The sequence below is a fragment of the Marinomonas pontica genome, from assembly GCF_036322735.1.
Taxonomy (GTDB): Bacteria; Pseudomonadota; Gammaproteobacteria; order Pseudomonadales; family Marinomonadaceae; genus Marinomonas; species Marinomonas pontica.
Genome location: NZ_AP027271.1, coordinates 2,662,402 through 2,720,072 on the forward strand (window position 1 = coordinate 2,662,402; position 57,671 = coordinate 2,720,072).

Genomic DNA, 57,671 nt, shown 5'->3' on the forward strand with positions numbered 1-57,671 from the left:
TTTGGTACACACACGGTGGTGAGGCATTAGATGCCACCGCACTCGTTGACAGCATTGGAGAGTCTCTTCTTGCTCGCACCCTAATTCGTCGCATTCATCCGAGCCTATTCGATGTAGACCATGTGGTATTGCATAAATCCACCACACTGCAATCAAACCAAAGCGATGAAAAATTAAGTTTCACCATAAAAACTCGTTCACTACCTAATGACAGACCAACAAACTGGCACGTCACAGAGTTATCAAGCACACTCAGCGAAGTCACCGTTGATGGGAATTTAGAAACTTTCATTAAAGACACTCGACCACTGTCCGTCAAAGCGGCAGGCCAATTACCCACTGGGTTCGACCCGTCCAAACTTTACCAGAGCAGGAACCACCCTCGTGGTCTGCAAATGACGGTATATGGCGCCTCTGACGCCATTAAGAGCAGCGGCATTGACTGGGAAACCATTCGCAACAGAGTGTCTCCTGACCAAATGGCGGTCTACGCCGCCAACTCAATTGGACAGATGGATGACCTTGGCTTCGGTGGTATGCTGAAATCCGCATTAATGGGCAAGCGCACAACGTCTAAACATTTACCACTTGGCTACGCACAGATGCCTGCTGACTTTGTTAACGCCTATATTCTAGGCAGCGTGGGCAATGTTGGGACAGCAATCGGCGCGTGCGCAACGTACTTTTTCAACCTAGAAAAAGCGATCGATGGCATAAAAACCGGCAAATTCCGCGTTGCCATGGTGGGCGGCAGTGATGCTCCAATCACGCCTGAAATCATTGAAGGTTTTAGAACCATGGGCGCATTGGCTGAAGACACGGCGCTGCTTGCATTAGATCAAATAACCAATCAATCTGAGCCAGACCACACTCGCAGCTGTCGTCCGTTCGCCCAAAACTGTGGTTTTACCATTGGGGAATCCAGCCAATGGACACTGTTAATGGACGATGAACTCGCTATTGAGTTGGGCGCAGAAATCTTCGGTGCTATTCCAGCGGTATTCTCACACGCAGATGGCCACAAAAAATCCATTTCAGCACCGGGTATTGGGAACTATTTGACCATGAGCAAAGCCATGGCTTACCTACAGAACATCATAGGTAACGAAGGCTTAACTCAGCGCACTTTCATTCAGGCGCATGGCACAAGCACACCTCAAAACCGCATAACCGAATCCCATGTATTGAGCAAAGCAGCGACCAGCTTTGGCGCAACCGACATGCCAGTGGTTGCCATGAAAGCCTTTCTTGGTCACTCTCAGGGTACGGCGGGCGGAGACCAACTGCACCTGTCTTTGGGTGTTTGGAAAGACGGTATTTTACCTGGCATCACCACGTCACACGCCATCGCGGATGACGTTTATCAAGACGGCTTGAAGTTCCAACTAAAGCACGAAGCGTATGGAAAAGACTATTTTGATGCCGCCCTGCTCAATTCAAAAGGCTTTGGCGGTAACAATGCGACGGCCGTTTTGCTGTCTCCAAACCAAACCTTGAAAATGCTCTGCAAGCGCTACTCCGAAGAACAAATGAGCGCTTACCACGCAAAAAATGTCGATGTAGCAGCCGCGGCAGAAGACTATAACCAAGCAGCGATTCGCGGGGAAACGCTGCCTATCTATAAGTTTGGCTTCAATGTACTTGGCGGCGAAGAGCTAAACATCACCGACAAATTCATACAGTTACCAGGCTACGAATTGACCGTTGACCTCAACATAGACAATGATTTTAGTGATCTAAAATAACATTGTGCTTATGCAATTGGGCTGACCAACTCCTTACTAAAATTGGATGTTGGCCAGCCTTTCTTGCAAGAAATCCAGCAGCAAGCGAGTTTTTCGCGACATCAATTTTCGTTGCGGATAAACAGCATAAAAGCACAATTCATACCCCTTACACCTCGGCAATAAGTTAACCAGCTCTCCCGATTCAATGTATTTTGATACCAAAAAATCCGGCTGATAAATCACCCCCATTCCCGCCAAAGCAAAACGCGTTAATGCACTGCCATTATTTGCACTGAAAGCACCAGAAATAGTTATAGAACGCAAGATTCCATCCTCATCCGTGACCGACCAACGATTTGGCACCAATGCATTGCGATATAAAAGACAGGAATGTTTTTCCAACTCTTCGATTTGATTAAGGCCACCATGCTCAGCAACGTACTCAGGGGATGCACACACAAACCCCTTTGAGTAACACAAAGGCCGCGCAATAAATTGATCGCCGCCCAAGTCGCCACCTCGAATCGCGAGATCAACTCCAGATTCCGTCATATCAACACGTTTATCACTGAAATCAATATCCAGTTCAATTTGCGGATACAATTGACTAAAGCGACTCAACAAAGGAACAAGGTGAGACAAGCCGAAATCCATAGGAACACTGACTTTCAATAGCCCTTTTGGCTTTTTGGTCAACTCCCCTATTTCACCTTCCGCCTCCTCTATGGCGTCCAAAATAGAAACGCAATGCTGATAATATTTACGTCCCGCATGAGTAATGCTGATATTGCGCGTATTACGCTGAAGAAGCTTAGTACCTAATTCTTCTTCAATAGCATTGATATAGCGCGTTACCATAGGGCGTGATATGTCCAATGATTCACTGGCCAATCGAAAACTCTCTGCCTCATAGACACGGCAAAATACCTTCATGGCTTGAAGTTTATCCATTCATTTCCCCTAAGATGAAAAAGTTCCGCACTGATTATTTCTAATAGTGAAATATTGAATTGTATTTTACGCCGATTATTTATTTAAAAAAACAAATTACACTACACGCATCTTTGAATCAATGAGAGGAACAACCGAATGAAAATCATCTCTATCAGTGCATTACTGCTTGCTTCTAGCGTATCGATGGCCGCTGACTACAAAATCGACCCAGCGCATTCCGGCGTGATATTTAAAGTCGGGCATTTAGGCGTTAGTACAACTCCTGGTCGCTTTAATGAGTTCGAGGGAAACTTCTCTTTAGCCGATGATGGAAAATCAGGCAGCGCCACGCTAACCATCAAAGCAGACAGTGTCGACACCAACCACGAAGCTCGCGACAAACACCTTCGTAGTCCAGACTTCTTAGACGTAAAACAATTTCCGTCTCTTACTTTTAACAGCACAAAGTTTGATGGCAAAACATTGTCTGGTGACTTAACACTGCACGGTGTGACTAAACCGGTTAGCTTTGATGTGAATAAAATAGGCGAAGGCAAAGACCCATGGGGCGGCTACCGCGCAGGATTTGAAGCGAAGACCGTTATTCAACGCAGCGATTTTGGCATCACTTATTTCATTCCAGGCGTAACCGACAGAACTGAAATCGAAGTGTATGTCGAAGGCATTCGCCAGTAACCGTAATTCATCAAGGAAACAGAAAAGATCATGTACGAAGAAGCCAGCAATTCCACAATGTTAATGTTATTACATACGGCAGTTTACCCCTTTATTGCCGCACTAATAGTCAGTGTTATTGCTGGCAAAGTGTTACGTGCATCGTCTTATCTTGGTTACCTTGGTGGCTTTCTGGTCGGACTCAGCCTGATCCATTCAGGCTTGAGTTTCCCTCCAGCCCAAGCCATTGACTACTACAGTATCACTACGCTGATCGGTATTATTGGTGTTTTACTTCTCACAACTACAATGACGCCCGGACGACGCTATGGCGTTACCTTTGTCTTATCAGGGCTGTCTTTTTATCTACTATTAAACCCTGTTTTGAAACACTCAGGGCTCAGCATCAGTCTTAGTTGGGCTGTTGTGAGTGCGGCTATTGTATTGACTCATTTGTTTATGACATCTAAACACGAAGCGACATCAAACGATACCCAGACAAAACAAATATTGTCACCACTCATCACTCCAATTGGACTGATGATAACAGCAGGCAGCGCCGCTCCTGTTGTATCAATAGGTGGAAGTTTATTGATTGGTCAATTATTAGGTGCGTTTGCCGCAGCCATGTTTGCTTATGTGATCGTCGCTTTTATGACGCGAAGCGCCCAACAATACAGTTCGCTTCCTGCCGCATTATTACTGGGCGGCTTGATAACACAAAGTCATGTTTTGGCCGACATTCCACTTTCGGTCATGCTAATCATCACAGCGGGCAGCTTCGTCACTCCGATTGCTATACAGTTCAGTAAACTAGCCAATAACAAACACAGCATCTTGATTATGGCATCACAGGCCATCGCCAGCTTACTTATCAGTGGATTCTGTTTATGGTTAGTATGGCCAGAAAGCAGTCTATATTAATCCTTAAAAATAGAACGTGAAGATCGCCATAGTGGCAATATAATGGCCGCTATGGCAATGTTGATAGCACAATACGAAAGCAAGAAAATCATTTCACTACTATCAAATCCTAGATACGCGCAAACAAACATGGTGTTGGGCAAAACAGCAAACAACCACAACCCAACCACCAAAAAAAACCGTCCAACACCAGAGATGCCTTTCACTTTACTTAGCAGCCACGCGGTAAAATACAAATACATCAGCACTGATACAAGAAAGCCCAACACCAAGCTAATCGAAGGTCGTGCAAGCAAACCATCAACAACAAAGCGGTCTAAAAATATTGAAGGGGCGGAAGCATACCAAACGCCACCCACAATAATCTGAAGTAAAAAAACCAACAAAACCGCTTTATGATTTACTTTGTACACACCAACCCCTTATTGCTTATTTACACCAACCAACCTTTGTTAGTTCGCTTTATATAGTTCCTTAACCAGACTGCGTAATTTTGATCTCCATGGGCGCTGCTTGATGCCGAAGTGATTAAATATCTTTCGACAAGACAACGATTGCCGCTGCATCGCAGAGGTTTCCTGAACTTCTGGAAATGAATCACCAATGGCTTCCACTTCCACTTGTGCTTTAGGGTCAAATTGCCCCGAGGTCGCTACAATCGCCTCAACCAAACGGATCCAACTGATCTCTTCTGCACAACAATAATGGTAAACGCCTTTGTTTTCAGCGCCATAATGCCCCTGATTTACCATGGACAAAATAACACGAACCAAATCGGAAACCGGCGTAGGGCTACCAATCAGGTCATCTTTGTATGCAAGGTTAACGCCATCCTGGATCAAACCCAACGTCCTACAAACAAAATCATCACCTTGACCACTAAACAACCAACCAGTGCGCAATACAATATTATCTGGATTACTTAGCACAATAGACTCTGCAGCGATCAAGGCTTGCGCATAGGGCTCAGTACTATCTGGCGTGTCTGTTTCCGCATAAGGCACTTCTTTATTGCCAGAAAATACCCTCGCACTGCTGATCATAATCAACGGAGCGTTTGCACGATCGCCAAAGTATTGCAGCGTTGATTGAAATTTTTCGTAATCGCTTTGCAACGCATAGCGCAAGCTCAATGCATCAATCACAACATCAAACTGCATGTCATCCAATTCTGCCCTTCTGTTAACGTCGAGCAATAACGACTCTTCAGGGCAAATCCAAAAGAACTCATTTTTTTCTTTCGATAATTGCAATAACGACGAACCAACTTCCGTCCCACTTCCCAAAAGAAGGATACGAATTGGGGCATTAATATCCGCTGTAGTATTCAAAGCACACCCTCATTCCACTTAGGAAAAACTCTAAGTAGATTATCACATGTCTGCGCTGCAATCCGCTCAACATTTTCCGATCTTATCGTCGCCACACTCTGAGCTATCAAGGGAATAGAAAGTGGCGTGTTTAGCCTTCCTTGATAACCATTCAATGGCATATCAGGTGAGTCTGTTTCCAAAACAAAATCCAAATCATTCAACGCCGCTAAAACACGATGCGCTTTTTGCGCTCTTGGGTAGGTGATTGTCCCCCCGATCCCCAGCACAAAACCAAAATCGATGAATCGTTTGGCCTGCTCTGCACTGCCGTTAAAAGCGTGGACGACGCCACCGTGTTTAAACTTCGCTTCTTTTAGACATTTCATTACCAAGTCATAACTTTTTCTGGCATGTAGGACAACCGGCAACTGCAACGCGCTGGCCACGCTCAATTGACGCGAAAAATACGCAAGCTGTAACGTCATGTCTACCGCATTGGGCCAACAATCCAGTCCAATCTCCCCTACCGCCACAACGCCCTGCGCCTCACACTGATCACCCAGCAACTCTATTTGATCCATTGTTGCGCCAGCCAGAAAATATGGATGCAAACCGTATGCGGCACGCCATTGCGGGTACTTATTGACCAGCAGCGCCAATTTAGACCAACTAGAATACGTTGTCGCTGGCACCAAAAAGCCCGACACATCATGTTCAGCGCATCGCAGCATGAGCGCATCCCGCTGATCATCAAAAACATCAAAATCTAAATGGCAATGGCTATCAATATACATACACAAAAGATTACATGAATTCGGTATAAAAGCACGAGTTTATAAAATAGACAAAAACAAAAAAGCCGTGCTAGATGCACGGCTTCTGGGGAACACTGTCAATACAATCAGTTAAAGCGATGGGCCCGCTTTAACAATGCTGTCTGATACGGTTTCAAATTTCTTAAAGTTCTCAACAAACTGAGCAATAAGATTTTTCGCTTGCGCTTCATAAGCCGCTTGATCAGCCCACGTTTTACGAGGGTTTAACAATACACTGTCAACACCCGGCACATGAACAGGAACATCAAGGTTCACATCAGCCAAATGTTCTGTCTCAGCACCCACAAGCGCACCAGACTGAATAGCCGAAATCACAGCACGGGTCGTTGGAATACTAAAACGCTTGCCACCTTGACCATGCGCACCGCCAGTCCAGCCAGTATTAACCAAATACACCTTGCTACCAAACTCTTCAATACGCTTGATCAAAAGATCCGCATACACATCGGCAGAACGAGGGAAGAAAGGCGCACCAAAACAAGTAGAGAACGTAGACTTAATGCCCGTACCCGCACCCATTTCTGTAGAGCCCACTAGCGCAGTGTAACCACTTAAAAAGTGATAAGCCGCTGCTTCTTTTGTCAAAATAGACACAGGAGGAAGAACGCCTGTTAAGTCGCAAGTCAAAAAGATAATTGCATTAGGTTCACCTGCACGGTTACCGGCAGCACGCTTTTCAATGTGCTCACGAGGGTAACCAGCACGACCATTCTGAGTCAAAGACGTATCTGCGTAATCAGCAACTCGTGTTTCAGGGTCGAGCACCACGTTTTCAACGATTGTACCGAATTTGATCGCATCCCAAATAATAGGCTCATTCTTCTGAGACAAATCGATGGTTTTCGCGTAGCAGCCACCTTCAATATTGAAAACAGTGTCTTTACCCCAACCATGCTCGTCATCACCGATCAAGAAACGCTCAGGATCCGCAGACAATGTCGTTTTACCTGTACCAGACAGGCCAAAGAACAAGGTTACGTCTTCTTCCGTGCCCACGTTGGCTGCACAGTGCATTGGCAACACATCATAAGCCGGCAATAAATAGTTTTGAACAGAGAACATCGCTTTTTTCATCTCACCGGCATAACGCATACCAGCGATAAGCACTTTGCGTTCAGCAAAGTTTAGAATGACACAACCGTCAGAGTTAGTGCCATCACGCTCGGGATCACAAACAAAGTTTGGCGCATTCAAGATCTGCCATTCGCCTTTGCTGGATGGGTTATACACATCAGGGCGAATAAACAAATTGCGGCCAAACAACTGATGCCAAGCCGTTTCAGTACGCATGATGACAGGCAAATAATACTCATCACCTGCACCCACATGAATATTGGACAAGAACGACTCTTGTGAATCTAGATAAGCAGCAACGCGGTCCCAAAGAGGCGCGAACTTTTCTTCAGGGAATGGACGGTTAACAGGTCCCCAATGAATACTGTCTTTACTGGATGCTTCTTCCACAATGAAGCGATCCATAGGAGAACGACCGGTACGTGCACCCGTTTCAACAACAAGCGCGCCATTATCGGCAAGAACACCTTCGCCATTTTGCAGGGCTTTTTCAACCAACTGAGGCGTCGTTAAATTGCTATGAATAGTGATTACATCTGATGCGGAGTTCATGCTGCTAAATCCTCTGAACTATAAAAGATTGTCTGGTCATTCTTATTATTATGCGATTTTTTTTCTGTGAAAAGGATAGTAACAAAACAATCTAAAAAAAAATATTGTTATAACAATATGTTATTTTATTACCATTATGAAACTTCAACAAAATCTACAAATCATTGAAAAACAACAACTTTTATTCAAAACGTTCCAATGAATCACTTTTAAGGAAGATAACACTTCCGCTCAAAGCGCATATTCTTGTAGTTTTCTTTCTTTTTTGTAGTCTTACTACTAAATGGAAAACTTCCTACCGATCAGAGAACACATACTTAAAATCAGACCTTTCACATAATTAGAGCGGGATAAAGCCGTTATGTTTGTAAGGTTTCTATTGAAAAACCGCAAAAAAACATATTTTTTTGAACTTTTCTTACCTCTAACATGTCCTGAATTGTCGTGCTTCATGGTAAGATTATTTCCTCAATTTCCCCCTATCGCTCAAAAAGGTTGATCTATTTTTATGTTAAAAACGAATCAGAACTGCAATATTGGATTTGTCGGCCTGGGTGTCATGGGTAAAAACTTAGCCTTAAATCTAGCAGACCATGGCTACCGAGTTGCAGGTTTTGATCTTGACACACACAAAGTGCAAGACGTTCTTGACACAGAAGCCGCTGAACGTCCTGACGCATCAGCTGATGCTCGCATCATTGGTTGCTCAAGCATGGAAGACATGCTTTCGAACCTAGTAAAACCGCGTGTTATCGTGGTACTCGTACCAGCCGGAAACCCAGTAGACGCTGTCTGCCATAGTTTAATTGACGCAGGACTAGAAGCGGACGACATCGTCGTTGACTGTGGTAACAGCCAATGGACAGACACCATTCGCCGCGAAGCGGAATACAAAGAAAAATTCAAATTCTTCGGAACCGCCGTCTCTGGTGGTGAAGTAGGCGCTCGATTTGGCCCGTCACTTATGCCGGGCGGTGATGCCGATTCTTGGAAATACCTACAGCCAATGTGGGAAGCGGTTGCGGCCAAAGTAGATGAAAACGGCAAGCCGATTGTTAGTAACACACCTGGCAAACCCGTTACGGAAGGCGAGCCTTGCACCGCCTACCTTGGGCCAAATGGCGCAGGACATTACGTTAAAATGGTTCACAACGGCATTGAATACGCGGATATGCAGCTTATTTGCGAAGCGTATCACTTGTTGCGCTCGTTGCTGGGTTACGAACCAGAAGAAATCGGCAAATTGTTCGAAAAATGGAACCAAGGTGTTTTGAACAGCTACCTAGTCGAAATTACCGCGGACATTCTTCAGCAATACGATCAAAAAACCGGCGCACCACTGGTCGACATGATTCTAGACAGCGCCGGACAGAAAGGCACTGGTCGTTGGACATCCATCAGCGCAACGCAAATGGGCGTTCCTGCTGGCATCATCAGTGAATCTGTTTACGCTCGTGCACTTAGTACCCTAACAGGTGAGCGTGAGCTAGCCGCTAATAAGCTTGTTGCGGAAGTAGAAAGTGGTGACATAGAAGCCGAAGAAGTAGAGAAGGCAATCGAAGAAGCACTGTACTGCGCGAAAATTTGTGCCTACGCTCAAGGCTTCCAGCTGATGCGTGCGGCTCAAAAAGAATACGATTGGACGCTAAACTTTACCGATATCGCGAAAATTTGGCGTGGTGGCTGCATCATTCGAGCTTCCTTCCTGCAAAAAATCGCGGACGCCTTTATTGAAAACCCACAACTTGAAAACCTATTGCTAAGCGACTATTTCGCGGACGCTATGGCCAGCAAGCAAACAGGTCTTCGTAAAGCCGTCGTTCTAGCAGCACAGTCTGGCATTCCGACACCTTCTTTCTTCTCCGCTTTGGCTTACTTTGATGGCTACCGGTCAGAAGTTTTGCCTGCTAACTTACTGCAAGCTCAGCGTGATTACTTTGGCGCGCACACCTACGAACGAGTAGACGCAGAGCCAGGTGAAAAATTTCACACTTATTGGCAAGAAGAAGGTCGTCCTGAGCGCAAAGCGTAAGACCGACATCTAGCAAAAATAAAAAACGCTGACTTACCAAGTCAGCGTTTTTTTATCTCAAATTTGGGCTTAATGTTATAAGATTTAAGCCACGAAATAGAATGATGTAGACAGTGGCGTCATTACTTCATTTTCTTTTCCATCGACGTCAACATCCCTCTTAACATGCCAACCTCCTGTTGATCCAATCGTGAACGCTGAAACATGCGACGAAAGCGCGTCATGACTTGCATCGGCATTTCTGGATCCAGAAACTCCGTCTGAACTAACACTTTTTCTAAGTGCTCAAGCAAGTAATCGATCTGCTCCACATTGGCCGCTGGCACGTCCCATTTACTGGCTACAACGGGCGTGTCTTTCATCAAAAGCGTCTTCATGCGCAATTCATAAGCGATAACTTGCACTGCAGCCCCTAAATTCAATGAACTAAAGGTTTCGACAGAAGGAATGTGAACATGGTAATTGCAGCGCTGTAATTCTTCATTGGTCAAGCCTCTATCCTCACGACCAAATACAAAGGCAGTGACTAAACCTTCATCAAACACCAAGTCAGCAGCTTGTCGCGGATCCACCAAAGGCCAAGGAATATTGCGCTCACGAGCACTGGTACCAATAACAAGCTGGCAATCTGCCAACGCCTCTTCCAATGTATCGACCACCACCGCATTGTCTAAAATATCCGTTGCACCTGAAGCGCGACTAATGGCTTCGTCGCTGGGATAAAGTTTGGGCGCGACCAAATAGAGCTCAGCGAGCCCCATATTTTTCATTGCGCGAGCAGCACCGCCGATGTTACCTGGGTGAGATGTGTTAACAAGGACAATTCTTACAGTATTTTGCATTTTATGAGGCACCAATAATCGCGGTCGAACAAACGCACCTATCTTAACAGATATTTAACACAAAGCTCCAAAGTGATCATATTTTAACCAAAGTTTTACTGGCAAAAAAAACACGCTTACGCTAGAATTCGGCTCTTATTTATAGGCGCTCGGTTTTGTCGTTTTTTTACTTAGGGAATTACGTAGAAAACGTACCTTTGTGAATCCAATTGACGAAACGGAGACCGCCCGCTCTTTAACACTTTATTTGGCAACCTATCGTCTTTTTTGACGATATGTGCATTTTAATGACGGAATAATTGACGGTAAATTATGCAACCTAGAATCAATGTCGCACTTAAAGCAGCTCGTGCCGCTGCAGAATATATTGTTCACTCGCAAGAAAAATTGTTGTTTGACAAAGAACAAGGCCAATCAGCGGAACAAGTTTACCAAGCGGTTTGCTCTGGCGCAGAACGTAGCATTGTTTACCACCTTGAAAAAGCTTATCCAGCCGACACCATTACCACTCGCCTTCAAGGCACAGTACAAAATGGTAATGAAGGCGAATGGATTATTGATGCAATTCAAGGTCAGCACCTATTCTCACGCGGCCTAACTGGCAACGTTATTACCATGAGCTACGTGGTTGCCGGTAAAGTGGAGCACGCACTTGTGCTCAACCCTCACACCAAAGACGAGTTCTACGCCAGCAAAGGCCGTGGTGCTTACCTAAACAATTCTCGTATTCGCAGCAGTTCAGCTCGCACGCTAGAAAACGTTACTGTCGCAGCGCAATTCCCTGCAACAGATCGTCTTATGCCATACCTGTCTGGCCAATTCGCTGTACTGACTGAAATCGCCGAACAAGGCGCTCGTGCTGTTATGCAAGACTCTCCTGCATTGATGCTGGCTAACGTTGCCGCAGGTCGTACCGACGCTGCCTGGGGAATTAAACTTCAAGAATGGGAAATGCAAGCCCCGCTATTCATCGCAAAAGAAGCCGGTTGTCTATTCGCGGGGTTTGATGGCTCACCAAGCCTAGAAAAAGGTGACGTATTGTGTGCAGCACCACGTTTATTCAAAGTATTGCTACCTGTATTAAACAAGCACCTTAACTAAGCTTACGGCTCCTTGATAAGTACAAACTAAAAAGCCTCTTCTCGCGTGAGAAGAGGCTTTTTTTCGCCTATCCTAAACAAGTTTAGTGTTTATGGTGGTGGCTGTGTTCGTGATGATGGTCGTGTACATCTTCATCATGATGGTGATGATGATCGTCGCTTGGAATACTTTCCCCTGGATAATACAAACCAATATCTTGACGCACTTCATCCAAGGTAGCGATCAGCTCTAAACTGTCCTGCCAGCTATGATTTGGGCTTTGAATTAGCCCCTCTTCAAGACAGCGATTAACTTCATCGGCTTCGAATTGATACCCGTTACCCGGAAAATCAAACTCAACAGCTCGCTCAGTATTATCAGAACGAACAATACGACACGATTTTGCCTTGAACCATTCTGAGTCTATTTCTATGAAGCCCTCAGAGCCCGATAACGTTGCACGGTTCGGGTTACAAGAAATCAGCGAGGCATCCAAAGACGCCAATTGACCGCTTTCCCAACCCAAAAGAATCTGCTCAAACAAGTCCACATCCGTGTCACCGATCACCGCTTGGTTTTGCACAAAATCGGGCTTGCCAAAAAAGAGTTGAGCAAGAAACACAGGGTATATACCAATGTCCAACAACGCGCCGCCGCCAAGCTCAAGATTCATCAAGCGATGATTTGGGTCTGTCGGTGCCAAGAAATTAAAGCTCGCTTGAATGCTATTCAACGAGCCTATTTCCCCTTCTTCCACCCATTCAAGCACCTGCTCGATGACAGGGTTGAAGCGCGTCCACATCGCTTCCATCACGAACACGTTACGCTCTAAAGCTAGATCATATAATTCCCTAGATTGCGCTTCATTGATGGTAAATGGCTTTTCACACAACACGGCTTTTCCGGCCATAATGCAGGCTTTTGCCAAGTCATAGTGATACACATGCGGTGTGGCAATATAAATAACATCGACTTCATTGCTGTTGATCAGCGAAAAATAATCAACAAACGCCAACTCAATATCAAATTCTGCCGAAAATCGGTCTGCAGACGCTTTATCACGAGAAGCCACCGCACGAAGTTCGCCGGCTTTGACATGACAAAAATCGCTCGCGAATAAATGAGCAATATGGCCCGTACCAATAATACCCCAGCGTACCTTCTTCATAGGATTCTCCCCATAGCTATCATCAAAATCGCACTAAGTTTGACGTTAAAGAAGATTATAGTCCACTGGCATTTTCAAGCTCTTGAATCCGCTCATTTAATGTGACAATTCGTGCTTCCAGTTCCAATACCTTAGCTTCCAGCTGTTGCGTATATTCATCACCATTCGCAGAGGAAGAAGGCTCAGCAGACGTGTTAGTTGGACGTTCAGAGTCCGTGCAAAAACACTCTTGATATCGTTGCTCGCGCTTACCCGGCTCCTTAGGAAGCTGGCACACATAAGGACCGCCCGTTTTATTCTGTAGAGATAGCAAAGCGGATTCCACTTCCTCTCTGGACTGAAACGTATGCAAGCGCCCGCTACGGGAACGAAACTCACCCGGTGTTTGAGCACCTCGGACAAACATCAGACACACAATGGCGGTTTCGGCAGGCGTTAATTGCAGATCAGAGAACTCGGTATTGCAGAACCTATGCTGATATTTACTCACACGACTGTTCGACGCATTAATTTCGGTCACCAACCCTCGAGACACTAATACATCTAAGGCATCTTGTACGTCCAACTCGGACAATTGCGTGACAGGATCGCGATTGGATTTTTGATTACAGGCATTAACCAGGGCATTAACGCTAAGCGGATATTGATCGGGAGTCGTTATCTCTTTTTCCATGAGACAACCAATAATACGCATTTCAATAAAATTCACTTCGTGATAACTCATGACATTTCCTAATTTATTCTGCTCAATTCGTCTTTAACGAAACCCTTTAGAACCTCTAAAAGGCATCACCAATACTTCTTTTAACGATGTAGGTTGATACGAACTCGTATCAGGCAGACCTATTTTTAAGCACTCGTCTCCTTCTAATGCACAATTCCTTTTGCTTTTAAAAAACGCATCCCAAACACTTAGGAAAAAACCATAATTGCTGTTCGCCTCAATGCTCACTCTTGAATGATGAATCCGGTGCATATCAGGCGTAACCACCAACAACTTAAGCCATTGTTCGATCTTAACAGGCAATCTAATATTTGTGTGATTAAACATGGCAGAAGCGTTTAACAAGATATCGAACGCCAAAACCGCCTCAATAGGAATTCCCAACAAAAAGATGGCGAAGGCTTTAATCACAAGAGACAATAAAATTTCAATAGGATGAAACCGCACAGCCGAGCTGACATCCAACTCAGGATCTGAATGATGAACGCGATGCAAGCGCCACAAAACCGGCACCCGATGGAACAAACGATGCTGCCAATAAATAAGACAATCTAAGCATACTATACTCAGCAATACGGTAACCCAGAAAGGCAGCGCCAATACCTCAAATACACCAACACCCTGTCCGAATAACGCCACCATTGACAGCAACACAGGCTGAACTAAACGAACACAAAGCGCCCCAAGCGCAAACAATGAAAAGTTATGGCGCCAGCGTGACTTCCATTGCAACAAGGCTCCTCGAGGGCGAGCCCATTGCCATACAACCAATACAATAAAGACCACCACAAACACACTTATGCGCGCGTTGAAATCCATCATCTAATGACAACCTAACATCATAATTCGAAACATCGTTACATCACCATCAATCTACTGGACAAGCGCATTATCAGCTCGGTGATTCAGTAAAAAATGCACCTTGATTTGCCCTAAAAGCTCAGCAAGTACGTTGAGATTTATGTCGTCCAAACAATGGATAATAAGGCAATTATTTCCAAATTGAGCGTGGGGCAATCGGTCAATAAACGGATATAAAACACTTAAATCGGAGAAATACACGCACAAATGATCTGCCCGCGCTGCCACACCATAAAGCCAACTCGCGTTCTGTTGAAAATACGGAATACCAAGGCCATTGACCAATTCAGCCTCTGGCGCAATGAGCTCCATCATATCAATGATTTCCAGCAAATCTGCCCGCATTGCAGGCGCAGCATGCTGAACATACTGCTGCACAAAGTCACTCGATGTTAAGGTCAACATAAAATCCTCTCTTTAAAGTCATACATAAAAAGGACCTCAACCATGAAGACTTAACCCATTGAAAAATAAAGTAAATCACATATAACTATGCTCTATCAATGCTTTTTCAATACGAGTCAACGCTTGGTCTAGAGTCGATTGGGGACACCCAAAGTTTAGGCGAACATAGCCAGGATTACCAAAATCTTTACCATCAGAAACGCCCACGCCAGCCGCCACAAAAAATGCATGAGGGTCCTCTAATGACAGCATAGAAACATCAATCCACGCCAAATACGTCGCCTCCAAATGCAGCATTTTTAATGGCGTCGCCGACAATCTTTGTGCCAAAAAATCACGATTTTCTCTCAAGTAAATCAGCAGAGACCGATGCCACTCCTGACCCTCCTGATAAGCGGCGGTGGCAGCAGTCAAACCAAGCATATTAGGCGACGGAATCAACCCTGCACGCCCTTGATTAAATGCCTGACGTAACACCGTATTTTCAATGACCGCGAAAGCATAGCCCAAGCCTGCAATATTAAACGTCTTGCTTGGCGCCATTAGCGTAATGCATCTATTAGCAGCGTCTTCATTAAGGCTCGCGAACGGCACGTGAGGAAGATCGTCTAAAATCAAATCGCAATGAATTTCATCGCTGACGACAAGCAAATCGTACCGCTCTGCCAACGCATGAATGCGCAACAATTCTTCTTTTGTATAAACAGTGCCACCAGGATTATGTGGATTACATAACAGAATCATCTTGCTTTTAGGGTTAGCGAAAGCGGCTTCAAGTTGTGGCATATCAGGCAACCAACGGCCGTCCTGAATCGTCATATCGACAGTTAATAACTCACGCTCTGATAACAAGGGCGCCTTTGTTAAATGGTAGTAAACGGGGCCAGGCACCACAACGGCATCACCAACTTCTGAAAACACACGAACGCTTAAATGCAGAGCACACACCAGCCCTGGCAAATGCACTAAATGCCCAGCAGAAACCGACCATTGATATCGAGTAAACAGGTGGGATTGAATCGCATTTTCTAACGCTTTTGGCGTGTTAGTGTAACCATAAACGCCTTTTTCAACTCTTTGATTTATAGCGTCTTTAATGCATTCAGGAGAATCAAAATCCATATCAGCCACCCACATTGGAATGACGCTATCAGTGTATTTAGACCATTTGTCGCTGTTTGTATTCGCTCTGTCAATTTGAGTATCGAACACAGAAGTAAAGGAATCCATAAAGTCACACCCTAGTCATATATTTCGTTCCATAATTAACATAACCTAAGCAATTTACTCCAGAGATAATGCACACGATATAAGAAAAACAAAGCCGTCATTTGAGGTAAAACAAGCCGAAAAATCCTTATTATTTATCTTAAACCGACACAATCGCTCTCAAAAAAGACAAAAAAAAATTTAAATAAGACAAAAACCCTTTTAAATCAAACAGATAAATTACTTAGAGAACTAAGTTTTTGATTTGTCAAGGGTTGACCTAAATTGCACAATCAGCCTAGTATTGTTTTCATTAAACGGCTGTTTAATAAAAAAGGACTCAAAATGCCAAAAGTTGGAATGCCTGAAATACGTAAACCTCAGCTCATCGAGGCCGCAATAAAAGCCATAGACAAATACGGCTTTGCGGGGGCAACTGTCAGTGTTATTGGTAAAAAAGCGGGCGTGTCACCGGCCATCATTAACCATTACTTTGGTGGCAAAGACGGCTTATACGAAGCAACCATGAAAAGCTTGATCCGTGAATTTTTTGATGTTCTGTCCAAAGAAATCATAAAAACAAAAAACAAATCAGCCAAACACAAAGTTATGGCCATTGTTAAAGCCAGTTTTAGTCAATCCCAAACACACCCTCAAGTAGTGAAGACTTGGATGGGGTTTTGGGCATCAGCTATGCACACACCTTCTTTGTATCGCTTACAAAACGTCTATTCAAAGCGTTTAAACACATCGCTTGTGTGCGTATTAAAAGAAGAATTCGAATTAAAAGAGGCACGTAATATCGCACTGACTGTTGCAGCATTGATTGACGGGATGTGGTTACGAGGTTCGTTGGCTGGCGGTATCAACAAAGAAGTGGCCGCAGCACAAATACAAAACTATCTGGATTTAGTGTTTAAAGATCATCACTAAACACGTCCAATATCGACATTTACATCAAACATTTTTGGGTAGCCTACCATTATTTGCAGCCCACCGTTTTTAGGAGTTCACGCTCAGTACCAGTACATGGCGCTGTATTCGCTCATAGATTTTGAGTTCAATAGAAAGAGGATAAGGGTATGTTAAATAAAGCAAAAAAGACCGCTATAGCCATTAGTGTAGCCAGTATTTCTGGCCTAACGATGGCCGCAGATTGTTCAACGGTACGCTTTTCAGATGTGGGCTGGACGGACATTACGGCAACAACAGCCGTAACCAGCGAAATTGTTGAGGGTTTAGGCTACAAAACAAAAACTCAGTTACTCTCTGTTCCAGTGACTTACACATCACTGGCCAATGGCGACATCGATGTTTTCCTTGGAAACTGGATGCCAACTATGCAGGCCGACATCGAACCTTACCTTAAAGCTGGCACGGTTGAAGACCTTGGCGCAAACCTAGTAGGCGCAAAATACACACTTGCGGTCAGCAAAGACGCATTTGATGCGGGTGTGACGGATTTTTCTGATATTGCGAAACACCGCAAAGAATTCTCTGGCCGTATTTACGGTATTGAACCAGGCAATGACGGCAACCGCATTATTCAAGACATGATCGACTCTAATGCTTTTGACTTGGGCGACTTTCAATTAGTCGAATCCAGTGAAGCGGGTATGCTTTCTCAAGTGAGCCGAAACACGCGCCGTAACAAGTGGATTGCTTTCCTGGGTTGGGCACCACATCCAATGAACGCCAACTTCAAAATGGAATACTTGTCCGGTGGTGATGACTACTTTGGCCCGAACTTTGGTGGCGCAAATGTTCATACCAACATCCGTAAAGGCTACCTCCAAGAGTGTCCAAACGTAGGCAAACTCATTACGAACCTATCTTTCACTCTGCCTATGGAAAACGAAATCATGGGCGCAATTCTAGACGATGGTAAAAAACCAGATGCTGCCGCAAAAGCATGGTTAAAAGCCAACCCCGCTGTTCTTGATGCTTGGTTACAAGGCGTCACCACACAATTCGGTGGTAATGGCCTAAGCGCCGTTAAATCTCACCTAGGCTTGTAATACACAAGACTCATGCATCATCGCATTCTTAGCAACACACGGCTAAGAATGCGCCATTAAACCATCGGGAGAACACACATATGAATTGGCTGACGGATAATAAAATCCCTCTTGGCGCTTGGATGGAAAGCTTTGTCGACTGGCTGGTTACTGCGGCTTCCGTTTTTTTTGACCTCGTATCCATGACCTTAGAAACCATGATTGTCACCATGGTTGATGCGATAGAATACGTTCACCCTATCGCCGTCATTGGCATTGTACTAGTCGGTGTTTGGTTCCTTCACCGTAGTATCGGCTTACTTATTTTTGTCGCGGCATCGCTGTTGCTTATTATCAACATGGGCTACTGGGTAGAAACCATACAAACGCTGGTATTGGTTATCTCAGCCACCGCCATGAGTGTATTAGTAGGCGTACCTATTGGTATTGCAGCGGCGCATCGACCTTGGTTATACACCATATTGCGCCCTATTTTGGACTTGATGCAAACCATCCCAACGTTTGTTTATCTGATTCCAACATTGATTTTATTTGGCTTAGGCTATGTTCCGGGCTTGATTTCTACCATCATTTTCGCCATTGCCGCGCCGATCCGTTTGACTTACCTAGGGGTAAGCAAAGTACCGAATGAATTGATCGAGGCAGGCTTAGCGTTTGGCTGCACAAAATCCAAATTGTTGTACAAAGTAGAGCTGCCTGCAGCCATGCCAAACATCATGGCCGGTGTCACTCAATGTATCATGCTATCCCTATCTATGGTGGTTGTCGCCGCCTTAGTCGGCGCTGACGGCTTAGGCAAACCTGTGGTGCGAGCGCTCAATACAGTAAATATCTCTCAAGGGTTTGAAGCGGGTGTAGCCATTGTCTTGGTTGCCATCATGCTAGACCGTATTTGTAAATCACCATCATCCAAAAACGAGGGGTAAGTTATGGCTGTTGTAACAATTGAAAACGTCGATATCGTCTTCGGTGACAATAAAGCAAAAACCCTTCCATTGATGGATAAAGGCCATACTCGTGACCAAATTTTGGGCATGACGGGTGATGTGGTTGGCGTACAAAACGCCACCATTGAAGTAAATGAAGGCGAAATTTGCGTATTAATGGGCTTGTCTGGTTCAGGTAAATCCACCTTATTAAGAGCCGTAAACGGTTTGAATAAAATAGCCCGTGGTCGCTGTCTTGTAAGAGACGGGGATAACATGGTCGACATGGCCAAATGCGATGAAGCCAAGCTGCGTCACATGCGCACACATCGCGTGTCCATGGTGTTCCAGAGCTTCGCTCTTATGCCGTGGCTCACCGTGCTTGAAAACGTCGCCTTCGGCTTAGAAATGCAAGGCATGCCAAAAGCCGAACGTCTAAAAAAAGCACGTGAACAGCTAAAAATGGTGAGCTTGGACATGTGGGCAGACAAGAAACCGGACGAATTGTCTGGTGGCATGCGTCAACGTGTTGGTCTGGCCAGAGCCTTTGTCATGGACACAGACGTATTATTGATGGATGAACCTTTCTCTGCGCTCGATCCACTAATACGTTCACAATTACAAGATGAGCTAATCGAGCTGCAAAAACGCCTTAACAAAACCATCATATTCGTGAGCCATGACTTAGACGAAGCGCTAAAAATTGGCTCAAAAATAGCCATAATGGAATCCGCGAGAATCATTCAGGAAGACACGCCAGAACAGATCGTGCTCAACCCAGCAACCGAATACGTGGAAAAATTTGTCGCGCACACCAACCCACTGAATGTATTACGTGGTAATTCATTGATGACCCCTTTGTCGGAACTTGCGGTCAACGCAAACGGCACAGCCATCACGGATGACACTTGGATAACGTTGGACGATGGTAAATTGGCATCGGTTCACAACACCGCGGGGGAAATCCCAACCGCACGCTGGACACCGGACACCGTATTGGCCAATGTACCAGAGAACACCGTTTTCATCGTACCCGCCAACATCGCTATGCGTGATGCCGTAGAGCTTCGCTATCACTCGAACCTCTTCATGGTATTAGAAGACGCTGGACAATGCGTTGGCATACTGAACGACCACAATTTTTACCACGCCTTGCTAGGCAAGCACTTTGGACGCGATGAAGCCGCATAAATAAGCATTCATTCGCTACACTCTCAAAAGGCCTCATGCGTTCAAGCATTGCAGGCCTTTTGTTTTTACACCCCAATGTTATCAACGGAAATCAAGCAAAACAGCGACGTATCAATAAGCTATTAACGACCTGAAACTCTTCCAGAAAAGTGTGATGATCTTTGCTATCTTTTAACGCGTAGATTAGTGATTGAAATCTCCTAGATTAGTGATTGCAATCAAAAGCTCAGTCGGTATAGTCAGCCGAAATAATGACCAATTCGAGCCATTAATATTTTCTCACACACTGATAAGTGAAATACAAAAGGACACTGAATGTTAAAGCAAACCCTCATTCCTATCTGGAGTCTGCTCATCGGTATTGCCGTGCTCACCATGGCCAGCGCATTACAAAGCTCACTGATCGGTATTCGTGCGTCTATTGAGGGCTTTAATACCACCGCGACTGGTTTAATCATGTCCGCGTATTACCTTGGCTTTATATTAGGGTCTTTATTGGTACCTAACTGGGTCAAGAATGTAGGCCACATTCGTGTGTTTGCGGCGGTTGCGTCGTTGGCGTCTATCACCATTTTGATGCAATCTATGGTCGTTAATCCTTGGTTCTGGATGCTCATGAGAATGGGAACAGGATTGTGTTATGCCGGTCTGTTTATTGTGACCGAAAGCTGGCTAAATGACATTGCCACGAACAAAACCCGTGGCCGGTTGTTCTCTATTTATATTATCGAAATCTGGGCAAGCCAGACCATCAGTCAGTTCTTGTTGAACCTATCGTCTCCAAGTGGATACGGTTTGTTTATTTTGACTTCTGTTCTTATTTCATTGGCCGTGGTTCCTCTACTTCTGGTTAGAACGCCATCACCAACCATCAATGTACCCGAAAAACTCAACATTCTAGGCTTGATAAAAACGGCCCCACTAGGGGTAACGGGTGTCACCATTGCCGGTGCAACCTCCGGTGCGCTGCTCGGTCTTGGTGCACTTTATGCTCAGAGTATCGGAATGAACATCGCCGAAATATCGCTATTCATTGGCGCAAGCTACGTTGGTGGCATGATTTTACAATGGCCAATCGGTAAATTATCCGACCGCCAAGACCGACGAGTCACTATGCTTTGGGTCGGTGTAGTCGGCGCCATCGCCGCCTTCATCGTGCCACTTGGCGCCGGACTCAGTAATCAAATTCTAATGATGATTGGTATGTTTGCCGTCGGGGCATTTACCTTCCCCATGTATTCATTGGCGTCTTCGCACATGAACGACCAATTACGACCAGAACAAATTCTATCTGCCAGTAGTGGTATGATTTTATTGAACGGTATTGGCGGGATGCTTGGGCCGCTTATTGCGGCGGCACTCATGGACACGCTCAGAATTGATGCCTTGTTTTGGTTTGTGGCCGCGCTCAACATCAGCGTTGCTTTGGTTGCTCTGTACCGAATCAACCGTAAGCCAGCCATGGTGATCGAAGAACAAGGGGATCAAATCCCAGTGGCATTGACGGTATCATCCGTTGCCACCGCAGAGATGTTAGCAGAGGCCGATTCTTCGACTACCGTAGAGGAAGCCCCACATGAAGTCGAAATCAAACTCTAGCAACCCATAAATGGCGACAACGTTTCGCCACACAGCACCTTATCAAAAAGGCTGTGTGGCGATTTTCAAGGCAATCGCCCAAATCAACAATGCATTAACACGATTAAACCAACGCCAAAACGCGGCCTTTTCCAACCATTTAGCACACAACTTACCAACAAGCGCCAAAGACAAAAACCACAACACAGATGCACACACGCCACCTAATACAAACTCCCATTTCGCCCCTTGCCATTGGTTAGCCAAACTGCCCATCAAAATCATGGTATCCAAATAAAAATGAGGATTAAGCCAAGTCACCGCAAACCCCATTAACACCAAAGGCCACAGTGCCAACCGTTTACTGTACTGCTCCAAAATAAGGTGCTCATCCTGAAAAGACGCCCGCCATTTTCCCAAAGCGAACCACACTAAAAACGCCACGCCAGCCCAGCGAGACAGGGACAACAACCAATCGTGGCTTTGCAAAATCAACCCTAACCCAAATGCCCCCAGCGCAATCGAAATGGCATCACTCAAGATAAACAGCAGCGCAATAGGGAATGCATAATGACGCTTTAATGCCTGTTCCAATAAAAAACTGTTCTGCGCTCCAACAGCAACAATTAAACCACCGCCCGTAATGGCACCACTCATGAACGCCAACATAATTCTCTCCTCATTTCGTACCACCTAAACAGTCATGGCAAAACATGGCTTGATCTTACGCAGAGAAATCACTAAATTAAAATTAATTAAACTAAAACTACATTAGAAAAAGTAATGCTAGATTACAAAGCCCTCACCAGCCTACAAGCTATCGTAAAATTTCAGAGCTTTGACAAAGCCGCTCAACACTTAAACCTGACGCAGTCCGCCGTGTCTCAGAATATTAAGCGTTTAGAACTGCATTATGGCAACCCGTTGCTCATCCGAGCGAGGCCCGTCGTCCCGACAGCATTAGGCGAACAACTCATCGCTCACCTGAATAAAGTCACTATTTTAGAAGAAGGGTTACAAGAAGAGATTCAAGGAAAAACTGCCAGCCATCCACTCAATATCGCCGTAAACAATGACGTTTTAGCCACATGGTTTCTGGATGTGATGCATCAGTTTTCATCCAACAACACCACAAAATTACACATAACATCAGCGGATCAAGCCAACACCCGCGCGCTGTTGCAAACAGGCGAAGTCATTGCCTGTTTAAGCCAGGTCGGCACTCCGGTTGCGGGGGGCGATTCTCTCTTTCTTGGTTACATGGATTACGAATTGGTCGCCACACCCGCCTTCATTGAACACTATTTACAGGGCGACATCAGCGCACAAAACGTCTTACAATCCCCATCGCTTATTTACGATGCACAGGATGAACTGTGGACTCGTTACCAAAATGAATGTTTAAACATTAAGCCCAACATCAGCCACAGCCATTGGTACCCTTCTTCTTATGGATTTGTAGAATTGGTAATGGGTGGCACAGTCTGTGCTTTAGTAGCTAGTATCCAAGTAAAAGAGGAACTGCAAAACGGACAGTTAATAACTTTGTTCCCCCAAAACAAATTGGCCTTGCCGCTTTACTGGCACTGGTACAAGCTGAATTCTCCTGTTTTGGATCGGTTACGCAAAGTAATATTTACGGTCTCACAAGCGTATTTACACAAAAGCCACCTATCGAAATAGACTGGCATGCTGTATCTTTTTGGACAGCAATCGACACAAGCCATTTTAAGGAAAAATTATGATTCGCAAATGTTTATTCCCCGTTGCTGGTTATGGCACACGTTTTTTGCCGGCCACCAAATCCATGCCAAAAGAGATGCTTCCAATTGTGAACAAGCCTTTAGTGCAATACGGTGTGGAAGAAGCAGTCAAAGCAGGTTTGGACAACGTCACCTTCGTTACAGGCCGTGGTAAACGTGCCATTGCTGACCATTTCGACATCAGCTATGAGCTTGAACACCAAATTGCTGGCACCAACAAAGAAAAGTACCTAGACGAAATCCGCTACCTAATCGACAACGTCAACTTCTCTTTTACTCGTCAAAACAACATGCTAGGACTTGGCCATGCGATTCTAACCGGCGAGCCGCTGATTGGCGACGAAGCTTTTGGTGTGGTTCTTGCGGATGACCTTTGCTTTGGTGAAGACGACGGCGTGATGGCGCAAATGGTTAAACTGTATAACCAATTCCGTTGCACCATTGTTGCGATTGAAGAAGTGCCAGAAGACGAAGTTCACAAATACGGAGTCATAAAAGGCGAATCCATGATGGAAGGGCTTTACCGTGTCACCGACATGGTGGAAAAACCCTCTAAAGAAGACGCGCCATCCAACCTTGCCATTATCGGACGTTACATCCTAACACCTGATATTTTCGACAAGATTCGCAACACACCACCAGGACGTAACGGCGAAGTACAAATCACCGACGCCATCTTGCAACAAGCCACCGAAGGCTGCGTATTAGCGTACAAATTCAAAGGCAAACGCTTTGACTGCGGTAGCGTAGACGGCTTCGTAGAAGCCACCAACTACTGCTACAAAAACATCTACAAAGACGCAACTGAAGCCTAACTAAACAATGGTCAGTTTCAAAAGCCAGTGCCCTGCACTGGCTTTTTTCGTTCTACGATTAACTTAAATACAACTGACTTAACCATACACACACAGGCAAACTCACCACAGACAAAATAGTCTGCATCGTTATATAAGCCGACATACGATCCGCATCGCCTCCTAACTGACGCGCTAACGCATACCCCGATGTAGCAGTGGGCACCAAACCAAACAACACCGCCACCAACGCAGGCAAACCACGAATATCAAACCACCAACACATGACACCAATCGTTAACGGAAACACCACAAACCGCGCCACTGCAGACATAACAAACGTCATCCCTACAGAGCGAATCGCCTCAAGTCGAACACTCGCCCCCACCGCCAACAACACCAATGGCAGTGCAGCCTGAGACAACATCCCCACCACATCCGACACTAAAATAATCGGCGTCAGCCCAAGTAAATTCAAACCACTGCCCAACACAATAGAACCAATCAAGGGATTGCGAACCAAAGCGCCGCTTAATAAACGCGGCAAAGAGACAGAAGACGATCCCCCCGTCGAAGACGGTCCATGCATCAATGTCATCGACACCACCAAAAAAACATTAATGGAAGGAATCAAGACAGACGACCCTAACGCCGCCAACACCAGCCCATTGTCCCCGTACAAACTGCCAGCCACCGCCAACATGACAAAGGTGTTAAACCGCACGCCCGCCTGCAGCATGGACGATGCCGTTGGCATCACCACCTTCATCAACCAAATGGTAATAAACACAAAGACCGCCGTCACACACAGCGCCAACAACAAAATAAACGCGTACTTTGGCAACATCGGGTTACTAAAATCTATCTGCGACGTCTTCGTAAACAACAACGCCGGAAACAACACCCAATAAGACAGTTTATCAACACCCGACCAAAAGCCTTCCATAGGAAATCGCCAGCGTTGGCATACCGCCCCCGCCATCAAAAGCAAAAACACAGGCAACACAGAAAGCGAGAGAGAAAACACACATACCCCTTAATTACTGGCCTAACATAAACCACCAAAAAAATAACGTTACGGGCTTTACCCGCTCTAAACAGACACTTTACCTGTCAAAAGATGCCAATCTTGCATCGCCAACTGCTCAACAAACCACGACAAACCGCGTCCAGGGTTATCCTTGCGCCACGCTAAATACGCCATCTGATTCGGTCTTGGCAACTCACACTGACGCAGCACCAAACGGCCAAAACGTAACTCATCGATGATCCGATGTTTCGGTAAATACCCCACCCCCAACCCTAGACACTGCGCCTGTATTTTACTGCGCATCGTATCGACCCTAAGCACCTGACGGCTTTCAAAGATACCACTGCTGCGTGCTGGCAAAATTTTTGAACTGTCCGCCACCACAATGGCCGGAAACTCACGCAATTGCGCCGCCGTGATCGCCCCCTCAGTTAACGCCAAAGGGTGTGTCGGAGCCACCGCAAACACAAACTCAATTTCGCCAATAGCACGAGTGTGAACATTGCCCTTCGGTAATTCTCCCGTTGCGCCAATCACCAAATCAGCCCGATTGTCCTGCAAAGCATCCCAGCCACCACCAACCGCTTCTTCTGAAAGACTCAACTCTACCGGTCGATTTTGTGACAAAAACGCCCCAACAACCGACATCAGAGGCGACTCTAACAACGCGGTATCACGAGCAATACGCAGCTTCGGCTCCCAACCGGATTCGAATTGCTTGATCGAATCTTCTAGTCTCACGGCCGCTTCTAAAATGGCTCGGCCTTGCTCCAACACCAAATGCCCTGCTGGCGTCAACACGGCTCTTTGACGCGATCGATCAAACAAAGCCACACCCAAATCGTCTTCCAGCTTTTTCACCGTATAAGTCAATGCCGACGGCACTTTAAACAAAGCATCCGCCGCGGCCGCAAAACTGCCCAACTGATGAATCGCCTCCAAGACTCGCAATGCTTCCAATGTTACCGCGTACGCCATACACCAACCTATCTTCAAATTTTTTGAAATACTAGCTCAAAACCTTCCGATTTTCTTTCTTTTTACCAATGTCTACACTGACTTCATACACCGCACACCAACATGATGTGCGACCAGACATTAAGGAGAAATACCATGATCACCATTCGACACGCACAAGACCGCGGACACGCCAACTTTGGCTGGCTAGACAGCCATCACACGTTTTCCTTTGGCAGTTACTACGACCCAAAACACATGGGCTTCTCAGACCTACGCGTCATCAATGATGACTCCGTCACACCAGGCGCTGGCTTCGAAACCCACGGCCACAAAGACATGGAAATACTGAGCCTAGTATTACAAGGCACCATCGCCCACAAAGACAGCGCAGGCAATATCAAAGAACTGCCCGCTGGAGAATACCAACTCATGTCAGCAGGCAAAGGCATTTATCACAGCGAATTCAACGCCTCCAAAACAGACAGGCTGAAATTCTTACAAATTTGGATACAACCAAACCAGCTTGGCGGACAACCCGGCTACCAACAAAAAGAATTTAGCCAAGCACAAGGCTTCACCACCATCATCACACCCGATGGCAAAGACGGCACATTACACATCAAACAAAATATGCAACTCATCCAACTGATCTTGGAAGACCAGCAACAAGCCACATGGCAAGCCGACAGCAACCGCCACTACTACGTCCACGTAATCGAAGGCGAACTCTCCCTAGGAGATGGCATCACAGTAAAACCAGGCGACGGCGCAAAAATTGAAAACGTGTCTGAGATCAACGTCGAAAGACTCAGCGAGAAACGCGTCAAAGCCCTGTTGTTTGACTTGGTGTAATCACAAAAAACATAAATACCGTATTCCATAGGCTTATCCAAACGATAAGCCTATTATGTTTAAGGCGACTGTTCGATTGAAAAATCAGTTAAAATGTTCACCGCTCTGCCCTTATCATCCAGTTCCTTGGTGTTAAGCTTTTCTCACAGAACTTTCCAATTTCGACGTGGTAGCCCTTTTCTTTTAGGTACATGGCGCGGTCGAGGACGAGCCAGTGCTCTAGTGCGGGTCTAAATAGTTGGCTGATGGCTTCGAGTTTTTGCACTTGTTGGTAGCGGGTTTGGCCAATGGATTCGAAGTCTTCAAATGGGGTGTGGGCTATTAAATCTGATAGCCCTTTTTGCTCGGCGGCCCACTGGCAAAATCCGTCAAAGCATTGGTTGAGTAAGGCTTTTTGAATGGACGGTACCGGTAAGTATTCCTCTTGCTGACGGGCGGATCTTTGCCATGCGTCAAAGCCAAGTCGATACGTCAGTTCAAGCTGCTTTAGGCGCTGTTCACGCGCCCCCGCCGTGGCAACTTCTTTAACAGCCAGTTTGAGGTCGGCCTTGCGCAAAATCAGCGACGAGTGTTTGGCCAAGTTTGATAAGGGCTGATATTGCTCGTCTTGCGTGAGGTGATAACAGCATGGCGACATGCAAATTTGCTTGATTTTGGCGGCGCTGGCTTGTTGCAGTAGCACCTTATGCAAGTCGCCACAGGCATGAAGCGCAACAACGCATCCAGCTTCCTTCAGGGCAAATGCCCCTTGATGTTTAAGCACGTCAGCCTGAGTGAATACTTGCTTTATGCCTATTTTCTTGGCTTCTTGCTGGCCTTCGTCGCACAGTGTTTTTTGCCATTCTACACTGTGAACAGCGGCATTGTTTTGGTATGCCAATAACTTCCCCAAATGGCCTTTTCCTGCGCACCATTCCACATATTGGTTTGACTCTGGCGTGTGCGAGACGAACGCTTGAATTTGCGACCATTTCCGGCCTTTGATGCCAGAAAACACATAACTAGGAAGATTAGAAGTAAGTATTTGCTTCGGCTCAAAGCTATATTCTTCGATGATTTTATCTTGGCTTAGTCGCTGTAAATCTGGACAAAGGCCAAACACCTGACGATAAAACTCCTCGTCAATGGGTCTGCTTGGTTCACTGTTTAAATAGTCGGCTAACTCTGGATAATGCTCAACCCATGGTGTCTCACGGTTTGCAAAAGTATCAAACTGCCAAAGAGGGGCGTGTGTTTTTAGCCACTCATCAAGGGTCTGAAAGTGCTGTTGAAAAGCGGTCATAAATTGGCTCATAAGAGGTAAGCGGCGCGGTGTCTTTTTTTCTTTACAGTATTGAGGAATTTTCCCTCTTAGCTGCATTGTATTTTGTCATAAAAACGGCAAAATGAAGAGGCTATTTAGGCAACGATTATAGCCGCAGTGATTTTCCTGTGGCACACAATAAGGACCCCGTAATTATCATGTTCAAGCATCTTAAAGCTGTTTCTGGCGACCCTCTTTTAGCCCTTATCATGGCCCACAAACAAGACACGAACCCAAAGAAAATCGATTTGGGTGTGGGTGTCTATAAAGACGATAATGGCCACACGCCGATTTTAAATACGGTAAAAAAAGCCGAAGCAATTTTGCTTGAACAAGAAGACTCTAAAAGCTATCTCGGTATTTATGGCGCCACTGAATTTGAAGCCATTATTAAAGATTTGATTCTAGGCGAAGGCAACCCATTGATTCATTCTGGTCGTATTCGCTCTACTCAGACACCAGGCGGAACTGGTGCGTTAAAAGTAGCAGCGGATTTTATTAGTGCAAACCTAAAAGGCGCACGCCTGTGGGTAAGCGACCCAACGTGGGGAAACCATAAGTCCATTTTTGATTCAGCCGGTGTAGAAGTAAAAGACTACCCTTACTACGACCCTGCAACAAACGGCTTGCGCTTTGACGACATGATGGCGACATTGGAAGCCGAAGTACAAGAAGGCGATGTATTGCTGCTTCACGCGTGCTGTCACAACCCCACTGGTATTGATCTACAAGCAGATCACTGGAAAGTGCTGACCGATTTCGTTAACAATCGCAATCTGTTGCCGTTAGTTGATGCCGCGTACCAAGGTTTTGGCGACGGTTTAGACGAAGACCTAGCGGGCCTACGTTACATGGCGGCCAATGTACAAGACATGTTGATCGCGAATTCTTTCTCGAAAAACTTCGGCATTTACCGTGAACGTTGTGGCGGCCTAAGCGTGATTGCCGCGTCTGCACCAGAAGCGGATGCTGCGTTTTCTATCATTGGTCAAGCTATTCGTGCCAACTACTCTATGCCACCGGCTCACGGTGCGGCAGTGGTTTATACCATCATGAGCAGCCCTGAGCTAAAAGCAGAGTGGGAGCAGGAAGTAGCGGCCATGCGTGATCGCATTAACGGTTTGCGTGAAAAGTTGGTCGCTAAACTAGCGGCGTCTGGTGTAAGCAAAGACTTTAGCTTCATTAAAGACCAGCGCGGTATGTTCTCTTACTCTGGCTTAACCCTTGAGCAAGTGCGTCAATTACGCAGTGAATACGCTATTTATATCGCGGATACTGGTCGTATGAGTGTGGCGGGTGTGAGCGATAACAACATTGATTATTTGTGCGAAAGCATAGCGAAAGTAGTCGGTTAATCTGTTAGCTCTTATTTAGCACACAAAAAAACGTGATACTGATTCAGTATCACGTTTTTTTGTCTCAAAATACGTCTTTTGCCATCAGTCTTTTCAGAACGATCATTCTAGTGATACTGAATTAATGCAACGTGCGTTTTTCGTTGACGTTGCTGACAGCCTGCATTTCTGGATGGTAATGCTTGACCAAGCGCAGCACTGAAGGCTCTAGAGTTTCTTTCCAAAACTCCACTTCCGCTTCCACCATGCCTTCGAGTTTGTCCCAGCCCGCTTCGGTACCAAATAAGCGCACAGGCGCCAAAACTTCGTCAAAAAACGCTCTGTCGCCGTCCATGCCTAAACCTATCAATTTTGCGCCGCGGATAAACCCAACACACCATTCTTCAACCAGTATTTTGAATTCACCGTCCACTTCTTGTTCAAGGTAAACAGGGTAAAAATCACCAAACAACAAGCTGTTCATGGTTTCCATATACATGATCAGAACCAAACTCAAGAACTCGTCTTCTTGTTCTGTGGAATCCCACACTGGCTGATCTTCATCCGCGCCCCATATTGCGTTTAGCCACAAATCGGGTTCTAACTCTTTAATCGAGCAACCTAATGCTGTCAAAAAACCATCTAATTCAGACACACACATCAGTGAACGGTCGGTTCCGAACGTTAATAAATAGTGATCAATCCTTTCATAAAGAACTTCTTCACTGATGACATCATCGCCTTTATTGTCAGACATTCATTCATTTCCATTTCGTTGAGCGATACTAATATTTTAGCTTGTCTTATCAAAAACAATGTAAGTTTTTAGTCTACAATCGCCAAGTTACCGTAGGTTTCTAACCAGCTTTTCCGGTCACCAGCGCGTTTTTTTGACAGCAATTTGTCCAGCAGCTCATCCGTATCCAGCTTGTCTTCCATGGTCAACTGAATCAAGCGACGCGTGTCTGGCGCCATGGTCGTTTCTCGCAATTGTGATGGGTTCATCTCGCCCAAACCCTTAAATCGTTGTACGTTTGGCGTGCCGCGTTTATTTTCAGCCGCTAATTTGTGCAGAGTGATGTCTTTTTCTTCATCGTCTAGCGCGTAGTACACTTCTTTGCCCAAATCGATTCGATACAAAGGCGGCATGGCCACAAAGACATGGCCACTGTTAACCAATGCTGGAAAATGTCGAACAAACAACGCACAGATGAGCGTTGCGATGTGCAATCCATCCGAATCGGCATCGGCCAAAATACACACTTTGCCATACCGCAAACCGCTCAAATCGTCATCACCCGGATCCACACCCAAAGCGACAGAAATATCGTGAATTTCCTGAGACGCCAGCACTTGCGTGGAATCCACTTCCCATGAATTTAAGATCTTACCGCGCAACGGCAAAATCGCCTGAAAATCTTTTTCACGAGCCTGTTTTGCCGAGCCACCAGCAGAATCCCCTTCCACCAAGAAAAGTTCACTGCGAGACGAATCCTGACCAGAACAATCAGCAAGCTTACCCGGCAGTGCTGGGCCTTGAGTGACTTTTTTACGAACCACTTTTTTGCTGGCTTTTAGGCGTTTTTGCGCGCTGTTAATGACGATGTCAGCGATTTTTTTGCCGTCTTCAACGTGCTTATTCAACCACAAGCTAAACGCGTCTTTCACGGTTGCAGAAATAAACGCCACGATCTGACGAGAAGACAAACGCTCTTTGGTTTGTCCAGAAAACTGCGGCTCTTGAATTTTGGCCGACAACACATAACTGCAACGGTCCCATACATCTTCGGCCGTCAGCTTGATGCCACGAGGCAACAGATTATGGAAATCACAGAATTCTCGGATGGCTTCCAATAAGCCAGTACGCAAGCCATTAACGTGCGTTCCGCCTTGCGCAGTGGGGATCAAGTTGACATAACTTTCTGTCACTAACTCGCCGCCTTCTGGCAACCATTGCACCGCCCAGTCAACGCCTTGTGTTTTTTCCGTTAGTCCGCCGATAAATGGTTCATCTGGCAGTAAGACAAAACCTTCGTTGGCCAAAGCCAAATAATCTTTTAGGCCATCCTGATAAAACCATTCCTCGCGAACCTCTTCGCTGCCACTTTGGTCAATAAACACCACATGAAGGCCAGAGCACAGTACCGCTTTGGCTTTTAATAAATGTTTTAGGCGAGAAAGCGAAAATTTAGGGCTGTCGAAATATTTTGCGTCGGCGGTGAACTTAACTTTGGTTCCGGTGTTTTTCTTTCCGACGGTGCCGATTTCTTTCAGTTCCGACGTTTTAAAACCGTTTTCAAAGCCTATGTGATATTGAATGCCATTGCGTCTTACCCAGACTTCCAATGACGTCGACAAGGCGTTTACAACTGACACCCCCACACCGTGTAAACCACCAGAGAACTGATAATTGTCTCCTGAAAATTTACCACCAGCGTGCAATTTGGTCAGAATCAATTCCACCCCAGACACCCCTTCTTCTGGGTGTATGTCGACGGGCATTCCTCGACCGTTATCTTCTACGCTTAACGAGCCGTCTTTGTACAAAATAACTTCAATGCGATCTGCATGACCCGCCAAAGCTTCGTCAACAGAGTTGTCGATGACTTCTTGTCCTAAATGGTTCGGTCGCGTGGTATCGGTGTACATTCCTGGACGCTTTTGTACAGGTTCTAAACCACTCAGAACCTCTATCGATCCGGCGTTATATTCTTTTGCAGACATGCGTGTTTTTTCCAAGTTGATCGTGCGTCATCCTGATGAAACGGATGAACACAAACGAGTGTAAATTCAATTGGCTAGAGTCTATCACTGGTTTTGCGTAGTGTGAAATAGTGCAACAAAAGCAGTCGCTTAGTCGGTTATTATTTCAGCGAAACGCAAAATTTCTTTGGTAAATCGTTCAAATTCCGTAAAGCTGTGATTGCCTTTTGCTTCGTGAGTTAATCGAACTGTCGCCGGGAAGGCCTTTAGCGCTTGCTGATAATCCAACACCTCGTCGCCCTCTTGCACCATTAACCAATACAAATCAGCGGTTGGTTCAGCGACAACAAGTTGCTGCAGTTGCGCCATGTGGGTGGGCGTCAATTCATACTCTTCATGAGTATAAGGGTTGGTTTGAGGACCAAGATAGTCCACTAATAAAACAGGAGCCTGCACCGCAGGGTTCACTAAAATCGCCTTTATCTGGTATTTTTCAGCCAAATACGCGGCGTAAAAACCACCCAACGAACTGCCAATTAATGTAATACCTTGAGACAGATTGGCGTCAATAATGCGCTCTAGCTGGTGAATTGCCTGTGCAGGTTGCCATGATAACCGTGGAGAAAGAATTCGATCGCCCAACCCCATTGCACCAGCGGCGTCAGACAACACCGTGGCTTTGTGAGAAAGCTCTGAACTGTTAAAACCGTGAATATACAAGAGTACCGTCAAGGGCGTATCCGTTTATATGAATCGATGAATAATGTATCGGACGCGATTAAGCAAACTGAAACGATAACGAACTATTAAGGCGGTGACCGTGTTTTAGGCACAACTCAAGCAAATCCGCCAATTGCTGATTCAAACGAAACTTTTCATCTCGGTGCAACATGGCATCATTTGGATAAGGGTAAGCGCCGCTGTATTGACGATGGCCATCCGTAATTTCAGCAATGCCAACGTCATGATAAAGACGTACCGTCATAGACAAGGTCGTTTTAAACAGCAATTGTTTAGGGATTTCCGGTCCAAACTCTAAGGCGATTTCCGAGGTGAAGCGGCTTTCTTTTCCGAGCGTTAACCGTAGGCGGCTTTCTTGATCGCCCGCACTATGAACCGAAAAATTCCAAGAATCCATCTCTTCTTGTCCACGCATAAGCTTACCTAAGCGACGGTAATTCAACTCACCGAGCACCTGTAAACTTACTAAATCGGGCACATATTGTTTCGATGTTTTCTGTAATTTCATAGCATAAGTCATTCTTGTGACGTCTTTCCTGTAGAAAAATGGTCTTCTAAACTCGATACCGACGTGTTTCGTAACGCATCCAACTGATGGCTCATCCGAGTGTCTTTATCGTGCCAGTATAGATTAAACCAAGTAAAAAAGTGTTCTCGGTCTTTGCCAGCGGGTTGATACGCCACTGTTTGCATGTTGGCCGGCAGCGGCACCTCTCGCACCATGACCTTAACCGTCTGTATCCGGCCACACAACACATCCCAACCAGACACCTTGGTTTGCTCATAGAGCACATTAATATCGGTAATGCTTTTTATACGTTGGGGCATTGTTTGCAAAATAAAGCTAATGCCGCCCGCTTTTGGTTTAAGTAAACAGCGATACGGTGAACCCTGTTGCTGACGTTTAGTTTGAGAAAAACGCGTTCCTTCAACAAAACTCATGATCGAATTTGGTTGATTCAACAAACGCACACAAGAGCGTTTCGTCGTGGCCAAATCTTTCCCCGCCAATGCGGGGTTCTTTTGAATCTGTTCCTTAGTATAGCGTTTCATGAAAGGAAACCCCATGATGTAGGCCGCCGAGCCAACAAATGGCAGCCACATAAGCCCCTGCTTCATAAACACACGCGGCAAAGGACGACGACCTCGCAACTGCGCAAAAATAACAAACACATCCACCCAAGAACGGTGATTCGCGATCAGCAAATGCCACTGCTGGAAATCCACCAACATGCGTTCATCCAGCCCCCATTTGACGCCAAGCACATAACGAAACCACCACTCGTTGCACGCAATCCAACGGTCATAACAAAAACGACAAGCCTGCTCAAAAAAACTCTGAACAGACACACGTTTAAACAAAAGCAACGGCGCTAAACAATGCACTAACAAAGCCCAAAAAAAGACATTTACACACATAAATAAAAACGACACAACACCGATAAAAGGTTGTAAAAACGGCCATTTTTGGGCAAAACGCAGCGTATTTTGTTTCATCTGTCTAGGCACACCAGCGAGCGACAAGGTCATGTTTATTCAAAGCAAACCACTGTAATCCCATGATGGTGCTGGCGTTCTCAATGTCGTGCTTCAGCAATTCGATGGCATCATCAGACGATACTAGGTGCAGTTTGATGTCTTCGTTTTCCGCGTCCAAACCATGCACAGAAGAGACGTCCACCAAAGTGGCATCAAACTCCCCCGCGTACATGCGAAGATACTCCACCAATCCGCCCGGAGAAGGCACAAATTTAAACATGTATTCAAGACGTTTGACCGTAACGCCCGCTTCTTCTAAAGATTCACGGCGCGCTACGTCTTCGTCACTTTCACCCTCTTCCACCATGCCAGCGACCAACTCTAACAACCAAGGGGAATCGCTTCTTAACACGGTGGGACGAAACTGCTCTATAAGCAAGACCTTGTCAGTAACCGGATCAAATAACAGCACACACACCGCATCGTTGCGTACCATCATTTCACGGGTCATTGGCTGGCTCCATTCACCGTTAAATTTTTTGTGCTTTAAGGTCAGCTTGCGCATTTCAAAAAAGCCTTTGTAAAGGCACTCGTCTTTTAAGACTTCAACATCGTTTTTACTGTATGTGGGTTTAAACATCATATTCTATCGTCCTAAGCAGACCACTTTTAACAAGAAGGTCTGATATGATTGAGACACAGTGACCATGGTCACGTTTACTAATTTCGGAGTGTTGCTAATGGAAAACATACGTTGTGCTTGGTGTTTAGGATCTCCAGAATACATTCATTACCACGATACAGAATGGGGGGTCCCTGTTTATGACGACCAAGCTTTGTTTGAATGTATTGTACTCGAAAGCGCTCAGGCAGGTCTAAGCTGGATTACCATTTTACGCAAACGAGAAGGTTATCGTGCTTTATTTCATGGGTTTGACCCAGTAAAAGTCGCCAACATGACACAAGACGATGTGGAGCGTTTATTAGTCGATGAGCGGATTGTTCGTCATCGTGCAAAAATAGAAGCAACCATCAATAACGCCAAAGCGTTTCTTAAAATCGCCAACGAATTTGGTTCTTTCAGCCGCTATTACTGGGCATTCAGTGACAACAAAATTCTAGATAACCCTATCCAAAGCCACACCGATGCCCCTGCGGTCACAGAACTCTCTGCACGCTTTGCGAAAGACTTAAAAAAGCGCGGTTTTAAATTTCTTGGGGCGACAACCTGTTACGCGTTTATGCAAGCAACCGGCATGGTAAATGATCATATCGCTGACTGTCTGTCACGTAAGGCACCTTAATCAGTTCCTTGATTTCATTAATGTTTCGGCTATCGTGGTCGATACGTTATAAAGATTCTTTGCACAATACCACGGGCGAAGCGACGACGAGGCGAATGGCTCTCATACAACTTTCATCTTTGAGTTTGGTAATCATACATGTTTAACAATAAAAGCATTCTAATCACAGGCGGAACCGGTTCTTTCGGTCGTCAGTATGTCAAAACACTGTTGGCCAATTACCAACCAAAACGACTGATTATTTACTCCCGTGATGAGCTAAAACAATACGAAATGCAGCAAGACTTTGATGCCGCATGCATGCGTTACTTTATTGGCGATGTGCGTGACAAAGACCGTTTGACTCAAGCCATGCGTGACGTGGACTTTGTCATTCACGCCGCGGCACTTAAACAGGTTCCTGCAGCAGAATACAATCCCATGGAGTGCATCAAAACCAACATTCACGGTGCCGAAAACGTGATCGCGGCGGCCATCGCGAACAACGTCGACAAGGTCATCGCGCTGTCTACAGACAAAGCCGCGGCGCCGATTAATCTCTACGGGGCAACCAAACTGGCGTCCGACAAACTGTTTGTTGCCGCAAATAACATGGTTGGCCAAGGCCGCACGCGCTTTTCTGTGGTTCGTTATGGCAACGTAGTGGGGTCACGCGGTTCGGTGGTGCCTTTTTTCCAAAAATTGGTGGCCGATGGTGCTGACGCCATCCCGATCACCCACCCTGACATGACGCGTTTTTGGATCACCTTGCCCATGGGCGTGGATTTTGTGTTGAAAAACTTCCAACGTATGCACGGTGGTGAAATTTTTGTGCCCAAAATCCCCTCTGTGCGCATCATGGATTTAGCCGCGGCATACGCACCAGACATTCCGACTAAAGACGTGGGTATTCGCCCTGGCGAAAAACTTCACGAAGTCATGTGCCCAGCCGATGACTCGTACCATACTTACGAATTTAAAGACCATTACGTCATTTCACCAAGCATTAAGTTTTATCAAGAAGACATGGACTTTGCGCACAATCGCCTAGGCGAAACCGGTGACTTGGTAGATCCTGGGTATGAATATCAGTCGGGTAGCAACCCTCACTTTTTAAGTATTGAAGAGATTTTAACCTTCGATGACGCACACTGACTTTATTCCCTACGGCCGTCAATCCATTAGCGAAGACGATATCGCAGCGGTTGTAAAATCGCTGCGCTCTGACTTTTTGACGCAAGGCCCTTGCGTTAATGAGTTTGAACACGCTATTTGCACGAAAGTTGGCGCTCGTTATGGCGTTGCCGCAAACAGCGCAACATCCGCCCTGCACCTTGCTTGCTTGGCATTAGGAGTGGGGGCTGGCGATACTGTTTGGACATCGCCAAATACGTTTATCGCTTCCGCTAATTGCGCACGCTATTGCGGTGCGAATGTGGATTTTGTCGATATTGACCCTCGCACCTACAACATGTGTGCGGATAAATTGGCCGAAAAACTGGCTACTGCGCACACCAAAGGCCAGTTGCCCAAAGTCGTTATTCCTGTGCACTTTGCTGGCCAATCCTGTGATATGCAAGCCATCCATGCGCTATCCAAAAAATATGGCTTTCATATTATAGAAGATGCTTCCCATGCGATTGGCGCAAAATACCAAGGCCAATATGTCGGTAATGGGGCTTTTAGCGATGTTTGTGTTTTTAGCTTTCATCCAGTGAAAATCATCACCTCGGCTGAAGGCGGCATGGCTGTGACCAACAACGAGCAACTCGCGAATCACATGCGCACACACGCTCAGCAAGGCACAACTAGATCGCCCGATGAACTGACTGAAATGCCAGGAGATTGGTACTATGAACAGCAGACGTTAGGATTTAATTACCGTATGACAGAATTGCAAGCCGCATTGGGAGCCTCGCAATTATCGCGTCTGGATGATTTTATCCAGCGTCGCCACGCGCAATTTTCCCATTACGAAACGCTCTTAAAAGACTTTCCGATTACCTTGCCTTTTCAAGCGAAAGACACGGTTTCGGCGCTGCATTTGTTTCCTATTTTATTGCCAGAAGCGAATAAAACCGCGAGAAAAAGTGTGTTTGATATTTTGCGTCAAGCTGGCATCGGCACTCAAGTTCATTACATTCCAGTCCACACCCAGCCTTATTACCAAGCGCTTGGCTTTAAGCAAGGCGATTATCCGGTTGCGGAAGATTACTACGCTCGCACACTGAGTTTGCCGCTTTTTGCCGATCTAACGCCTACCCAACAAGAACGTGTGGTATTGATTCTGAAGCACGCGTTAATTGCCAACCAAGTGATGAGCGCTTAAACGATGAATCCGACGTCCAACACACCATACCGAGTGGCGGTGATACCCGCCCGTGGCGGATCCCAACGCATTCCAAGAAAGAACATTCGCTTGCTGGCTGGCAAACCACTGATTGGCTACTCTATTGAAACCGCCATCGCCTCAGGGCTATTTGATCGAATCATAGTTTCTACGGATGACGTCGAGATTGCAGAAGTCGCCCGACAGTTCGGTGCCGAAACACCATTTTATCGTCCGGCTGATTTGGCCGATCACATGACGGGGACCACACCCGTGATGCAACACGCATTGCGCTGTCTTATCGATGAAGGCAAAACGCCCGACCAAGCCTGTTTGATTTACGCCACTTGCCCTATGTTGACCCCAGACGATTTACATCGTGGATTGGCACAACTGGATAACACCACTGCTTTTTGTTTTTCTGCCACGACGTTTGCTTTTCCCATTCAACGGGCGCTGCACATTCAAGAAAATGGCAAATTAGCGCCAATGTTTCCTGAGCACATTAGCAAGCGTTCACAAGATTTGGTAGAAGCGATTCACGATGCAGGGCAGTTTTATTGGGCGAGTACGCAAGACTGGTTTGATGAAGCGATCTTTGGCCCTAAATCCAAGCCATTGCTACTACCAAGGCATAGAATTCAGGACTTAGACACAGAAGAAGACTGGTTGCGTTTAACGCAAATCATGGCACTGCAAAATATGAATTAATGGTTCTGGCTACGCGGTTTGCTCCGTCACCATCCACCAAGCTGTGAGCTATCTTTTTGGCTTCTTGCTGCCATTCATTGTCCGCCCAACGACAACGCACTTCTTCAACTAACTGTGCAATTCGCGCTTGTCGGCTACCTTCTGGTGTATTATCAAAACGCACTGAACGACACCAACCTAGCGGCACATGTTGCTCTAAAGAGCGCGTTTGGTTGTCTGCCACTTGCGCAAAAACAGTCGGAACGCCCATGCACGCCAGTTCAAACAAGGTACCTCCAGCGGCAGAAATTGCCATCTTGGCTTGCTTCATTAACGGCCTGACATCCGCTAGCCCTTGCTCAAACGCAATGTTATTTTCAAGACAAAATTGAACAACCTGATCACCATGTTTGGCATTCGCACCCAGCAAGACCTGAATATATTTCGTAGGGAAATTGGACGCCAATAGGGTCTTTAAAATGGGCAAAGTTAATGCGAGAGGATCGGTTCCACCCAGAGTAATGAGCAAGTGTTCAGGGGAAGCATGGCTGTCATTCTGCTGTCGAAACGTCGGTCGTAACAACGCGTATCGGCTTCCTGTTAATGGGCATTCAACGTGTTTGGAATACGCTTGCTGCAAAGGGTTTAACAACCATTTGGTGGGAAACTCGCCCCTATCATTCATGTCATCCAACACCAACAAGTTTGACTGATGGGAATAAAGCTGCGCAATCAGATCCGCGTGGTAGCCATAATGATCCAAAACAACCACGTCCGCTTGTTCAGCCGCAGAAAAGAACTCAGTCTCATCATCAATAAAATAATCGTCAGGCGCAGCAAACGGCTGATAACGTCGATCAACAACAAACTGGCATTGCCAGCCTAATTCTTGAAAGGCGAAAATAAGGGCTTGGCAACGAACTCGGTGTCCCATGCCGATCTCGACAGAGGCATCGGCTCGTACCAGCAATTTCACGCCATCATTTCCCAAGCAAGAGGCTGACCTTTTTTCGCATCTGCCACTAATGTTTTACCTAATACGTCTGTCCAATGCTTAGGCGCAAGACCAAAGGAGGGACGAATGATTTTAAGGTGCTCTTCAGTCAATATGGTGCCAGCTGGCAAATCTACAGCCACATAAATAGAACGACGATATTTCTTCGCAGCTTGCTCGGCGTCTGAACCACCGTATGTCACCGTCCCCAATGCCGCTTTTGCTGCTCGACACGCCACCACCAGCGCCTTCATTTCGTCTGGTTCCATAGAGAATTCGGCGTCGACACCACCGGCATTACGGTCTAACACAAAGTGCTTTTCAATCACGGTCGCACCCAATGCGGTTGCCGCCACCGCGGCACCAAGTCCTTTGGTGTGATCAGATAAGCCGACTAAACAGCCCGTTTTTTCAGCCAAATCAGCCATGGTGAGCAAGTTAGAATCTTCGATTTTGGAAGGATAGGTACTGGTGCATTTGAGCAAAGTTAACGGGTTATCGCCAATGGCTCGAATGGTCGCGACGGCTTCCGCTATTTCGTCTTCGCTTGCCATGCCCGTCGACATAATAATCGGTTTGCCCGTGCGAGCCACCGCCTGAATCAGAGGTATGTCGGTCATTTCAAACGACGCAATTTTATACAAGGGCACATTAAGCGACTCTAAAAACGCCACAGCACTTAAATCAAACGGCGAACTGAACGCCACCAACCCCAAAGACTCCGCCAACTCGAACAAGGGCTGATGCCATTCCCATGGGGTCGATGCTTTGGCATACAGGTCATACAAATTCGAACCGCGCCAAAGACTGTCGTCTTCAGACACCATAAATTCACCGTGACGAATGTCCAGTGTCATGGTATCAGGCGTATAGGTTTGCAATTTGATCGCATCCACACCTGCGTCCGCCGCAGCGTGAATCATGGCTTTAGCGAGTTCAAAATCTTGATCATGGTTGCCCGATAATTCAGCAATAATAAACGGCGTTTGTTCGAACATAATTAACCATTGTAAAAAGTAATAAGGTGGTCATTCCCTTGGTCGACATACTCCGATGCTTGTTGAAGCATACTGGGCATTTCTTCCAGGAACTCACACCATGGGGTAAATAGATGACGCGCACGAGACACGGTGTCGGCTTCATCTTGATACTTAAATAAGAACTGCACAATCAAAAAAGCAGAGTACGTAAATGAACCGATTAAAAGGTCGTATATGTGTCGATGAACACTGCCTTTCAAAAAGTAAATTTGGCGATGATGCGACCAAAGCAAATCGCACACTTGTTCTCGTGTGACCACCGACTCATCCCAACCTTGCTGTAAGGTTCGGCTAATTTTTTGGAAGTCGTCCACAGAAATAAGCGCTTCTGTTGATTGCCCAACCAATGATTCTGGTGGCTCGGTAAAAAACGCGCTTTCTAATAAATCAATCACGTTAGCATGATCTATCTTAGGGTCCATGATCAAAACATCTTCCATTCGCAATGGCGTGACGCCTTCAATCTTCGCCCCATCAGACAAATTAAAGCTCGCGAAATTACGGCGCTGATTCAGTTGTCGCGTTAAGGATTCAAGCTGAACACGCGACGTATCCATAATGCCTGTTGCGTAAATAGTGCCGCCAAAATTGCCTTCTCTTTCCACCAAACTGGCTTTTTGGAAGGTTTGGAAACCGGTCTCTTTACCGTCTTTATAGTATCCACTGTGAACCGAGTGATGACTGCCTTTGTCTTTAAAACCATTGTCTACGCCAAGATAATAGACATTGTTGAAGCCAAACAAATGCACGTAGGACAAAGCCAAATTAGCTACCACAGGGTTGCAGTAGTTCAATTGTACGTATTCTTTGGTGTCGCCCTGCATGCGAGCTTGGTTCAGCATCAGTGAGGTGATCGCTTCTCCGGGTTTCATGGCCATACCCGAGCGTTTGAAACAATCAAATAGCCCAGGATGCATAACATTGACCGACAAGCCCCAAATTTTGTCCAAGTAGTCTTGATCTAAAAACTGGAATTTATCGACGGTTTGTTTCAACCGCTCAATATCAACGTGAATATCTGGGGTGACACCCAGTTTTTTTAGCGTGTTAATCGTTGAACCACAACAAATTAACAGCACTTGGTCACGTACTTCTTTTACCAGCTCAATACCTTGATCCAATGACGGGCCATTCCCTAAGATAAAAACAGGAATGTTTGTTACCCATTTTGGCAAGGCTTCACGACCTTGAAAGTGTGCTAACTTAGTTTTAGGCAACGATTTTAGGCCTTGAGCAATACCAATCAAGGCATCATCAAAGAACCCCCACCCCATCACTTGACGCGCGTAGTGTTTTTTAAAATAACTGACCGCCAAATCATTTTCAGGGCTGCTATAGCCAATGTGTAGATACGTTTCAGGCGCTAAGAAATAGCCATTCTCTTCTAATTGGCGAAGGTATTTCTCAGTAAACTCTTCAGGGCTAACCCCTAAGAAAAAGTGAATGGTGCGGCCATCGCGGTTACATTCTTCCAGAATGCTCTGCCATTCTATAGCGAACAAAGAGTAGTAGAAAAAATCCAAGTCGCATTCATATAAATACAAATGCTTCACCGCTCTCTGAGCCAATATCATTTCAAGCTGATAACCAAACTCAACCCCAAACAAAATGGCAGAACCTACAAATTCTGGCCAGCCTTCTTGAAGAGTCAGACCATCACTATGCTGTTCAGCTTGATCCAGAATTTTATTGCTGTAATGCACATGACGACTGGGATGATTGTCCGTACGCTCCAAGTTCAATACGGTTTTATTCGGCTTAGATAACGCACGTTTAACACGTTCAGCGGCTTGTTGACGGGGTGCAGTGGAGAATAGAGGCACCCCAACATCTTCACGGTATACGTTAAGCTCACCGCTTTCTTCCATGTAAATGTGGCGTTTTTTGGGTTGGTAATGTTGAAAGGATTCGTAGATGTGCGGCATGACGTGCGAAAATACCGTCATGTTACGAATGTATCGCTCCGTTAACTCTTGATCGTTTTCTCTGAGGCGTTTAGCACCTCTTTCAAACAGGGAAGCAAAAGCTTCGGCCTGATCAAGAGAGGATTGGTTGTCCTCATTTTGCATTTTTCACGCCTTTATACTTGCTCACACCCTTACGGGTTTTATTGGTTTGGTAAAGTTGCTTTTGCATTTCGGCATGCACATCACGAATTAGCTGAGTAGCCGTTTGATGTACCAGTATAAATTGCTTTATTTTTTCATTATCGGCCGCATTAGACTGCGGCACGATGGTATAAATAAAAGCACTATTGTCTTCGCATAATTGCTGTATTTGCTCTATGTCTTTGTCAATAATGCTTTGCTCTAACGCGTCACTCAACGTCGTCAAGTGTGACATATCGAGCATTAAACAGCTCCTACACGAGCTTCCATTTGGCCTTCATAAGCGGCTTGCTTATCAGCCGGTGAAATCTGATCCCACGCGCCTTTAATCTGCAAAATTAGACCCATAACTTGGTCTAATATGCCAGTGTCTTTGGCAATACTGGCTTCCGTAATACGTACGATCATGTACTCGTAAAGCGACTCAAGATTGTCCACGAGCTCCGGATTAACATCACGGTCTAGTGCATCTCTTAACGCATTGATGATCTCACTCGCGCGCGTTAACGCAGCGGCTTTTCCTTCCCAATCAGCGCGTTCGATACAACCTTTACCTAACGCCAGCTTTTCAAGCGCGCCTTGCATTAAGAGCTGAATGACGCGGTGAGGGTCAGCAGAGGCTAAATCGGACTTAATTGAGTCCTTTCTATAAGCTTGGATCCCTTTACTCTTGTACATAAACAACCCCATTAAAACGTGTAGACAATTTAAAACGTTTACATTTTCGCCAATACGGAGTTCAGATAACCGCCTTGCGCATTCATGTCTGCTAGGCGCGAATCCAAACTTGTAAACTTAGAACGTAAGGACGTTTCGTATTTAACCATGCGGTCTTCATACGCTTCTAACGTCCCCTCTGTACTATCTATCGACCGACGAACGGAATCCTTTAATGAATTTGTCATTCCACCGGATCCAGTATAGCTAGAAAGTAGGTTATTCAGCGATTCTGCTAAGCCATTTTCACCCGAAATCAGCGGCGCGATTTCACTGTAACCCCGTTTCATTGCCTCATTGAACTTACCACTGTTGAAGCTCAGCATCCCTTGGTTGTCCATTTTGACACCTAGATCAAAAATAGAGGTAAAGGTGCTGGTATTACCGTGGCTGGTCATTAATTGGGTCGACAACGAAGACTGTAAATTACGAACCATACTGTTGCCATTCAGTACCGCTCCTTTATCAGAACTTGTCTGCAATAGGCTGACTAAATCGTTATAAGACGCAATAAATTCTTCGATTGTGTCCTGCACGGTCTGTTGGTCAAAGCTGATATCGACTTTGGTCGTTTTATCGGTTTCAGACAAGGCTTCTATAGACAGACCAGCAACCGCCCCATCAAAAGTGTTGGTATCGTTTCGAATTTGAATGCCATCTACAGTGATAATAGCGTCTCTGGCTTGCTCACCCATCGGCGTGTACATGCCAGCAAACGCACCTTCTGTAGAAAGGCTGTCCAGCATAGATGTGGAGGTATTCGCTGCAATCGCTGTCGGATCGGCTTCTTGGTCTTCAAGGTCTTCTTCGACAGGGTCGTCTTCCGTCGTCTCTTCGACTATCGGCGTTTCGTTTGCATCCAGAGTATCTTCTTCTACTTCTGGTGCATCATCTTCTGGAATGGGGCCATCATTTGCGTAGTCAAATTCATCGCCAGGCAGATCTAACTCATCCGTTTCATCGACCGGAGTCTCTGGCTGCTCTTCTGGAACTACGTCTTCTTCGACAGGTAGATCTTCTTCAATTGGCTCGTCTTCAACTGGCGGTTCTTCTTCAGGCACAACAAGATTACCTTGTTCGTCTGTCACCACCGATGTATTGATGATTTTCAGCGTATTTCCTGAACCTTGAATCGAAGACGTGGCGGTAAAAAATAAATTACCATTACCATCATCGACTAGGTTAGCAGAGACACCAAAGTTGTCTTCAGACGTGTTGATAAGGTTGCGTAATTCAGAAAGGGTCGTGCCAGCCTTGACGTCCAAAGTAAACTCATGTTTACCGGCTTTAAACGTCAGTTCAGCATTTTTAGGGGTAACAACGTCGTCCGCAGACGAAAAAGTGCCTGGCGCAGACATAACACGGCTGCCTTTTGCTAATTGATTCACATCAATTGCATAAGATCCATTCGATGCCGTATTGTCCGTTGTTATTGCAATAGACTCTTCACCTTCTGGCTGAGCAATCTTTGCATCTCGCCCAGTAAAAAGTTCATCATCTTTAAGCGCCTCGACGGCGGATTTAAAGCTATCAATGGCAGAGCCAACTTTGCCTAATGCAGATAGCTCAGCTTCATAACCGTCAATTTTGTCTTGATAAAGTTTGACCTTAACGTCTTTTTGGGCGCTCACCATTTGTTTGACAAGGGATTCCAGATCCAAACCAGATCCAGCACCTAATGAGCCTACCGACATAACTTTATCTCCTGACGCTTAACAACATCTATAAACTAAATCAAACCTCACTATTTACCAAGGTTCCCTTGATATCGCTGAGTTGACTCATAATAGCATCAATTCTATCAGACATTTTCAGAAACTCTTCTGTTGGAATTTGGCGAACCACATCCCCTGTCGTCTGATCTAATACTTTGACAATATTTTGCTCTCTGTCTTCTGTCATTTCAAAGGTTAAATGCACATTTAATTGAGACATTTTTTGGTTCACTGTCTCCACATCACGTGGCTCAACTTTGGCAGAGGAATGAAAGGATTGAGCATTTCGGTTGTCTTTGTCAGCCCTGCTTGTATCGGCAGAATTTTGCACTACTTTAGCATTCGCTTGACGCAATGCAGCAAAATCCTCAGCAGCACGCTGCTCAGGCTTTAAAGAATAACCAAGGCCCTGTTTAGAAAAATCACTGGCATTGATTGACATATCAGAGTTCCTCCACATAGACAAAAGCCAGGGCTTAGCCCCAGCTTTCCGCTACCACTACTTCTTAGCCTAAAAGAGACAAAGCTGTTTGTGGACGTTGGTTTGCTTGTGCCAAGATTGATGAGCTTGCTTGTTGAAGGATTTGAGAGCTTGTTAGCTTCGCAGTTTCTTCAGCAAAGTCAGCATCACGTACACGAGCACGAGCAGACGATACGTTTTCAGTAATGTTACTTAAGTTACTGATTGTAGAACCAAAACGGTTTTGAATTGCACCCAACTCAGCACGCTTAGAGTCTACTGCAGAAATCATAGTGTCCAACACATCAATCATACTTTGCGCATTAGCAACAGTAGAAACAGACGCTGTTGATACATCAACCTGTGCAGTCGCCGCACTACTAGATAGACCAGACATTGTGAAACCACCGTTACCTGCGTAATCGATAGAGTTGTTCACGCCGCCATCCACTAGATTGAAGCTGATCGTTTGGTTTGAATCCGCACCTACTTGGAAAATACCGTTGTAAGTACCGTCCAGTAAGTTCTCGCCACCGAATGTAGTGTCAGAAGCGATACGGTTAATTTCTGTAGACAATTGGCTAAGGAACATACGAACAAGTAAGACAATTTTTAGCTGACATTCAGCTTGTGACAGTATTTCCTCAGAAGCGACATTTAATCACCACTTAACCCACTTGTAAGGTACTTCAAGCACCTTACAACCGTTATTTGGACGGATTAACCCCGTGCAGAACGTATCATCTGATCTACTCGTAACAAATTTCCAAGTGCAAACAGCACGGCGAGTTTGTTGTCATTTTTAGACAGGCCTTTGTAGACGACTTTGCGGAACCCAAACTGGCATTTCAGTATTCTAAACGGGTGCTCGACTTTCGCTCGGATACTCGCCTTTAAGTATTCCGTTCGGATCAGCTGCTTGTTGAGGCGGGGGTGCTTTTTCCAAGCACGTATCTTGCTGGGCATCTCAGCTACTAACCAATCGACATTCTTATCTTTTGTTTCTGTGCGCTTTTCTACGCCACGGTAGCCAGAGTCCGCCGATACAAATGACTCATTGCCATGAAGAAGTTCCGTCAACTGGTTTAAATCGTGATCATTGGCAGGCGTCGTGGTGAAGCTGTGAACTAACCCACGCTTTGCATCAACACCGATGTGAGCTTTCATGCCAAAGAACCATTGTTTTCCCTTTTGCGTTTGGTGCATTTCGGGATCGCGTGCATTAGATTTATTTTTGGTGGAACTTGCTGCCTCAATAATCGTCGCATCAACGATTGTCCCTTCTTTAAAGTAGGTGCCAGAATCAGACAGCCATTTGTTTACTTCTTTGAAGAGTTTACGACCCAGCTTATGCTTCTCAAGCAGGTGACGGAAATTCATGATGGTCGTGTGGTCTGGGATCGCACCTTCTAATGATAGGCCAGCAAACAGCCGCATAGAGGTGATCTCGTAAAGGGCATCTTCCATCGCTGGATCACTCATGTTGTACCAGTTCTGCATAAAGTGAATGCGCAGCATGGTAGCGAGAGGGTATGGACGCCGACCATTGCCAGCTTTTGGGTAAAACGGCTCAATCTGAGCTTCGAGCTGTAGCCATGGAATCAGCTCATTCATCCGACCAAGGAAGAGCTCTTTGCGAGTCTTGCGGCGTTTGCTGGTAAATTCGGTATCGGCGAAGGAAAGCTGATTCATGTCATTCGGTCTTGAGGTAATGGTCAGATCGGCATTGTCTCATATTGGGGACTTAATCGCAGTTTCCCTTACCATTTAAGCGAAACAACAGCAATTCAAGTCGGTTTTCTCCCACGAGCTGTGTACGTTGGTTAACAGTATCCAAAACTCCAGCCATAAACGCCTCCAAAATGTGTAAACATTAACTGAGGTATCACCTCAAAATTGTTAAAATGCATCATCCAATGATAAAGTGAATTCAAATTTTTTACTAACTATCTTATTTATCACGTCATAATAAACAAAGAGACCGAATCATGCGAACCATAAGGCTAAGTATAGCCTTCATTTTTCTACACGCGGGAATAACATTCGCTGCATCAACCGAAGAACAAATTAATCACTACATCAATCAGGTAGAGATCCCGCGGTTGTCAGAAATTTATCCAGATGCAAGCATTACCATTACATTAAACAACCTTGCTGCGCTCAACTACTTACCAAACTGTGAAAGCGGTCCAATTCAGATACAAAACCAACGCCCGGATGCTACGAAACGCACAAACTACGAAATAAGTTGCGAGCAACCAACATGGAAATCTTATATACCGGTCACCCAAAGCATCATGATTCCGGCCATAAAAACCATCATCCCTGTCAACCGAGGCCAAGTTATCAGCCCGTCTAACACCGATGTCGGCGAAGTGGATATATCAAACCTCAGAGGGCACATTTACACCAAAAAGAAGCCACCCTATGGCCTCATCGCGTCGCGTAACTTGCGCATCAACACCTTTATTACCGATGCCCTGACAACCCCACCAACCTTGGTTAAAAAAGGCGATTTGGTTCTCATTACCGCCAACAGTGGAAACATTATAGTAAGAATGAACGGTGTAGCTTTAGAAAACGGCATAAAAGGCCAACAAATACGAGTAAAAAACACCAGTTCTGAACGAATTATACACGCCAAAGTTGTAACTGACAGTGAGGTTCTTGTAAACTATTGAGTACAGAGTGATCGGCAAAATATAAATTCTTTTTCTGAGGCTTTATTACTAAAGTTTCGCTAGACCCAGCCGACAATATAGACAGGCAAATCACAAAAGGGCGGAAAACCCAATGGCAATACATTTTACAGGTCTATCAAATCAGAACCCGATAAGCAAAAGTGAGCGATCGCAAAAAGACGATGCTACTGGCAGTGCAACGGCAAAACAAAGCGGCGTTCAAAGTGGCGGCACTCTTGCGGAAGATACCGTAAAACTGAGCGGTACAGCACAAACACTACAAAGCCAGCAGTCCAAAATTAACAACTTACCTGATGTTGATATGGACAAAGTAGAGCAAATTAAAAACGCAATCGCGGCGGGCGAGTACAAAATAGACACTCAGAAGCTAGCGAATAATATGGCTTCTATGGATTCACTCTTCTAGACTGCTAACTCAATGCAGCTAGCACACGGTTTGTCCTATGATTCCTATCGCTCCAATATTCGTCAGAAGCAAAGAGATATTAGAACAGCTCTCTTCGCTTCTTGATGAAGAACGCACCGCATACGGTAAACAAGACAGCGAAGTCATCATCGACTTATCGGCTAAAAAACAAACCCTTCTTGATGAAATGAACCAACTTAATGAGAAAAGAGTCAATATTCTTATTAAATTTGACATCGTAGATCGCAAGAAACCCACCGAAGAAGCATTTAAAGACTGGCTGAGCTTACAAGATAGCTCAATGGACAATGTTCGCCTCTTAATGCAGGAATGTGAAGCGCTATTAAAAACCTGCAAAACCAAAAACAACACCAATGCACGCGTCCTCAATACCCTTCAAAAACGCAACAAACACCTTTTTGAATTACTCCAAGGTCACAGCAGCAAAAATAAGGTCTATACAGCCAGAGGGTCTACCCGCCCGATAAGCAGCAAACACACCTTAGGTCGAGCTTGAAAAAACCATAAAAATCAAAGCCATAGTTCGTTTGAATTTGTATTTATACACCAAATAATGTATAAAACTCTCTGAAAAATACGTCCTCATAGGTAAACAGGATATACCGGCCGCCTCCTAAGCAGCTATTCCAGGTTCGAGTCCTGGTGGGGACACCATATATCGCTCGCTCATTTTCACTCCAAAAAAAGAGCCTTTCGGCTCTCTTCAATATTTATAAACTCAGCAACGTATTATTCAGCTTCAACCACTTCGAAGCTATGTACGATCTTCACGCCACCTTTTTCTAACATAAGTGAAGCCGAGCAATACTCTTCAGCGGACAATTTGACGGCGCGCGCAACCACGCTTTCTTTTAGGTTGCGACCTGTAACAACAAAGTGAACACGAATCTCTGTAAAAACGGCAGGCACAGCATCCGCACGATCGGCATCAATTTGCGCCACACAAGACACGACATCTTGGCGAGATTTTTTCAAAATACCTACCACATCATAAGAGGTACAACCTCCTAAACCAGCAAGTATCAACTCCATAGGTCTCGGTCCAGCAACCTGATTACCGTCTATTTCTACTTTAAAACCAGAACCCGTTTCAGCCGTAAAGTGCACATCTTCTTGCCAACTAACATTCGTCTTCATATCTAAACCTTACCTATATTCTGTCATCCAAAAATTCATCGTTACTAGGATTGAAACAATTCCGCCAACTTTTCACCAGGATCATCAGCACGCATGAACGCCTCGCCCACCAAGAAGGCATGAATGCCTTTTTGACGCATCAATGCCACATCATCACGCGTATGAATACCACTTTCCGTTACAATCAGTCGATCAGAAGGCACACTTCCCATCAACTCAAAGGTGTGATCAAGGCTTAATTCAAACGTATGCAAGTCACGATTGTTGATACCAAATAGCTCTGTCTCGGTATACTCCAAAGCCAAATCCAACTCAGGACGGTTGTGAACCTCAACCAAAACATCCATTCCCAAGTCACGAGCCATTTGATCCAACTGGCGTAACTTATCACCACTCAAACAGGCCGCGATTAATAGGATACAGTCAGCCCCTATGGCTCTGGCTTCCAATACTTGGTATTCATCGACAATAAAATCTTTACGGATAACAGGCAATTTACACGCACTGCGCGCTTCCACCAAAAAATCTTCATGCCCTTTAAAAAAGTCACTGTCAGTCAATACAGACAAACACGCCGCGCCAGACCGTTCATAAGATCGAGCAATATCAGCAGGAATAAAAGGTTCACGCAAAATACCTTTACTCGGAGACGCCTGCTTAACTTCTGCGATAACAGCGGCTTTACCAATGGCAATCTGATGTCTCATCGCTTGAGCAAATCCTCGGGGCGCATTGTGCACATTGGCAACAGACGCAGCCACTTCTAAATTGCCATACGGTGTATGAGATTTGCGCTCAGCAATTTCTTCATACTTACGAGCCACAATTTTTTTTAAAATAGTCGGTGTTTCTACTTGCATTAGGTTACTGCTCCTATTTTCTACAGTGAGTCAGGGCTCATAAAACAACGTGTAAAACTGGCCAGTTCAGACATTTTAACTTTGGCTGTCCCGCCACCGATGACGTCTTCCGCAATGTTCACACCCTCAGCCAACGAATCGGCAATACCAGAAACATAAATGGCCGCACCGGCATTCAGTGCCACAATATCTCTAGCAGGGTTTATTTTTCCTTTACCCTCTAACGCCATTTTAACCAAAGCCAGGCTTTCAGAGGCATCGGACGCTTGAATCGTATCAATTGATTGAAGCGGAATACCAAAATCTTCAGGGGAAATCGTATATTCAAACACCTCGCCATTTTTTAGTTCCGCTACATACGTTGGTGCAGCAATGCTAATCTCGTCCAATCCATCTTGTGAATGAACCACCATCACATGCTCACTGCCTAAGGCTTTAAGCACCTCAGCAATAGGACGAACCCACTTCTGATGAAAAACCCCCATGACCTGCCGTTTCGCATTGGCCGGATTGGTGAGTGGGCCGAGTAAGTTAAAAATAGTGCGCGTCGCCATTTCTTTACGAGGCCCGACCGCATACTTCATCGCCGAGTGGTGATTCGGTGCAAACATGAATCCCAGACCAATCTCTTCTACGCATCGGCATACTTGTGCAGCATCAAGCCCAAGAAAAATCCCAGCTTGTTCAAGCACATCTGCGCTGCCCGATTTCGATGACACAGATCGCCCTCCATGCTTAGCCACTTTCCCGCCAGCAGAAGCCACAACAAACGCTGAAGCTGTCGAGACATTAAATAAGTTTCCACCATCGCCGCCAGTACCGCAGGTGTCGACCACATGTTCTAGGTCCAAATGCACTTTACTGGACAACTCTCTCATCACTTGTGCCGAAGCAGTTATTTCTTCAACGGTTTCGCCCTTCATGCGCAAACCAATTAAAAAACCGCCAATTTGAGCTGGTGTGGCTTTTCCTGTCATGATGTCATTCATCACTATTCGCATTTCGTCGCCGCTTAAATCTTGGCGCTCAACAACAGCAGCAATCGCTTTTTGAATATCCACCAGCCTCTCCTATCAGGTTAAATCTATCGTGTTAAAAAGTTGGCCAACAAAGCATGACCTGCTTCGGTTAAAATTGATTCAGGGTGAAACTGCACCCCTTCTACATTCCATGTTTTATGCCGAATTCCCATAATTTCGTCTTGCTCTCCTGCCGCATTATGGCTCCACGCCGTAACTTCTAGGCAGTCCGGTAACGCGTCCGCCGACACCACCAAGGAATGATAGCGCGTGGCCGTTTGGGGGTTCGGTAATCCATAAAACACAGAGGTATTTTGATGATAAATTAATGACGTTTTGCCATGCATAACATTTTTAGCACGAATCACCTCTGCGCCAAAGACCTGACCAATACTTTGATGGCCTAAGCAAATACCCAATATTGGAATTCGCCCGGCAAACGCCGCAATAGCAGGCATAGAAACACCCGCTTCATTTGGTGTACAAGGTCCCGGTGAAATAACCAAGTGCGATGGCGCAAGACGCTCTATCTCCTCGACACTAATTTCATCATTACGAAACACTCGCACATCCGCTCCCAACTCGCGGAAGTACTGTACAAGGTTGTAAGTGAAAGAATCATAATTATCTATCATCAATAACATAAAGAAGGGACACGCCTAATTAAAACAATATGGACCCATACCAATTCCGCCACTAAATAAGCACGGACACAAAAGCCGAAATGCAATGATGAGCAACAATCGACTGCATTTATTGTGCGCTAAATTCTACACTGTCAGGCACACCCTGTCTCGCCAGACCGTTATCCCGAGGCACTTAGGCTGGATACTTTTTTAGCCACAAAGTCATTAATTGACACATTTATACGTCAACCTTGTTTAATAATTTTGAAAACCCAGCATAAAATCTTATAAAAACAACACCTTGTTTGAAATCGAAGCGGTTATACCGCACACTAGAAAGCATGTTATCTTTACCGTCATTATTCTGTGTTTAAGGATGCTCTGTGCATAGTCAAGTCGCTGCTCTCATCGAAACTCTTATCCATGACGAACACTCTCCAGAGTCCGTTAATAAAGCCATTTCAGAGTTGACTCCTGACGATGTGGCGCTGGCCTTAGAATCCATTCCATTGGCTCAGCGTAAGCAAGCTTGGGCCAACATAAAACAAGCCAACCGACTCGACATTTTAGTAGAAATGCGTGGTGAATCCCGACAGCTATTGCTCAAAGAGTTGGACGATCCTGAGATTGAAACCTTATTTACTGACGTTGATGCCGAAGATCTATTAGAGATCACAGACTCGCTGCCAGATCGTCTTGTCGACATCGCGCTCAAACAAATGGACACCAAACAGCGTGAATACTACCAACAAGGTATTGTTTACGACGATGATGTTGTCGGTCGTTGGATTGATCACGAATTATTAATTGCCTCTCAATCCATTCGTACGTCCGAAGCCATGCGACTGCTTAAAAAGAGCACGCCAGATTACACAGACATGGTTTATCTGGTCAATCGCACTGGCCGCTGGGTTGGCTGCGTAAAATTCGACAAACTCTTTAAAGCCCAGGGTCATGAGCCGATTTCCAGTCTTATTGATGAGGACTGCTCTTTTATTCACGCCCACACAGAACTCACCAAAGCCGCAGAGCAATTAGAGCGCTCCGCCCTATCTGCTCTGCCTGTTGTCGACGACAACCACATCCTTTTAGGGCGATTCCATGCTGGCTTGGCCATGGAAACTTGGCGCTTAGAACATGAAGCTCAGCAAATGTCGACTGCCGGTCTAAACGAGGAATCCGACCTTTTTGCGCCAGTTAAACGCAGCGCTGCCACCCGTGGCATTTGGCTTGGTATCAATTTGCTCACCGCTTTTTTAGCCTCGGCTTTTATCGGCCTATTTGAAGCCACACTGCAACAAGTGGTCGCTCTTGCCGTACTCATGCCTGTGGTCGCCTCCATGGGCGGCATTGCCGGCAGCCAAACACTCACTCTGATTGTGCGTGGTTTAGCACTTGGCCAGATCACTCGCAGCAACTTGAAGTCGCTCTTAAGCAAAGAGCTAAAAGTCGGCGGACTCAACGGTATTTTATGGGCCATTGTGATCGGCGTAGTGACACTTTGGTGGTTTGAAAGCCCAATGTTAGGAGCCGTTATCGGCTTAGCCATCATCGTCAATATCATTATGGCGGCCCTTTCAGGCGTGCTGATTCCTGTTCTACTGGATAAGTTACGCATTGACCCAGCACTTTCTGGCTCGGTCATCCTGACAACCGTTACCGACATTGCAGGGTTTGTTGCCTTCTTGGGGTTAGGCACGCTATTGCTTTTGTAATGATGGCATAACGCCAAACACGCTTCACATTTACGACAAAGACATAGGAAAAGAGAACCAACAATGACTTGGGAAACGATGCAGCTCTATTTGGGCCTAGGCGACACAAAAATGCACTGGGTAGTCAGGGTATTTTTAGTTGTACTAGGGACACTATTGGTCAACTTTATCGCCACCCGCTTCCTAATGCGTGTTGACCGTCAGCTCGAAAAAACCAAAACACCATGGGACAATGTCTTAATTCATGCAGCTCAAAAGCCAATTGGGATGTTTATTTGGCTTGCTGGTTTAAGTGTTGCGGCGGAAATTTCCGGCACCGAATTAGACCCAGACTTCAGTTCGCTTATTCATGCCATCAGGGAAGTGGGTGTCATTGTCATTCTTACTTGGTTTGTTCTTCGATGCATATCGGAGAGCGAGCGCACCTTAACCAGCTCAGACAAAATAAACAACAATGTCGATTACACAACGGCCAGCGCAATCAGTAAACTATTGCGCGCTGCGGTGGTCATTACAGCCGCTTTAGTGGTGTTGCAAACATTAGGGTACAGCATCTCTGGAGTTTTGGCCTTTGGCGGTATCGGTGGTATTGCCGTTGGTTTCGCCGCAAAAGATTTACTGGCCAACTTCTTTGGTGGCTTGATGGTGTATTTAGACCGACCGTTTGCCATTGGTGATTGGGTTCGATCGCCGGATCAGAATATTGAAGGCACTGTTGAGCATATTGGCTGGCGTCAAACTCGCATCCGAACCTTTGATAAGCGTCCGCTTTATGTACCGAATTCGACGTTTTCTCTTATTTCAGTTGAAAACCCGTCGCGCATGACGCACCGCCGTATTAATGAAACCATTGGCGTTCGCTATGACGACTTCCGCCTATTGCCTACCATTTTGTCTGACATTAAAGAGATGGTAGCCAATCATGAAGACCTCGATACAAATGAAACCTACATGGTCAATTTTAATCAATTTGGCCCATCATCATTAGATTTCTTTATTTATGCCTATACCAAAACCGTGGACTGGCGAACCTATCACAACGTCAAACAAGACGTGCTCTTCCAAGCGATGCAGATCATTGAATCGCATGGTGCAGAAGTGGCTTTCCCAACTCACACCATACACATGGCCGCAGACAATCAAGCCTCTTTATCCGCAGAACCAAAGAGCGAGTAACCAAAAAGCGCCAAGTTCGATAAAACTTGGCGCTTTTTACATTACAACCAATACCATTCTCAACCCATGCCAATATCGATAACAGTGCGCTGTTTAGGCAAGCAACTCAGCTAGATCGTCGATTACCGCATCCGCACCTAGCGATTTCAAATCCACACCCTGATGATAACCATACGTCACCAAAGCACATTTAAAGCCTGCGTTTGTCGCGGCGTTAAAGTCTGTAATCGAATCGCCAATCATTAGACAATTTTCAGGCAATGCCTCGATGGATTCACTGCAATACAATAAAGGCATTGCAGAAGGTTTTTTCTCTTCTAACGTATCGCCACCCAACAACCAACCAAACTGTTCTGTCAGCTCAAAGTGATCCAACATAGGCTTCACAAACACACTTGGTTTATTGGTAATCAATGCCACCGGAACCCCATTGTGTTTGAAGGCTTTAAGCAAGGCTTTGACATTTGGATATAGGGTTGTGTCGTCCGTTAAATGAGCGTTGTAATGCATTAGGAAAATACGGTACGCCTCTTCCTGCTTAGCAGGATCAATATTGGCCCACGCTAATGCTTGCTCGATCAACTTAGCCGAGCCAAAACCTACCCAACCACGCACTCGATCTTCTCCAGCCACAGGGGATCCAAGCTTCGTCAAGAAAGCATCTACCGCACCCGCAATATCAGGAACGCTATCAACAAGTGTGCCATCGAGATCCAAACAAACAAGTTCCGGCCAACCATCAAACCATTTAGTGAAATACTTTGGCGTTTTCATTAACGCACACTCGCAAGTTCTTTACGCATGGCATCAATCACCGCTTTGTAATCTTCTTTGCCAAAAATGGCGGAGCCAGCAACAAAGGTGTCTGCACCAGCGCGCGCGATTTCCGCGATGTTCTTTTCACTTACCCCACCGTCCACTTCAAGACGAATGTCATAACCACTGGCATCGATTAATGCACGCGCTTCACGCACTTTGTCCAAAGTGCCAGGTATAAAAGATTGTCCACCAAACCCCGGGTTCACCGACATCAATAGCACCATGTCGACTTTATCCATCACATGCTTTAAATAGTGTAATGGCGTGGCCGGATTAAACACCAATCCTGCTTTACAGCCACCGTCTTTGATCATTTGCAAAGAGCGGTCAATGTGTTCGCTGGCTTCTGGGTGAAAAGTAATAATAGAAGCACCCGCTTCTATGAAATCACCAATCATACGATCAACCGGTTTCACCATAAGGTGTACATCAATATCGGCGGTCACGCCGTGTTTGCGTAATGCCTTGCAGACCATAGGCCCAATGGTTAAATTGGGGACATAATGATTATCCATCACATCAAAATGGATGATGTCGGCTCCTGCCGCCAATACAGTATCAACTTCTTCGCCTAATCGAGCAAAATCGGCAGAAAGGATAGAAGGGGCAATGATAAAATCATTCATATCTGACTCCAGCAGTGACACAATAAAGGTCTCATAGTGAAAATGTAGACCGCATTTTAACAAGACCTTTTAAAGAAGTATTGAAAACAATGAAGAAAATTACCCTACCGTTCACCATCATTGCACTTCTTTCCTTGAGCTCATTTTCTCTGTTGGCTGAAGAGTCTCAGCCCACATCCAGTGATACCAATTCACAAAGCA

The 57,671-nt window shown here is 45.6% G+C and carries 59 protein-coding genes, 1 tRNA gene and 1 pseudogene (2 of these 61 only partly in view); 25 read left to right on the forward strand and 36 right to left on the reverse strand.

What is annotated here, in order from left to right; translation table 11 throughout:
- Positions 1-1,745, forward strand: the 3' portion of a protein-coding gene (locus AABA11_RS12535; RefSeq protein WP_338268431.1) for a beta-ketoacyl synthase. Its footprint begins 172 nt before the window's first position; 1,745 of the gene's 1,917 nt are visible here — the last part of the coding sequence; its start codon lies beyond the left edge, outside the window; it ends in the stop codon at positions 1,743-1,745.
- 36 nt (positions 1,746-1,781) lie between these two features.
- On the opposite strand, the gene AABA11_RS12540 is transcribed toward AABA11_RS12535, so the two are convergent.
- The gene (locus AABA11_RS12540) at positions 1,782-2,678 is read right to left on the reverse strand and encodes a LysR family transcriptional regulator (RefSeq protein WP_338268434.1); all 897 of its coding nucleotides are present in this window, start codon (positions 2,676-2,678) and stop codon (positions 1,782-1,784) included.
- A 138-nt stretch (positions 2,679-2,816) separates the two neighbouring features.
- Between AABA11_RS12540 and AABA11_RS12545 the strand changes: the two genes are divergently transcribed.
- Entirely contained in the window at positions 2,817-3,356 is a 540-nt protein-coding gene (locus AABA11_RS12545; protein ID WP_265729972.1) for a YceI family protein, read from the forward strand.
- Between the two features lie 57 nt (positions 3,357-3,413).
- On the forward strand, positions 3,414-4,259 hold the full coding sequence (locus AABA11_RS12550; RefSeq protein WP_338268438.1) for a hypothetical protein: 846 nt from the start codon (positions 3,414-3,416) through the stop codon (positions 4,257-4,259).
- Here AABA11_RS12550 and AABA11_RS12555 read toward each other — a convergent pair.
- The 4 genes from AABA11_RS12555 to AABA11_RS12570 all read right to left on the reverse strand — a co-directional run bounded on the left by AABA11_RS12555 (position 4,256) and on the right by AABA11_RS12570 (position 8,034).
- A complete protein-coding gene (locus AABA11_RS12555) occupies positions 4,256-4,672 on the reverse strand; it encodes a hypothetical protein (protein WP_338268441.1) in 417 nt (138 codons plus the stop codon). The genes AABA11_RS12550 and AABA11_RS12555 overlap by 4 nt on opposite strands.
- Before the next feature lie 39 nt (positions 4,673-4,711).
- On the reverse strand, positions 4,712-5,590 hold the full coding sequence (locus AABA11_RS12560) for an SDR family oxidoreductase (RefSeq protein ID WP_338268444.1): 879 nt from the start codon (positions 5,588-5,590) through the stop codon (positions 4,712-4,714).
- Positions 5,587-6,366, reverse strand: coding sequence for a TatD family hydrolase (locus tag AABA11_RS12565; RefSeq protein ID WP_265729968.1), 780 nt, complete (start codon positions 6,364-6,366; stop codon positions 5,587-5,589). Before AABA11_RS12565 ends, AABA11_RS12560 begins: the two co-directional genes overlap by 4 nt.
- A 111-nt stretch (positions 6,367-6,477) precedes the next feature.
- Positions 6,478-8,034, reverse strand: a complete 1,557-nt coding sequence (locus tag AABA11_RS12570) for a phosphoenolpyruvate carboxykinase (RefSeq protein WP_265729967.1) — start codon at positions 8,032-8,034, stop codon at positions 6,478-6,480.
- Between the two features lie 508 nt (positions 8,035-8,542).
- Here AABA11_RS12570 and gndA point away from each other — a divergent pair.
- Complete coding sequence (gene gndA / locus AABA11_RS12575; RefSeq protein WP_265729966.1) at positions 8,543-10,066, forward strand: NADP-dependent phosphogluconate dehydrogenase; 1,524 nt, start codon at positions 8,543-8,545, stop codon at positions 10,064-10,066.
- A 122-nt stretch (positions 10,067-10,188) separates the two neighbouring features.
- Here gndA and AABA11_RS12580 read toward each other — a convergent pair whose 3' ends face one another.
- Complete coding sequence (locus AABA11_RS12580) at positions 10,189-10,908, reverse strand: RNA methyltransferase (protein ID WP_265729965.1); 720 nt, start codon at positions 10,906-10,908, stop codon at positions 10,189-10,191.
- A 312-nt stretch (positions 10,909-11,220) separates the two neighbouring features.
- Here AABA11_RS12580 and AABA11_RS12585 point away from each other — a divergent pair, with 312 nt between their 5' ends.
- Complete coding sequence (locus AABA11_RS12585) at positions 11,221-12,009, forward strand: inositol monophosphatase family protein (protein ID WP_265729964.1); 789 nt, start codon at positions 11,221-11,223, stop codon at positions 12,007-12,009.
- An 82-nt stretch (positions 12,010-12,091) separates the two neighbouring features.
- Here the strand turns inward: AABA11_RS12585 and AABA11_RS12590 are convergent, their stop codons facing one another.
- The 5 genes from AABA11_RS12590 to AABA11_RS12610 all read right to left on the reverse strand — a co-directional run bounded on the left by AABA11_RS12590 (position 12,092) and on the right by AABA11_RS12610 (position 16,376).
- Entirely contained in the window at positions 12,092-13,156 is a 1,065-nt protein-coding gene (locus AABA11_RS12590) for a Gfo/Idh/MocA family protein (protein ID WP_338268450.1), read from the reverse strand.
- 55 nt (positions 13,157-13,211) lie between these two features.
- The gene (locus tag AABA11_RS12595; protein WP_338268451.1) at positions 13,212-13,880 is read right to left on the reverse strand and encodes a YceH family protein; all 669 of its coding nucleotides are present in this window, start codon (positions 13,878-13,880) and stop codon (positions 13,212-13,214) included.
- A 33-nt stretch (positions 13,881-13,913) separates the two neighbouring features.
- Positions 13,914-14,702 carry a sterol desaturase family protein gene (locus AABA11_RS12600; protein WP_338268453.1) on the reverse strand — a complete coding sequence of 263 codons (789 nt, stop codon included), beginning with the start codon at positions 14,700-14,702 and terminating at the stop codon, positions 13,914-13,916.
- Between the two features lie 51 nt (positions 14,703-14,753).
- A complete protein-coding gene (locus tag AABA11_RS12605) occupies positions 14,754-15,146 on the reverse strand; it encodes a DUF1801 domain-containing protein (RefSeq protein ID WP_338268455.1) in 393 nt (130 codons plus the stop codon).
- Positions 15,147-15,221: 75 nt separating this feature from the next.
- Positions 15,222-16,376 (reverse strand): MalY/PatB family protein, encoded by a 1,155-nt coding sequence (locus AABA11_RS12610; RefSeq protein WP_338268457.1) that lies wholly within the window; start codon positions 16,374-16,376, stop codon positions 15,222-15,224.
- 324 nt (positions 16,377-16,700) lie between these two features.
- Between AABA11_RS12610 and betI the strand changes: the two genes are divergently transcribed.
- The 5 genes from betI (at position 16,701) to AABA11_RS12635 (ending at position 22,089) form a co-directional block, all read left to right on the forward strand.
- Positions 16,701-17,288 (forward strand): transcriptional regulator BetI, encoded by a 588-nt coding sequence (gene betI / locus AABA11_RS12615; protein WP_338268459.1) that lies wholly within the window; start codon positions 16,701-16,703, stop codon positions 17,286-17,288.
- Positions 17,289-17,437: 149 nt separating this feature from the next.
- Complete coding sequence (locus tag AABA11_RS12620; protein ID WP_338268461.1) at positions 17,438-18,373, forward strand: choline ABC transporter substrate-binding protein; 936 nt, start codon at positions 17,438-17,440, stop codon at positions 18,371-18,373.
- Positions 18,374-18,453: 80 nt separating this feature from the next.
- Entirely contained in the window at positions 18,454-19,299 is an 846-nt protein-coding gene (choW, locus tag AABA11_RS12625) for a choline ABC transporter permease subunit (RefSeq protein WP_338268463.1), read from the forward strand.
- A gap of 3 nt (positions 19,300-19,302) precedes the next feature.
- The gene (choV, locus tag AABA11_RS12630; RefSeq protein ID WP_338268465.1) at positions 19,303-20,490 is read left to right on the forward strand and encodes a choline ABC transporter ATP-binding protein; all 1,188 of its coding nucleotides are present in this window, start codon (positions 19,303-19,305) and stop codon (positions 20,488-20,490) included.
- A 315-nt stretch (positions 20,491-20,805) separates the two neighbouring features.
- The gene (locus AABA11_RS12635) at positions 20,806-22,089 is read left to right on the forward strand and encodes an MFS transporter (protein WP_338268467.1); all 1,284 of its coding nucleotides are present in this window, start codon (positions 20,806-20,808) and stop codon (positions 22,087-22,089) included.
- Between the two features lie 42 nt (positions 22,090-22,131).
- On the opposite strand, the gene AABA11_RS12640 is transcribed toward AABA11_RS12635, so the two are convergent.
- On the reverse strand, positions 22,132-22,737 hold the full coding sequence (locus tag AABA11_RS12640; RefSeq protein ID WP_338268468.1) for a LysE/ArgO family amino acid transporter: 606 nt from the start codon (positions 22,735-22,737) through the stop codon (positions 22,132-22,134).
- Positions 22,738-22,851: 114 nt separating this feature from the next.
- Here AABA11_RS12640 and AABA11_RS12645 point away from each other — a divergent pair, with 114 nt between their 5' ends.
- Positions 22,852-23,751: an ArgP/LysG family DNA-binding transcriptional regulator gene (locus tag AABA11_RS12645; protein WP_338268471.1), complete on the forward strand. Its 900-nt coding sequence runs from the start codon at positions 22,852-22,854 to the stop codon at positions 23,749-23,751.
- Positions 23,752-23,809: 58 nt separating this feature from the next.
- Positions 23,810-24,646: a UTP--glucose-1-phosphate uridylyltransferase GalU gene (galU, locus tag AABA11_RS12650; RefSeq protein WP_265729950.1), complete on the forward strand. Its 837-nt coding sequence runs from the start codon at positions 23,810-23,812 to the stop codon at positions 24,644-24,646.
- A 58-nt stretch (positions 24,647-24,704) separates the two neighbouring features.
- Here galU and AABA11_RS12655 read toward each other — a convergent pair whose 3' ends face one another.
- Positions 24,705-25,652, reverse strand: a complete 948-nt coding sequence (locus AABA11_RS12655; RefSeq protein WP_338268473.1) for an AEC family transporter — start codon at positions 25,650-25,652, stop codon at positions 24,705-24,707.
- A gap of 66 nt (positions 25,653-25,718) precedes the next feature.
- The gene (locus AABA11_RS12660) at positions 25,719-26,633 is read right to left on the reverse strand and encodes a LysR family transcriptional regulator (protein WP_338268475.1); all 915 of its coding nucleotides are present in this window, start codon (positions 26,631-26,633) and stop codon (positions 25,719-25,721) included.
- Between the two features lie 135 nt (positions 26,634-26,768).
- Here AABA11_RS12660 and AABA11_RS12665 point away from each other — a divergent pair, with 135 nt between their 5' ends.
- Complete coding sequence (locus AABA11_RS12665; RefSeq protein ID WP_338268476.1) at positions 26,769-27,467, forward strand: pirin family protein; 699 nt, start codon at positions 26,769-26,771, stop codon at positions 27,465-27,467.
- Between the two features lie 97 nt (positions 27,468-27,564).
- Here the strand turns inward: AABA11_RS12665 and AABA11_RS12670 are convergent, their stop codons facing one another.
- Positions 27,565-28,749: a methyltransferase gene (locus AABA11_RS12670; protein ID WP_338268478.1), complete on the reverse strand. Its 1,185-nt coding sequence runs from the start codon at positions 28,747-28,749 to the stop codon at positions 27,565-27,567.
- 179 nt (positions 28,750-28,928) lie between these two features.
- Between AABA11_RS12670 and AABA11_RS12675 the strand changes: the two genes are divergently transcribed.
- Positions 28,929-30,125: an amino acid aminotransferase gene (locus AABA11_RS12675; RefSeq protein WP_338268479.1), complete on the forward strand. Its 1,197-nt coding sequence runs from the start codon at positions 28,929-28,931 to the stop codon at positions 30,123-30,125.
- A 121-nt stretch (positions 30,126-30,246) separates the two neighbouring features.
- On the opposite strand, the gene AABA11_RS12680 is transcribed toward AABA11_RS12675, so the two are convergent.
- The 6 genes from AABA11_RS12680 to AABA11_RS12705 all read right to left on the reverse strand — a co-directional run bounded on the left by AABA11_RS12680 (position 30,247) and on the right by AABA11_RS12705 (position 35,670).
- Positions 30,247-30,861, reverse strand: a complete 615-nt coding sequence (locus AABA11_RS12680; protein WP_265729943.1) for a UPF0149 family protein — start codon at positions 30,859-30,861, stop codon at positions 30,247-30,249.
- Between the two features lie 68 nt (positions 30,862-30,929).
- The gene (gene parE, locus AABA11_RS12685; protein ID WP_338268481.1) at positions 30,930-32,828 is read right to left on the reverse strand and encodes a DNA topoisomerase IV subunit B; all 1,899 of its coding nucleotides are present in this window, start codon (positions 32,826-32,828) and stop codon (positions 30,930-30,932) included.
- Positions 32,829-32,957: 129 nt separating this feature from the next.
- Entirely contained in the window at positions 32,958-33,539 is a 582-nt protein-coding gene (locus AABA11_RS12690) for a YqiA/YcfP family alpha/beta fold hydrolase (RefSeq protein WP_338268483.1), read from the reverse strand.
- A 46-nt stretch (positions 33,540-33,585) separates the two neighbouring features.
- Entirely contained in the window at positions 33,586-34,056 is a 471-nt protein-coding gene (locus tag AABA11_RS12695) for a DUF1249 domain-containing protein (RefSeq protein WP_338268485.1), read from the reverse strand.
- 8 nt (positions 34,057-34,064) lie between these two features.
- Positions 34,065-35,078: an acetyltransferase gene (locus AABA11_RS12700; protein ID WP_338268487.1), complete on the reverse strand. Its 1,014-nt coding sequence runs from the start codon at positions 35,076-35,078 to the stop codon at positions 34,065-34,067.
- Positions 35,050-35,670, reverse strand: a complete 621-nt coding sequence (locus AABA11_RS12705; protein WP_338268489.1) for an NUDIX domain-containing protein — start codon at positions 35,668-35,670, stop codon at positions 35,050-35,052. Before AABA11_RS12705 ends, AABA11_RS12700 begins: the two co-directional genes overlap by 29 nt.
- Before the next feature lie 97 nt (positions 35,671-35,767).
- Here AABA11_RS12705 and AABA11_RS12710 point away from each other — a divergent pair, with 97 nt between their 5' ends.
- The 4 genes from AABA11_RS12710 to pseF all read left to right on the forward strand — a co-directional run bounded on the left by AABA11_RS12710 (position 35,768) and on the right by pseF (position 39,350).
- Positions 35,768-36,331, forward strand: a complete 564-nt coding sequence (locus AABA11_RS12710) for a DNA-3-methyladenine glycosylase I (protein WP_338268491.1) — start codon at positions 35,768-35,770, stop codon at positions 36,329-36,331.
- 138 nt (positions 36,332-36,469) lie between these two features.
- Positions 36,470-37,465 (forward strand): UDP-N-acetylglucosamine 4,6-dehydratase (inverting), encoded by a 996-nt coding sequence (gene pseB / locus AABA11_RS12715; protein WP_338268493.1) that lies wholly within the window; start codon positions 36,470-36,472, stop codon positions 37,463-37,465.
- Positions 37,452-38,639: a UDP-4-amino-4,6-dideoxy-N-acetyl-beta-L-altrosamine transaminase gene (gene pseC, locus AABA11_RS12720; RefSeq protein ID WP_338268495.1), complete on the forward strand. Its 1,188-nt coding sequence runs from the start codon at positions 37,452-37,454 to the stop codon at positions 38,637-38,639. Before pseB ends, pseC begins: the two co-directional genes overlap by 14 nt.
- Positions 38,640-38,642: 3 nt before the next feature.
- A complete protein-coding gene (pseF, locus tag AABA11_RS12725) occupies positions 38,643-39,350 on the forward strand; it encodes a pseudaminic acid cytidylyltransferase (protein WP_338268497.1) in 708 nt (235 codons plus the stop codon).
- Here the strand turns inward: pseF and AABA11_RS12730 are convergent.
- From AABA11_RS12730 to AABA11_RS12770, 9 genes and pseudogenes are all read right to left on the reverse strand, one after another.
- Positions 39,325-40,305: a PseG/SpsG family protein gene (locus AABA11_RS12730; protein ID WP_338268499.1), complete on the reverse strand. Its 981-nt coding sequence runs from the start codon at positions 40,303-40,305 to the stop codon at positions 39,325-39,327. The genes pseF and AABA11_RS12730 overlap by 26 nt on opposite strands.
- Positions 40,302-41,321, reverse strand: coding sequence for a pseudaminic acid synthase (gene pseI / locus AABA11_RS12735; protein ID WP_265729933.1), 1,020 nt, complete (start codon positions 41,319-41,321; stop codon positions 40,302-40,304). Before pseI ends, AABA11_RS12730 begins: the two co-directional genes overlap by 4 nt.
- 2 nt (positions 41,322-41,323) lie before the next feature.
- Positions 41,324-43,432 carry a motility associated factor glycosyltransferase family protein gene (locus tag AABA11_RS12740; protein ID WP_338268501.1) on the reverse strand — a complete coding sequence of 703 codons (2,109 nt, stop codon included), beginning with the start codon at positions 43,430-43,432 and terminating at the stop codon, positions 41,324-41,326.
- Positions 43,422-43,715: a hypothetical protein gene (locus AABA11_RS12745; protein ID WP_265729931.1), complete on the reverse strand. Its 294-nt coding sequence runs from the start codon at positions 43,713-43,715 to the stop codon at positions 43,422-43,424. Before AABA11_RS12745 ends, AABA11_RS12740 begins: the two co-directional genes overlap by 11 nt.
- Positions 43,715-44,149 (reverse strand): flagellar export chaperone FliS, encoded by a 435-nt coding sequence (gene fliS, locus AABA11_RS12750; protein ID WP_265729930.1) that lies wholly within the window; start codon positions 44,147-44,149, stop codon positions 43,715-43,717. Before fliS ends, AABA11_RS12745 begins: the two co-directional genes overlap by 1 nt.
- 38 nt (positions 44,150-44,187) lie before the next feature.
- Positions 44,188-45,882, reverse strand: coding sequence for a flagellar filament capping protein FliD (gene fliD / locus AABA11_RS12755; protein ID WP_338268503.1), 1,695 nt, complete (start codon positions 45,880-45,882; stop codon positions 44,188-44,190).
- A gap of 40 nt (positions 45,883-45,922) precedes the next feature.
- The gene (locus AABA11_RS12760; RefSeq protein ID WP_265729928.1) at positions 45,923-46,345 is read right to left on the reverse strand and encodes a flagellar protein FlaG; all 423 of its coding nucleotides are present in this window, start codon (positions 46,343-46,345) and stop codon (positions 45,923-45,925) included.
- Between the two features lie 64 nt (positions 46,346-46,409).
- Positions 46,410-46,940, reverse strand: a pseudogene (locus tag AABA11_RS12765) (flagellin); the annotation flags it as partial.
- Positions 46,941-47,083: 143 nt separating this feature from the next.
- Positions 47,084-48,055 (reverse strand): IS5 family transposase, encoded by a 972-nt coding sequence (locus AABA11_RS12770; protein ID WP_067038543.1) that lies wholly within the window; start codon positions 48,053-48,055, stop codon positions 47,084-47,086.
- Between the two features lie 296 nt (positions 48,056-48,351).
- On the opposite strand from AABA11_RS12770, the gene flgA reads away from it, so the two are divergent.
- The 4 genes from flgA (at position 48,352) to AABA11_RS12790 (ending at position 50,146) form a co-directional block, all read left to right on the forward strand.
- Positions 48,352-49,044 carry a flagellar basal body P-ring formation chaperone FlgA gene (gene flgA, locus AABA11_RS12775; protein ID WP_338268507.1) on the forward strand — a complete coding sequence of 231 codons (693 nt, stop codon included), beginning with the start codon at positions 48,352-48,354 and terminating at the stop codon, positions 49,042-49,044.
- Between the two features lie 112 nt (positions 49,045-49,156).
- Positions 49,157-49,471, forward strand: coding sequence for a flagellar biosynthesis anti-sigma factor FlgM (gene flgM, locus AABA11_RS12780; protein WP_265729912.1), 315 nt, complete (start codon positions 49,157-49,159; stop codon positions 49,469-49,471).
- 37 nt (positions 49,472-49,508) lie between these two features.
- On the forward strand, positions 49,509-49,988 hold the full coding sequence (locus AABA11_RS12785) for a flagella synthesis protein FlgN (RefSeq protein WP_265729911.1): 480 nt from the start codon (positions 49,509-49,511) through the stop codon (positions 49,986-49,988).
- Positions 49,989-50,070: 82 nt separating this feature from the next.
- Positions 50,071-50,146, forward strand: a tRNA-Arg gene (locus AABA11_RS12790).
- Between the two features lie 75 nt (positions 50,147-50,221).
- Here AABA11_RS12790 and AABA11_RS12795 read toward each other — a convergent pair.
- From AABA11_RS12795 to AABA11_RS12810, 4 genes are read right to left on the reverse strand one after another with little or no spacing between them, the layout of a single operon-like run.
- Entirely contained in the window at positions 50,222-50,629 is a 408-nt protein-coding gene (locus tag AABA11_RS12795) for an OsmC family protein (RefSeq protein WP_338268509.1), read from the reverse strand.
- Positions 50,630-50,673: 44 nt separating this feature from the next.
- Complete coding sequence (trpC, locus tag AABA11_RS12800) at positions 50,674-51,489, reverse strand: indole-3-glycerol phosphate synthase TrpC (protein ID WP_338268510.1); 816 nt, start codon at positions 51,487-51,489, stop codon at positions 50,674-50,676.
- Between the two features lie 20 nt (positions 51,490-51,509).
- Entirely contained in the window at positions 51,510-52,550 is a 1,041-nt protein-coding gene (trpD, locus tag AABA11_RS12805) for an anthranilate phosphoribosyltransferase (protein WP_265729908.1), read from the reverse strand.
- A 23-nt stretch (positions 52,551-52,573) separates the two neighbouring features.
- Positions 52,574-53,152 (reverse strand): anthranilate synthase component II, encoded by a 579-nt coding sequence (locus AABA11_RS12810; RefSeq protein WP_338268513.1) that lies wholly within the window; start codon positions 53,150-53,152, stop codon positions 52,574-52,576.
- A gap of 365 nt (positions 53,153-53,517) precedes the next feature.
- Here AABA11_RS12810 and AABA11_RS12815 point away from each other — a divergent pair, with 365 nt between their 5' ends.
- Both AABA11_RS12815 and AABA11_RS12820 read left to right on the forward strand, forming a co-directional pair.
- Entirely contained in the window at positions 53,518-54,849 is a 1,332-nt protein-coding gene (locus AABA11_RS12815) for a magnesium transporter (RefSeq protein WP_338268515.1), read from the forward strand.
- Between the two features lie 63 nt (positions 54,850-54,912).
- Positions 54,913-56,025 carry a mechanosensitive ion channel family protein gene (locus AABA11_RS12820; protein ID WP_265729905.1) on the forward strand — a complete coding sequence of 371 codons (1,113 nt, stop codon included), beginning with the start codon at positions 54,913-54,915 and terminating at the stop codon, positions 56,023-56,025.
- Between the two features lie 93 nt (positions 56,026-56,118).
- Here AABA11_RS12820 and AABA11_RS12825 read toward each other — a convergent pair whose 3' ends face one another.
- On the reverse strand, positions 56,119-56,799 hold the full coding sequence (locus AABA11_RS12825) for a phosphoglycolate phosphatase (RefSeq protein ID WP_338268518.1): 681 nt from the start codon (positions 56,797-56,799) through the stop codon (positions 56,119-56,121).
- The gene (rpe, locus tag AABA11_RS12830) at positions 56,799-57,470 is read right to left on the reverse strand and encodes a ribulose-phosphate 3-epimerase (protein WP_338268520.1); all 672 of its coding nucleotides are present in this window, start codon (positions 57,468-57,470) and stop codon (positions 56,799-56,801) included. Before rpe ends, AABA11_RS12825 begins: the two co-directional genes overlap by 1 nt.
- An 89-nt stretch (positions 57,471-57,559) precedes the next feature.
- Here rpe and AABA11_RS12835 point away from each other — a divergent pair, with 89 nt between their 5' ends.
- Positions 57,560-57,671, forward strand: the 5' portion of a protein-coding gene (locus AABA11_RS12835) for a DUF3530 family protein (RefSeq protein WP_338268522.1). Its footprint extends 860 nt past the window's final position; the window shows 112 of its 972 coding nt (coding positions 1-112); its start codon is at positions 57,560-57,562; its stop codon lies off the right edge, out of view.

What these genes read in the sequence shown, in the direction of transcription:
- AABA11_RS12795 (WP_338268509.1), bottom strand. Translation starts at nt 50,629, where the DNA reads ATGAAGACGAATGTTAGTTGGCAAGAAGATGTGCACTTTACGGCTGAA.
- AABA11_RS12635 (WP_338268467.1), top strand. Translation starts at nt 20,806, where the DNA reads ATGTTAAAGCAAACCCTCATTCCTATCTGGAGTCTGCTCATCGGTATT.
- AABA11_RS12545 (WP_265729972.1), top strand. Translation starts at nt 2,817, where the DNA reads ATGAAAATCATCTCTATCAGTGCATTACTGCTTGCTTCTAGCGTATCG.
- AABA11_RS12550 (WP_338268438.1), top strand. Translation starts at nt 3,414, where the DNA reads ATGTTAATGTTATTACATACGGCAGTTTACCCCTTTATTGCCGCACTA.
- AABA11_RS12810 (WP_338268513.1), bottom strand. Translation starts at nt 53,152, where the DNA reads ATGTTATTGATGATAGATAATTATGATTCTTTCACTTACAACCTTGTA.
- AABA11_RS12660 (WP_338268475.1), bottom strand. Translation starts at nt 26,633, where the DNA reads ATGGCGTACGCGGTAACATTGGAAGCATTGCGAGTCTTGGAGGCGATT.
- parE (WP_338268481.1), bottom strand. Translation starts at nt 32,828, where the DNA reads ATGTCTGCAAAAGAATATAACGCCGGATCGATAGAGGTTCTGAGTGGT.
- flgA (WP_338268507.1), top strand. Translation starts at nt 48,352, where the DNA reads ATGCGAACCATAAGGCTAAGTATAGCCTTCATTTTTCTACACGCGGGA.
- AABA11_RS12675 (WP_338268479.1), top strand. Translation starts at nt 28,929, where the DNA reads ATGTTCAAGCATCTTAAAGCTGTTTCTGGCGACCCTCTTTTAGCCCTT.
- AABA11_RS12740 (WP_338268501.1), bottom strand. Translation starts at nt 43,432, where the DNA reads ATGCAAAATGAGGACAACCAATCCTCTCTTGATCAGGCCGAAGCTTTT.
- AABA11_RS12580 (WP_265729965.1), bottom strand. Translation starts at nt 10,908, where the DNA reads ATGCAAAATACTGTAAGAATTGTCCTTGTTAACACATCTCACCCAGGT.
- AABA11_RS12705 (WP_338268489.1), bottom strand. Translation starts at nt 35,670, where the DNA reads ATGATGTTTAAACCCACATACAGTAAAAACGATGTTGAAGTCTTAAAA.
- AABA11_RS12605 (WP_338268455.1), bottom strand. Translation starts at nt 15,146, where the DNA reads ATGTTGACCTTAACATCGAGTGACTTTGTGCAGCAGTATGTTCAGCAT.
- AABA11_RS12665 (WP_338268476.1), top strand. Translation starts at nt 26,769, where the DNA reads ATGATCACCATTCGACACGCACAAGACCGCGGACACGCCAACTTTGGC.
- trpC (WP_338268510.1), bottom strand. Translation starts at nt 51,489, where the DNA reads ATGCAAGTAGAAACACCGACTATTTTAAAAAAAATTGTGGCTCGTAAG.
- AABA11_RS12595 (WP_338268451.1), bottom strand. Translation starts at nt 13,880, where the DNA reads ATGAGTTATCACGAAGTGAATTTTATTGAAATGCGTATTATTGGTTGT.
- AABA11_RS12785 (WP_265729911.1), top strand. Translation starts at nt 49,509, where the DNA reads ATGATTCCTATCGCTCCAATATTCGTCAGAAGCAAAGAGATATTAGAA.
- choV (WP_338268465.1), top strand. Translation starts at nt 19,303, where the DNA reads ATGGCTGTTGTAACAATTGAAAACGTCGATATCGTCTTCGGTGACAAT.
- betI (WP_338268459.1), top strand. Translation starts at nt 16,701, where the DNA reads ATGCCAAAAGTTGGAATGCCTGAAATACGTAAACCTCAGCTCATCGAG.
- rpe (WP_338268520.1), bottom strand. Translation starts at nt 57,470, where the DNA reads ATGAATGATTTTATCATTGCCCCTTCTATCCTTTCTGCCGATTTTGCT.
- AABA11_RS12710 (WP_338268491.1), top strand. Translation starts at nt 35,768, where the DNA reads ATGGAAAACATACGTTGTGCTTGGTGTTTAGGATCTCCAGAATACATT.
- AABA11_RS12695 (WP_338268485.1), bottom strand. Translation starts at nt 34,056, where the DNA reads ATGAAATTACAGAAAACATCGAAACAATATGTGCCCGATTTAGTAAGT.
- AABA11_RS12620 (WP_338268461.1), top strand. Translation starts at nt 17,438, where the DNA reads ATGTTAAATAAAGCAAAAAAGACCGCTATAGCCATTAGTGTAGCCAGT.
- pseC (WP_338268495.1), top strand. Translation starts at nt 37,452, where the DNA reads ATGACGCACACTGACTTTATTCCCTACGGCCGTCAATCCATTAGCGAA.
- AABA11_RS12585 (WP_265729964.1), top strand. Translation starts at nt 11,221, where the DNA reads ATGCAACCTAGAATCAATGTCGCACTTAAAGCAGCTCGTGCCGCTGCA.
- pseB (WP_338268493.1), top strand. Translation starts at nt 36,470, where the DNA reads ATGTTTAACAATAAAAGCATTCTAATCACAGGCGGAACCGGTTCTTTC.
- fliD (WP_338268503.1), bottom strand. Translation starts at nt 45,882, where the DNA reads ATGTCGGTAGGCTCATTAGGTGCTGGATCTGGTTTGGATCTGGAATCC.
- AABA11_RS12825 (WP_338268518.1), bottom strand. Translation starts at nt 56,799, where the DNA reads ATGAAAACGCCAAAGTATTTCACTAAATGGTTTGATGGTTGGCCGGAA.
- AABA11_RS12565 (WP_265729968.1), bottom strand. Translation starts at nt 6,366, where the DNA reads ATGTATATTGATAGCCATTGCCATTTAGATTTTGATGTTTTTGATGAT.
- galU (WP_265729950.1), top strand. Translation starts at nt 23,810, where the DNA reads ATGATTCGCAAATGTTTATTCCCCGTTGCTGGTTATGGCACACGTTTT.
- AABA11_RS12540 (WP_338268434.1), bottom strand. Translation starts at nt 2,678, where the DNA reads ATGGATAAACTTCAAGCCATGAAGGTATTTTGCCGTGTCTATGAGGCA.
- AABA11_RS12670 (WP_338268478.1), bottom strand. Translation starts at nt 28,749, where the DNA reads ATGACCGCTTTTCAACAGCACTTTCAGACCCTTGATGAGTGGCTAAAA.
- AABA11_RS12640 (WP_338268468.1), bottom strand. Translation starts at nt 22,737, where the DNA reads ATGTTGGCGTTCATGAGTGGTGCCATTACGGGCGGTGGTTTAATTGTT.
- AABA11_RS12820 (WP_265729905.1), top strand. Translation starts at nt 54,913, where the DNA reads ATGACTTGGGAAACGATGCAGCTCTATTTGGGCCTAGGCGACACAAAA.
- fliS (WP_265729930.1), bottom strand. Translation starts at nt 44,149, where the DNA reads ATGTACAAGAGTAAAGGGATCCAAGCTTATAGAAAGGACTCAATTAAG.
- AABA11_RS12600 (WP_338268453.1), bottom strand. Translation starts at nt 14,702, where the DNA reads ATGATGGATTTCAACGCGCGCATAAGTGTGTTTGTGGTGGTCTTTATT.
- pseF (WP_338268497.1), top strand. Translation starts at nt 38,643, where the DNA reads ATGAATCCGACGTCCAACACACCATACCGAGTGGCGGTGATACCCGCC.
- pseI (WP_265729933.1), bottom strand. Translation starts at nt 41,321, where the DNA reads ATGTTCGAACAAACGCCGTTTATTATTGCTGAATTATCGGGCAACCAT.
- AABA11_RS12610 (WP_338268457.1), bottom strand. Translation starts at nt 16,376, where the DNA reads ATGGATTCCTTTACTTCTGTGTTCGATACTCAAATTGACAGAGCGAAT.
- AABA11_RS12760 (WP_265729928.1), bottom strand. Translation starts at nt 46,345, where the DNA reads ATGTCAATCAATGCCAGTGATTTTTCTAAACAGGGCCTTGGTTATTCT.
- AABA11_RS12770 (WP_067038543.1), bottom strand. Translation starts at nt 48,055, where the DNA reads ATGAATCAGCTTTCCTTCGCCGATACCGAATTTACCAGCAAACGCCGC.
- AABA11_RS12590 (WP_338268450.1), bottom strand. Translation starts at nt 13,156, where the DNA reads ATGAAGAAGGTACGCTGGGGTATTATTGGTACGGGCCATATTGCTCAT.
- AABA11_RS12680 (WP_265729943.1), bottom strand. Translation starts at nt 30,861, where the DNA reads ATGTCTGACAATAAAGGCGATGATGTCATCAGTGAAGAAGTTCTTTAT.
- AABA11_RS12745 (WP_265729931.1), bottom strand. Translation starts at nt 43,715, where the DNA reads ATGCTCGATATGTCACACTTGACGACGTTGAGTGACGCGTTAGAGCAA.
- AABA11_RS12700 (WP_338268487.1), bottom strand. Translation starts at nt 35,078, where the DNA reads ATGACCTTGTCGCTCGCTGGTGTGCCTAGACAGATGAAACAAAATACG.
- AABA11_RS12570 (WP_265729967.1), bottom strand. Translation starts at nt 8,034, where the DNA reads ATGAACTCCGCATCAGATGTAATCACTATTCATAGCAATTTAACGACG.
- AABA11_RS12645 (WP_338268471.1), top strand. Translation starts at nt 22,852, where the DNA reads ATGCTAGATTACAAAGCCCTCACCAGCCTACAAGCTATCGTAAAATTT.
- gndA (WP_265729966.1), top strand. Translation starts at nt 8,543, where the DNA reads ATGTTAAAAACGAATCAGAACTGCAATATTGGATTTGTCGGCCTGGGT.
- choW (WP_338268463.1), top strand. Translation starts at nt 18,454, where the DNA reads ATGAATTGGCTGACGGATAATAAAATCCCTCTTGGCGCTTGGATGGAA.
- flgM (WP_265729912.1), top strand. Translation starts at nt 49,157, where the DNA reads ATGGCAATACATTTTACAGGTCTATCAAATCAGAACCCGATAAGCAAA.